The sequence below is a fragment of the Rhodanobacter sp. BL-MT-08 genome (assembly GCF_054161255.1).
Genome location: NZ_CP167872.1, coordinates 1,138,388 through 1,196,058 on the forward strand (window position 1 = coordinate 1,138,388; position 57,671 = coordinate 1,196,058).

At 62.4% G+C, this 57,671-nt stretch carries 52 protein-coding genes, 1 pseudogene and 1 riboswitch (2 of these 54 running past the window's edge); of the genes and pseudogenes, 46 read left to right on the forward strand and 7 right to left on the reverse strand.

The features are described 5' to 3' along the window. Both ACDK93_RS04735 and ACDK93_RS04740 read right to left on the reverse strand, forming a co-directional pair. On the reverse strand, positions 1-127 hold the 5' portion of the coding sequence (locus ACDK93_RS04735; RefSeq protein WP_458071441.1) for a YbdD/YjiX family protein. The gene continues 83 nt to the left of window position 1, outside the view; 127 of the gene's 210 nt are visible here — the first part of the coding sequence; the start codon lies at positions 125-127; the stop codon falls past the left edge of the window. A 10-nt stretch (positions 128-137) separates the two neighbouring features. After that, a complete protein-coding gene (locus ACDK93_RS04740; RefSeq protein ID WP_458072343.1) occupies positions 138-2,189 on the reverse strand; it encodes a carbon starvation CstA family protein in 2,052 nt (683 codons plus the stop codon). A gap of 377 nt (positions 2,190-2,566) precedes the next feature. Here ACDK93_RS04740 and def point away from each other — a divergent pair, with 377 nt between their 5' ends. From def to ACDK93_RS04765, 5 genes are all read left to right on the forward strand, one after another. Beyond that, on the forward strand, positions 2,567-3,103 hold the full coding sequence (gene def / locus ACDK93_RS04745) for a peptide deformylase (protein WP_458071442.1): 537 nt from the start codon (positions 2,567-2,569) through the stop codon (positions 3,101-3,103). After that, on the forward strand, positions 3,096-3,380 hold the full coding sequence (locus ACDK93_RS04750) for a DUF427 domain-containing protein (protein ID WP_458071443.1): 285 nt from the start codon (positions 3,096-3,098) through the stop codon (positions 3,378-3,380). The genes def and ACDK93_RS04750 overlap by 8 nt, the downstream gene beginning before the upstream one ends. An 82-nt stretch (positions 3,381-3,462) precedes the next feature. Then, positions 3,463-4,212 carry a queuosine precursor transporter gene (locus tag ACDK93_RS04755; RefSeq protein WP_458071444.1) on the forward strand — a complete coding sequence of 250 codons (750 nt, stop codon included), beginning with the start codon at positions 3,463-3,465 and terminating at the stop codon, positions 4,210-4,212. Continuing rightward, entirely contained in the window at positions 4,205-5,389 is a 1,185-nt protein-coding gene (locus tag ACDK93_RS04760) for an acyltransferase family protein (protein WP_458071445.1), read from the forward strand. The genes ACDK93_RS04755 and ACDK93_RS04760 overlap by 8 nt, the downstream gene beginning before the upstream one ends. Before the next feature lie 38 nt (positions 5,390-5,427). After that, complete coding sequence (locus tag ACDK93_RS04765; protein WP_458071446.1) at positions 5,428-6,003, forward strand: hypothetical protein; 576 nt, start codon at positions 5,428-5,430, stop codon at positions 6,001-6,003. 54 nt (positions 6,004-6,057) lie between these two features. Here the strand turns inward: ACDK93_RS04765 and ACDK93_RS04770 are convergent, their stop codons facing one another. From ACDK93_RS04770 to ettA, 3 genes are all read right to left on the reverse strand, one after another. Next, on the reverse strand, positions 6,058-7,929 hold the full coding sequence (locus ACDK93_RS04770) for a tetratricopeptide repeat protein (protein ID WP_458071447.1): 1,872 nt from the start codon (positions 7,927-7,929) through the stop codon (positions 6,058-6,060). 202 nt (positions 7,930-8,131) lie between these two features. Next, positions 8,132-8,959 carry an orotidine-5'-phosphate decarboxylase gene (gene pyrF / locus ACDK93_RS04775; RefSeq protein WP_458071448.1) on the reverse strand — a complete coding sequence of 276 codons (828 nt, stop codon included), beginning with the start codon at positions 8,957-8,959 and terminating at the stop codon, positions 8,132-8,134. Positions 8,960-9,108: 149 nt separating this feature from the next. Further along, entirely contained in the window at positions 9,109-10,770 is a 1,662-nt protein-coding gene (gene ettA, locus ACDK93_RS04780; RefSeq protein ID WP_184509380.1) for an energy-dependent translational throttle protein EttA, read from the reverse strand. Between the two features lie 352 nt (positions 10,771-11,122). Here ettA and glyA point away from each other — a divergent pair, with 352 nt between their 5' ends. The 9 genes from glyA (at position 11,123) to nusB (ending at position 19,060) form a co-directional block, all read left to right on the forward strand. Then, positions 11,123-12,376 (forward strand): serine hydroxymethyltransferase, encoded by a 1,254-nt coding sequence (gene glyA / locus ACDK93_RS04785; RefSeq protein ID WP_458071449.1) that lies wholly within the window; start codon positions 11,123-11,125, stop codon positions 12,374-12,376. Positions 12,377-12,432: 56 nt separating this feature from the next. Continuing rightward, positions 12,433-12,855, forward strand: a complete 423-nt coding sequence (locus ACDK93_RS04790) for a four helix bundle protein (RefSeq protein WP_458071450.1) — start codon at positions 12,433-12,435, stop codon at positions 12,853-12,855. After that, positions 12,856-13,377, forward strand: coding sequence for a transcriptional regulator NrdR (nrdR, locus tag ACDK93_RS04795; RefSeq protein ID WP_179477530.1), 522 nt, complete (start codon positions 12,856-12,858; stop codon positions 13,375-13,377). It abuts the gene before it with no gap. Positions 13,378-13,528: 151 nt separating this feature from the next. Then, positions 13,529-14,611, forward strand: coding sequence for a bifunctional diaminohydroxyphosphoribosylaminopyrimidine deaminase/5-amino-6-(5-phosphoribosylamino)uracil reductase RibD (gene ribD / locus ACDK93_RS04800; RefSeq protein ID WP_458072345.1), 1,083 nt, complete (start codon positions 13,529-13,531; stop codon positions 14,609-14,611). Between the two features lie 120 nt (positions 14,612-14,731). Then, a riboswitch (FMN riboswitch) is annotated at positions 14,732-14,938 on the forward strand. Between the two features lie 148 nt (positions 14,939-15,086). Then, complete coding sequence (locus tag ACDK93_RS04805) at positions 15,087-15,728, forward strand: riboflavin synthase (RefSeq protein WP_458071451.1); 642 nt, start codon at positions 15,087-15,089, stop codon at positions 15,726-15,728. A 209-nt stretch (positions 15,729-15,937) separates the two neighbouring features. Next, positions 15,938-17,029 carry a bifunctional 3,4-dihydroxy-2-butanone-4-phosphate synthase/GTP cyclohydrolase II gene (gene ribBA, locus ACDK93_RS04810; RefSeq protein WP_458071452.1) on the forward strand — a complete coding sequence of 364 codons (1,092 nt, stop codon included), beginning with the start codon at positions 15,938-15,940 and terminating at the stop codon, positions 17,027-17,029. Positions 17,030-17,129: 100 nt separating this feature from the next. Then, on the forward strand, positions 17,130-18,053 hold the full coding sequence (gene ldcA, locus ACDK93_RS04815; protein ID WP_458071453.1) for a muramoyltetrapeptide carboxypeptidase: 924 nt from the start codon (positions 17,130-17,132) through the stop codon (positions 18,051-18,053). Positions 18,054-18,152: 99 nt separating this feature from the next. Further along, complete coding sequence (ribH, locus tag ACDK93_RS04820; RefSeq protein ID WP_179477523.1) at positions 18,153-18,614, forward strand: 6,7-dimethyl-8-ribityllumazine synthase; 462 nt, start codon at positions 18,153-18,155, stop codon at positions 18,612-18,614. After that, entirely contained in the window at positions 18,614-19,060 is a 447-nt protein-coding gene (gene nusB / locus ACDK93_RS04825; protein WP_458071454.1) for a transcription antitermination factor NusB, read from the forward strand. Before ribH ends, nusB begins: the two co-directional genes overlap by 1 nt. 522 nt (positions 19,061-19,582) lie before the next feature. Here nusB and ACDK93_RS04830 read toward each other — a convergent pair. Next, positions 19,583-20,110, reverse strand: a complete 528-nt coding sequence (locus ACDK93_RS04830; RefSeq protein WP_458071455.1) for a hypothetical protein — start codon at positions 20,108-20,110, stop codon at positions 19,583-19,585. 345 nt (positions 20,111-20,455) lie between these two features. Between ACDK93_RS04830 and ACDK93_RS04835 the strand changes: the two are divergent. The 4 genes and pseudogenes from ACDK93_RS04835 to ACDK93_RS04850 all read left to right on the forward strand — a co-directional run. Further along, positions 20,456-20,539, forward strand: a pseudogene (locus tag ACDK93_RS04835) (transcription antitermination factor NusB); the annotation flags it as partial. Beyond that, positions 20,539-21,087, forward strand: coding sequence for a GNAT family N-acetyltransferase (locus ACDK93_RS04840; RefSeq protein ID WP_458071456.1), 549 nt, complete (start codon positions 20,539-20,541; stop codon positions 21,085-21,087). The pseudogene ACDK93_RS04835 and the gene ACDK93_RS04840, both read left to right, overlap by 1 nt. A gap of 25 nt (positions 21,088-21,112) precedes the next feature. Continuing rightward, on the forward strand, positions 21,113-22,081 hold the full coding sequence (thiL, locus tag ACDK93_RS04845) for a thiamine-phosphate kinase (RefSeq protein ID WP_458071457.1): 969 nt from the start codon (positions 21,113-21,115) through the stop codon (positions 22,079-22,081). Beyond that, complete coding sequence (locus tag ACDK93_RS04850; protein WP_458071458.1) at positions 22,078-22,602, forward strand: phosphatidylglycerophosphatase A family protein; 525 nt, start codon at positions 22,078-22,080, stop codon at positions 22,600-22,602. The genes thiL and ACDK93_RS04850 overlap by 4 nt, the downstream gene beginning before the upstream one ends. Before the next feature lie 8 nt (positions 22,603-22,610). On the opposite strand, the gene ACDK93_RS04855 is transcribed toward ACDK93_RS04850, so the two are convergent. Then, positions 22,611-23,558: an NAD-dependent epimerase/dehydratase family protein gene (locus tag ACDK93_RS04855; protein WP_458071459.1), complete on the reverse strand. Its 948-nt coding sequence runs from the start codon at positions 23,556-23,558 to the stop codon at positions 22,611-22,613. A gap of 90 nt (positions 23,559-23,648) precedes the next feature. Between ACDK93_RS04855 and ACDK93_RS04860 the strand changes: the two genes are divergently transcribed. The 28 genes from ACDK93_RS04860 to ACDK93_RS04995 all read left to right on the forward strand — a co-directional run. Further along, a complete protein-coding gene (locus tag ACDK93_RS04860; RefSeq protein ID WP_458071460.1) occupies positions 23,649-24,545 on the forward strand; it encodes a LysR family transcriptional regulator in 897 nt (298 codons plus the stop codon). A gap of 95 nt (positions 24,546-24,640) precedes the next feature. Next, on the forward strand, positions 24,641-25,609 hold the full coding sequence (locus ACDK93_RS04865; protein WP_458071461.1) for a potassium channel beta subunit family protein: 969 nt from the start codon (positions 24,641-24,643) through the stop codon (positions 25,607-25,609). A gap of 105 nt (positions 25,610-25,714) precedes the next feature. Then, entirely contained in the window at positions 25,715-25,942 is a 228-nt protein-coding gene (hemP, locus tag ACDK93_RS04870) for a hemin uptake protein HemP (protein ID WP_458071462.1), read from the forward strand. Positions 25,943-26,075: 133 nt separating this feature from the next. Further along, on the forward strand, positions 26,076-26,648 hold the full coding sequence (locus ACDK93_RS04875; RefSeq protein WP_458071463.1) for a hypothetical protein: 573 nt from the start codon (positions 26,076-26,078) through the stop codon (positions 26,646-26,648). A gap of 291 nt (positions 26,649-26,939) precedes the next feature. After that, positions 26,940-28,211, forward strand: a complete 1,272-nt coding sequence (locus ACDK93_RS04880) for an efflux RND transporter periplasmic adaptor subunit (RefSeq protein ID WP_458071464.1) — start codon at positions 26,940-26,942, stop codon at positions 28,209-28,211. 204 nt (positions 28,212-28,415) lie between these two features. Beyond that, a complete protein-coding gene (locus ACDK93_RS04885; protein WP_458071465.1) occupies positions 28,416-29,141 on the forward strand; it encodes an ABC transporter ATP-binding protein in 726 nt (241 codons plus the stop codon). A gap of 56 nt (positions 29,142-29,197) precedes the next feature. Further along, positions 29,198-30,547 carry a TolC family outer membrane protein gene (locus ACDK93_RS04890; RefSeq protein ID WP_458071466.1) on the forward strand — a complete coding sequence of 450 codons (1,350 nt, stop codon included), beginning with the start codon at positions 29,198-29,200 and terminating at the stop codon, positions 30,545-30,547. Positions 30,548-30,610: 63 nt separating this feature from the next. Further along, positions 30,611-31,918: an ABC transporter permease gene (locus ACDK93_RS04895; protein WP_458071467.1), complete on the forward strand. Its 1,308-nt coding sequence runs from the start codon at positions 30,611-30,613 to the stop codon at positions 31,916-31,918. Positions 31,919-31,929: 11 nt separating this feature from the next. Further along, the gene (locus tag ACDK93_RS04900; protein ID WP_458071468.1) at positions 31,930-33,156 is read left to right on the forward strand and encodes an ABC transporter permease; all 1,227 of its coding nucleotides are present in this window, start codon (positions 31,930-31,932) and stop codon (positions 33,154-33,156) included. Between the two features lie 63 nt (positions 33,157-33,219). After that, positions 33,220-34,536: an ABC transporter permease gene (locus tag ACDK93_RS04905; protein WP_458071469.1), complete on the forward strand. Its 1,317-nt coding sequence runs from the start codon at positions 33,220-33,222 to the stop codon at positions 34,534-34,536. A gap of 10 nt (positions 34,537-34,546) precedes the next feature. After that, the gene (locus ACDK93_RS04910) at positions 34,547-35,791 is read left to right on the forward strand and encodes an ABC transporter permease (RefSeq protein ID WP_458071470.1); all 1,245 of its coding nucleotides are present in this window, start codon (positions 34,547-34,549) and stop codon (positions 35,789-35,791) included. 268 nt (positions 35,792-36,059) lie between these two features. Further along, on the forward strand, positions 36,060-37,376 hold the full coding sequence (locus ACDK93_RS04915) for an ABC transporter permease (RefSeq protein WP_458071471.1): 1,317 nt from the start codon (positions 36,060-36,062) through the stop codon (positions 37,374-37,376). Positions 37,377-37,386: 10 nt separating this feature from the next. Next, positions 37,387-38,643 carry an ABC transporter permease gene (locus tag ACDK93_RS04920; protein ID WP_458071472.1) on the forward strand — a complete coding sequence of 419 codons (1,257 nt, stop codon included), beginning with the start codon at positions 37,387-37,389 and terminating at the stop codon, positions 38,641-38,643. A 193-nt stretch (positions 38,644-38,836) separates the two neighbouring features. Then, positions 38,837-40,156, forward strand: coding sequence for an ABC transporter permease (locus ACDK93_RS04925; protein ID WP_458071473.1), 1,320 nt, complete (start codon positions 38,837-38,839; stop codon positions 40,154-40,156). 8 nt (positions 40,157-40,164) lie between these two features. Continuing rightward, positions 40,165-41,412: an ABC transporter permease gene (locus ACDK93_RS04930; RefSeq protein WP_458071474.1), complete on the forward strand. Its 1,248-nt coding sequence runs from the start codon at positions 40,165-40,167 to the stop codon at positions 41,410-41,412. 249 nt (positions 41,413-41,661) lie between these two features. After that, positions 41,662-42,969: an ABC transporter permease gene (locus ACDK93_RS04935; RefSeq protein ID WP_458071475.1), complete on the forward strand. Its 1,308-nt coding sequence runs from the start codon at positions 41,662-41,664 to the stop codon at positions 42,967-42,969. Position 42,970: 1 nt separating this feature from the next. Further along, positions 42,971-44,200 carry an ABC transporter permease gene (locus ACDK93_RS04940; protein ID WP_458071476.1) on the forward strand — a complete coding sequence of 410 codons (1,230 nt, stop codon included), beginning with the start codon at positions 42,971-42,973 and terminating at the stop codon, positions 44,198-44,200. 27 nt (positions 44,201-44,227) lie between these two features. After that, positions 44,228-45,538: an ABC transporter permease gene (locus tag ACDK93_RS04945; RefSeq protein WP_458071477.1), complete on the forward strand. Its 1,311-nt coding sequence runs from the start codon at positions 44,228-44,230 to the stop codon at positions 45,536-45,538. After that, the gene (locus tag ACDK93_RS04950; RefSeq protein WP_458071478.1) at positions 45,535-46,746 is read left to right on the forward strand and encodes an ABC transporter permease; all 1,212 of its coding nucleotides are present in this window, start codon (positions 45,535-45,537) and stop codon (positions 46,744-46,746) included. The genes ACDK93_RS04945 and ACDK93_RS04950 overlap by 4 nt, the downstream gene beginning before the upstream one ends. 241 nt (positions 46,747-46,987) lie before the next feature. Beyond that, positions 46,988-48,310, forward strand: coding sequence for an ABC transporter permease (locus tag ACDK93_RS04955; protein WP_458071479.1), 1,323 nt, complete (start codon positions 46,988-46,990; stop codon positions 48,308-48,310). Positions 48,311-48,321: 11 nt separating this feature from the next. Next, on the forward strand, positions 48,322-49,536 hold the full coding sequence (locus ACDK93_RS04960; protein ID WP_458071480.1) for an ABC transporter permease: 1,215 nt from the start codon (positions 48,322-48,324) through the stop codon (positions 49,534-49,536). 64 nt (positions 49,537-49,600) lie between these two features. After that, entirely contained in the window at positions 49,601-50,974 is a 1,374-nt protein-coding gene (locus ACDK93_RS04965) for an ABC transporter permease (RefSeq protein WP_458071481.1), read from the forward strand. 11 nt (positions 50,975-50,985) lie between these two features. Next, complete coding sequence (locus ACDK93_RS04970) at positions 50,986-52,191, forward strand: ABC transporter permease (RefSeq protein WP_458071482.1); 1,206 nt, start codon at positions 50,986-50,988, stop codon at positions 52,189-52,191. A gap of 43 nt (positions 52,192-52,234) precedes the next feature. After that, positions 52,235-53,566 carry an ABC transporter permease gene (locus tag ACDK93_RS04975; protein WP_458071483.1) on the forward strand — a complete coding sequence of 444 codons (1,332 nt, stop codon included), beginning with the start codon at positions 52,235-52,237 and terminating at the stop codon, positions 53,564-53,566. Positions 53,567-53,635: 69 nt separating this feature from the next. After that, on the forward strand, positions 53,636-54,805 hold the full coding sequence (locus ACDK93_RS04980) for an ABC transporter permease (RefSeq protein ID WP_458071484.1): 1,170 nt from the start codon (positions 53,636-53,638) through the stop codon (positions 54,803-54,805). A 29-nt stretch (positions 54,806-54,834) separates the two neighbouring features. Next, positions 54,835-56,157, forward strand: a complete 1,323-nt coding sequence (locus tag ACDK93_RS04985) for an ABC transporter permease (protein ID WP_458071485.1) — start codon at positions 54,835-54,837, stop codon at positions 56,155-56,157. Positions 56,158-56,173: 16 nt separating this feature from the next. Then, positions 56,174-57,400, forward strand: a complete 1,227-nt coding sequence (locus ACDK93_RS04990; protein ID WP_458071486.1) for an ABC transporter permease — start codon at positions 56,174-56,176, stop codon at positions 57,398-57,400. 75 nt (positions 57,401-57,475) lie between these two features. Next, positions 57,476-57,671 carry the start of a DUF885 domain-containing protein gene (locus ACDK93_RS04995; RefSeq protein ID WP_458071487.1) on the forward strand. It continues 1,634 nt past the right edge of the window, so the window shows 196 of its 1,830 coding nt (coding positions 1-196); its start codon is at positions 57,476-57,478; its stop codon lies off the right edge, out of view.

Below are 57,671 nucleotides of genomic sequence, written 5' to 3' on the forward strand. Positions count from 1 at the left end.
CGGGATGGTGCTGGCGAAGGTGCTGCACGTAAGCCTCGTAATCGGGCACGCCGCAGCACAGGCGGGCGGTTTGCGTGAGGCGCTGCCAGCCTTGCCGCACGGCATGGGTGATCGCTGATCGGGTCATCGACATGGCCTCAATGCCTCACGCTTGCGAGCGCGACATAGGGTTCTTCGTGCGCGGTCGGCGTCGGCGTATTCCAAGCCCTTATCAGCGCGCGCAGCGAGAATGCGAGCATGCTGACAATCAGCAGCATGAACAAGCCGGTGAGCGCGGCGTCGACCTGATTGTTGCTGACGATGCGCTGCATCTCGGCGGCGGTCTTGGCTGGCGCCAGCAGATGAGCTTGCTGCGCGGCTAGTGCGTACTTGCTGGCCGCCGCCGTGAAGCTGATCGGCCCGACGAGCTTCTGCCAGCCGGCGGTCAGCGTGCAGAGAATGAGCCATACGGCAGGTATGCCCGGCACCCACACATAGCGCTGGCGCTTGAGTTTCACCACCACGACCGTCGCCAGCATCAGCGCAATGGCCGCCAGCATCTGATTGGCGATGCCGAACAGCGGCCACAGCGTGTTGATGCCGCCCAGCGGATCGACCGCACCCTGATACAGAAAGTATCCCCACAGCGACACGCAGATCGCGGTGGCCAGCAGGTTGCCCGTCCACGATTCGGTTGCCTGCAGCGGCTTGTGAATCAGCCCAGCGATTTCCTGGATCATAAAGCGGCCAACGCGCGTTCCCGCGTCGACGGTGGTGAGGATGAACAGCGCTTCGAACAGGATCGCGTAGTGGTACCAGAATGCCATCATGCCGCCGCCAGGCAGGATGTTGTGCAGCAGCTGCGCCATGCCGACGGCCAGCGTCGGTGCGCCGCCGGCGCGGCTTAGGATGCTGGTTTCGCCGATGTTTTTCGCGGTCTGCAGCAGCTCGTCCGGCGTGATGACGAAACCCATCTGGCTGATCGCAGTGGCCGCGCTCTGCACGGTGCTGCCGATCAGCGCGCCAGGCGCGTTCATCGCGAAATACACGCCAGGATGCAGCGACGCCGCGGCAATCAGCGCCATGATCGCCACGAATGCCTCCATCAGCATGCCGCCGTAGCCGATCAGCCGCGCTTCGCCCTCGTTGCCGATCAGCTTGGGCGTGGTGCCCGAGGCGATGATCGCGTGCCAGCCCGACACCGCGCCGCAGGCGATGGTGATGAACAGGAAGGGGAACAGGCCGCCCTGAAACACCGGCCCGCTGCCGTCGATGAACTCCGTCACCGCGGGCATCTGCAGCGTCGGCGCGGCGATGAAGATCGCCAGCGCCAGCAGGGCGATGGTGCCGATCTTCAGGAACGTGCTGAGGTAATCGCGCGGCGCCAGCAGCAGCCATACTGGCAATACCGACGCGCAGAAGCCATAGCCGATCAGCCACCACGCCAGCGCCCTGGCGTCGAAGTCGAACAGCGGCGCCAGCGTCGGCGACGCGGCCACGTGCGCGCCGTAGCCGATCGACGCCAGCAGCAGTGCCAGTCCGATCAGCGACCCCTCGAGAATCCGCCCGGGCCGAATCCAGCGCAGATACGCGCCCATCAGCAGGGCAATGGGAATGGTGGCCGCCACGGTAAACGTGCCCCAGGGGCTATGCGTGAGCGCTTTCACGACCACCAGCGCCAGCACCGCCAGCACGATCATCATCAGCACCAGCACGCCGAACATCGCCACCACGCCGGGTGCCGGGCCAAGCTCCTCGCGCAGCATGTGGCCGAGCGAGCGCCCGTCGCGACGCAGCGACAGCGCGAGGATCATGAAATCCTGCACCGCGCCGGCAAACACCACGCCGAACAGAATCCACAGCGTGCCGGGCAGGTAGCCCATCTGCGCCGCCAGCACCGGCCCGACCAGCGGCCCCGCGCCCGCGATGGCGGCGAAGTGGTGGCCGAACACCACCCACTGGTTGGTCGGCACGTAGTCCAGCCCGTCGTTGCGGAGCACCGCCGGCGTCGCGCGCGTGGCGTCCAGCTGCAGCACGAACCGGGCGATGAAGCGGCTGTAGAAACGGTAGGCGATGGCGAACACCGCCAGCGACGCCGCGACCAGCCAGATCGCATTCACCGGCTCGCCACGGCGCAGCGCGACGACGCCAAGACAGGCTGCGCCGACGAAGGCGACCAGCGCCCAGAGCAGGCGGCCGGTTGCCGTCAACGGCACGCCTGCGGGCATGGGGGTGATGCCCTGGGGGATGGGGTCGCGCATGGCAGGCAAATCTCAGGTAACAAGAACTACAAGAGTCGCCTTGCACGACGCAGCGGTCAATCCTCGGCATGCCTTGATGCTTTCGAGATCTGGCCTTCAAGCGAAACGTATCGCGCTGGACCGCGTCCGCCATAGGTGCGCTGGCTTGGGTGGCGGGTCGGCTCGCCATACCGGTTGGCAAAAAGCTGCGGACGGCGTGGCGATCACAACGTTTCTTGAACGGTGATGCTGCTTGAGTGTCTACTGAAAAGCCGGCGATTCAGCTTGCATTTGCGCGATCCGACCCTATCCATTCATTAAGTAATGTTCCAGACGATGAGGCGGCAATGATGCACGAGATTCTGAGGATGGGCGACGAGCGCCTGCTGCGCATTGCGCCGCTGGTGCCGGAAGAACTGATCGGCAGCCCCGAGCTGGACACGCTGATCGCCGACATGTTCGAGACCATGCACTCGGTCGGCGGCGTGGGCCTGGCGGCGCCGCAGATCGGTGTCGACATGCAGCTGGTGATTTTCGGCTTCGACAGCAGCGAGCGGTATCCGGATGCGCCGGCCGTGCCGCAAACGATCCTGCTCAACCCCGTGATCACCCCGCTGTCGCAGGACATGGAAGAGAGTTGGGAAGGCTGCCTGTCCGTGCCCGGTTTGCGCGGTGCGGTCAGCCGTTACAGCTTGATTCGTTACGAAGGCATCGACCCCAAGGGCGAGCGCATCGATCGTACCGCCGAAGGTTTTCACGCGCGCGTGGTGCAGCACGAATGCGACCATCTCATCGGCCGTCTGTACCCCTCGCGCATTACTGATTTCAGCAAGTTCGGCTATACCGACGTGCTGTTCCCCGGACAGGAGTTGACCGATGACTAAGCGTGCATTGTGGAAAGGCGTTGTGCTGGCCGAAAGCGACAAGACCGTGGTGGTAGAGAACAACCACTATTTCCCGGTCGAGTCGCTGCACAAAGAAAACTTTCGCAGCAGCGATCACCACACGGTCTGCGGCTGGAAAGGCACGGCGAGTTATTACGACGTGCTGGTCGGCGACGAGGTCAATGCCAACGCGGCCTGGTATTACCCGGAGCCGAAAGACGCCGCCAAGGAGATCAAGGATCACGTGGCGTTCTGGCGCGGCGTCGAGGTGGTCTGATCCTCGACATTGTCCAAGTTGACGCGGTAGTGCTCGTGCCGCCCCGGGTTATGCTTTAGGCATCACTCTTAGGGGCGACTCGATGACTTTCTCCGCCGCTGCGCCTGCCCGTGGCTTTCGTTATTACGACATGCTGGTCGCCGGCATGGTCGGGGTGCTGCTGTGTTCCAACTTGATCGGTCCCGCCAAGGTCAGCGTGATCGACCTGCCGTGGATCGGCGCACTCAGTTTCGGTACCGGCAACCTGTTTTTTCCGATCGGCTATATCTTCGGCGACGTCCTGACCGAGGTGTACGGTTACGCGCGGGCGCGGCGCGCGATCTGGGCCGGCTTCGGCGCGATGATCTTCGCCACGGTGATGTCGTACGTGGTGATCCACATGCCGCCCAGCGGCGCCGAGCCGTTCAACAAGACCTTGCAGCCCGCGCTAGAAATTGTCTTCGGCGGCACGGCGCGTATCGCGGTGGCCTCGATGATCGGCTACTGGGTTGGCGACTTCGTCAACGCTTTCGTGATGGCCCGCCTGAAGCTGCTGACCAAGGGCAAACATCTGTGGACGCGCACCATCGGTTCCACCGTGTTCGGCCAGGCGTTCGACAGCGTGACCTTCTACCCGATCGCCTTCTACGGCATCTGGGAAAGCACGACCCTGGTCAAGGTGATCCTGTTCAACTGGGTGATGAAGGTGCTGGTCGAAGTAGTGCTGACGCCAGTCACCTACGCGGTGGTGGGCTGGCTCAAGCGCGCTGAAAACGTCGACACCTTCGACTACGGCACGCGCTTCAATCCCTTCAGCCTGCGCGACGAAGGCGGACAAGCGCCGCATGCGTGAGGTTAAGGAGGTGAGCGGCAGCTCCGTGATTTCCTCAACCAGCGCGACGCGGAATGTTGGCATCGATCTGCTGCGTGGCTTGGCTATTGTGCTGGTTATCCTCAATCATATCGGCATCCGCATTCCGCTGAAGAAGACGCTGCTGGCCGATGTTCTGCCGCGCAGTTTCCTATCCAACCTCAACTACAACGGTTACGAAGCGGTGTTCGTGTTTTTCGTGATCTCCGGTTTTCTCATCGCCGGCAACGCGCTGCGGCGCTGGGGTGATCTTGCGCGCATCGACATAAAGACCTTCTACGCGCTGCGCTTCTCGCGCATCGTCCCGTGCCTGCTGTTGCTGGTGGCCGTGCTCAGCGTGCTGCATGTTCTGGGCGTGCAAGACTACGTCATCGATCGACCGGGCCAGTCGCTGCCGCGCGCCATCCTCGCCGCGCTCGGCCTGCACCTGAACTGGTACGAGGGCACGACCGGTTACCTGCCGGGCAACTGGGACGTGCTGTGGTCGCTGTCGATCGAGGAAGCGTTCTATATCGGCTTTCCGATCGTCTGCCTGCTGACGCGGCGGGTTTGGATACTGGCAACGCTGCTGGTGCTGCTGGCCGTATCGATGCCGTGGACGCACGGCGCGCTGGCGGGCAACGAGATCTGGCAGGAAAAAGCCTACCTGCCGGGTATGTCGGCGATTGCGATCGGCGTTATCGGGGCCTTGCTGGCGAAGCAGTTGCCGGTGCTTTCGATCGCACTGACGCGCAGCCTGATTCTCGTGGGCGCGTTCGGCATGCTGGCGGAAATATTTGCCGGCCGCCTGCTCTGGCCGCTGATGGGCGACAGCATTCTTTTGCTGCTGACCGTCTCGGCGATGCTGATGCTGATCGCGCTGCAGGCGCGGCCGGTATCGACGCTCCGTGGATTCGGCTGGCTGGCATCGTGGGGCCGGCTCAGCTACGAGATCTATCTCAGCCACATGTTCGTGGTGTATGCCGTGGTGCGCGTTTATCGCGCCACCGGCAGCGACATACGCTGGGGATTCCTCTGGTACCTGCTGGCGCTACCACTCTGCTGGCTGCTCGGCAAAGCCGTGGCGCGGTTTGTTTCGATACCGTGCGAGCGGGCGTTGCGTGCGCGGATGGTTGGACGCACCACAGCATTCGATCCTCGAACGGCTGCTTCTCGGTGACGAGATACAAGCGCATGCGTCCAACTCAAGGATGACCAATGAAACTTCAAATAAGTGTCGCTCTCGCGCTGCTTTTTTCCGTGCCTGCCGCGGAGGCGCAGGACAAACCCTCCTTACCCTTCAACGACTGGAGGAGTTGCCCATTCGAGTGCTGTACCTATGGAAACTGGCGTGCCACTAAAGCGCTTGATGCCCATCAGGACAGGTCGGACACGTCGACTGTCAGCTTTCATATTGCAGCCGGCCAGTCGGTGCGCGCCGTGACGGGTGTCGTTATCACCACAAAGTACGGAGTGACCCGGGTACTGAAGCCGATAAAGCTCGGCTATATGCGCGATGGGAAAGCGCCCGAACTTTCTCTGACGGCAGGTGATGTTCTCTACACTTTGCATTATCAAGGTGAAGCGAGCGATCTCTTCTGGTACCACGGCAAAACGTACTCGGATCAAATAGATTTGCCTGATGATTCGTTTGGCGCACCACCCAATGCATCGGCACTCAGGGTTCTCTCAAGGCCGAAATACGAATGGTGGGTGGAAGTGCACAACGCTGGCGGCGAGGCGGGGTGGATCGAGCCAGCACATCATTTCTCCGGTGGAGATGCGTGCGAGTAGGTTTGAAAACGGCTATTTGCACATGCGCTGCAGTTCAAGACGGGATTCTTGGAATCATCCTTTGCCCTGTGCTGCTGTTGGTTGCATATCGAAGGCAATCGTTGTTCTAGGTTCGGCGTCTGAAAAGGGTAGGGTTCCGTGCCACATATAGGATGGAAACAGTGCCAGATACCCTGCCTTCGGACGGACGATACGACGCGGCGATAGATCAAGGCCTAGTTCAAGTGCCGGCTGACCGAACTGGATGCAGCCGGCATCCGCTTCGGTGCCTTGATTGACCGATGGCGGCAGTGAGACATAGAAAGCCGAGCTCATCCAGCCATCTTGATGGAAATGGTTTACATGGTGTCCGAACGATCGCAGTTCGACGGACCAGGAGCCCATCATCCTTACGCCGTGATTGTTTCGGCTGAGGAAAGGGTGGCTCTGATCGACTGGCAATTTTGTCAGCCAACGTTCTGCCGAGGCCTGCAGAGCTAACCGGGCGGCGGCGATCGTTGGGTCGGGTCGAGCAAAAAGATGTCCTGATGTCTGGGACCCATGTCGAACGCTCTGGTTCAGCGGGTCGCGTGTCGAGCGGTGCATGCCGTCCAGGGTGGCCTTCAAGGCTTCCAGCGATTTGACATCACTGGAGGGAGGCGGTGGCAGATCGACTTCAATCAGCCCAATCAGTTGTTCGTAGTTCATCAGCCAGTGCTCACGAGGGTCGCCGGCCAGCCGCCAGGCGGTACCCAGGTGAGCCCAGGATTCCTGATTGGCGGAGTCCAGAACTATCGCTTCATTGGCATAACGAGCTACAGCTTCCCAGTCGCCAGACCGATAGAGGTGACGCACGTAGGCGTTTAGGAAGTCTGCACTGCGCGATCCAAGCACGGGATAGGCCTGCGCAAACAAGCTGCCTGCCTGTTCGTGCAGCAGCAGCGAATCGCATGCGAGGGCCTCCAACCAAACCAGGAACAAATCGCTGCTATTCGATCGCCGCATCACGCGCACGAGGTCAAGCGCTTCCTGTCCCCTGCGTGCCTCGATCAGCAAAACCACGAACTCCGTCTGCAGGGCTCGATTGGCGGGTTGTTGCCGAATAGCAGAGCGCATGGTTGAAAATGGATCGCTTTCGGCCTCGCGCTCCGCGTCATGCGACCAGAGCAAACGCGCAAGCTTTACCTGCCCAGGAACGAATTGTGGATGGTCGTCCACTAGTCGACGGCCCTGCTCCAGGGCTTCATCCATGCGCCCCAGGCTACCCAGCAGGTCGATGATGGCGTCGGGGACGCCGGGATCCGTTGCACCAAGTTCGCGGGCGTGCTCAAAACTGGCTAGAGAGTCCTCTAGACGGCCGAGCGACCGCAGCGTGACTCCCAGGTCGACCCATGGTGAACCATCGCTTGGCGATAGATTTGTGGCCTTGCGCAAGGCCTCCACTGCCGCATCAAGGTCGCCGAGGGATTGCTTCGCCCTGCCCAAACCCTGCCATGCATGAGCCGCATGAGGCTGCAAATCCACTGCCCTCTGAAACATTCCAGCGGCCTGTACAAAATTATCTTGCTCAAGCATCAATATGCCGAGTTTTATCCAGGCATCGACGAAGTTCGGCTTTATCGCAGTCGCCGCATGGTAGCTCTGTATCGCCGCTTGGGTACGCCCTTGACGAGACAGCCACGTACCGAAATTGAAAAGAATATCGGGGTGGTGCGGAGCGTTTTCCAGCGCACGCAGGAAACCCGCTTCTGCTCCCGGCACGTCTCCAACATCCGCGAGGCACATGGCAAGCAACAGCAAAGCGTCAGCCGAGTGTGGTGCGTCGTTCAGCACCCGTCTTACCAATGCCACGGCATCATTGGCGTGGCCATGCCGCAGCAACTGATGAGCTGACTCAAGCTCTTTTCGCTGTGTTTGGGTTAATCGCTGAGGTATGCCAGGCGTCATATGACAACCTTTGTGCAAGGCCGCTCACATCTGGTTGAGATGTCCCCTGACGTCAGGTACGCGAATACCTCCGTTCGCTCGCGTACACGGTCCCCACCAGACGAGCGTTCTGCTCATACTGACGCAGAGATAGTTCGCCGTCTACGCTCGGACGTTTCAATATTCAGCGGATGTGTCGGGAGGCAGCAAACGCAGGCTTGTCTCAGCGGTAGCGGTTGATGGTCTCGCGCAATTCCTGCGTCGCCGCACGCGCCGCCTCAGCGAAGTCGTTGCCGCTGCTGGCATAGAGAATAGCGCGGGAGGAGTTGATCATGAGGCCGGTGTGGTCGGCCGTCTGGCCGTAGCGCACGACGGCTTCCACGTCGCCGCCCTGCGCGCCGATGCCGGGGACCAGCAGGGGCATGTCACCGATGAGCGCGCGCACTTCGGCCAGCTGTTTGGGCCAGGTGGCGCCGGTGACGAGGGCGCAGTTGCCGTTGGTGTTCCAGTTGCTGGCGATGATTTGCGCCACGTGCTGATACAGCGGCTTGGCGATGCCGGCGGCGTCGAGGACGCTGAGATCCTGCAGGTCGGCGGCGCCGGGGTTGGACGTATGGCAGAGCACGATCACGCCCTTGTCGGCGCGATCGAGAAACGGCTGGGCCGAGTCGCGGCCGAGATAGGGATTGAGCGTTACCGCGTCGGCGCCGTAGCGGTCGAACGCCTCGGTCGCGTAGTGCTGGGCGGTGGAACCGATGTCGCCGCGTTTGGCGTCGAGGATCACCGGCACGCCGGGATGGTGCTTATGGATATGCGCGATCAGTCGCTCCAACGCATCCTCGGCACGCAGCGCAGCGAAGTGCGCTATCTGCGGCTTGAATGCGCAGGCCAGATCGGCGGTGGCGTCGACGATGGCGCGGCAAAAATCGAAGATCGCATCGGGCTTGTTCTGGAACGCGGCGGGAAACTTGGCCGGCTCCGGATCGAGGCCCACGCACACCAGCGAGTCGTTGCGTACCCAGGCCTGTTGCAGGGAGTGCATGAAGTTCACGGTGTTCTCCTGAAATGGGAACGGGGAACGGGGAACAAGGAGTCCGTCGAGCGACGGATCATTGGCTTGCGTGGAAGGAAAACGGGAGGCGGGGAACGGAGCCAGCCATCCCGTTTAGCCGATTGAGCCGTTCCCCGTTCCCGTTACAATCAAGCCAGCTTCTTGTACTTCACCCGGTGCGGCCTTGCGCCTTCTTCGCCAAGGCGACGTTTCTTGTCCGCTTCGTATTCGTTGTAGTTGCCGGGGAAGAACTCGACGTGCGAGTCGCCTTCGAACGCGATGATGTGCGTAGCGATGCGGTCGAGGAACCAGCGGTCATGCGAGATCACCATCGCGCAGCCGGGGAACTCGAGCATGGCGTCTTCCAGCGCGCGCAGCGTCTCGACGTCAAGATCGTTGGACGGCTCATCGAGCAGCAGCACGTTGCCGCCCTGCATCAGGGTCTTGGCCAGGTGCAGACGTCCGCGCTCACCGCCGGACAGCGAGCCGACCAGCTTCTGCTGATCGGTGCCCTTGAAGTTGAAGCGGCCAATGTACGCACGCGACTGCAGTTCGTACCTGCCGATGGTGATGATGTCAGCGCCGCCGGAGACTTCCTGCCACACGTTCTTCTTCGCATCGAGGTTATCGCGCGACTGGTCGACGTAGGCCAGCTGGACGGTGTGGCCAAGCTTCACTTCGCCCTTGTCCGGTGTTTCCTGGCCGATGATCAGCTTGAACAGGGTCGACTTGCCGGCGCCGTTGGGGCCGATCACGCCGACGATGGCGCCCGGTGGCACTTTGAACGATACGTCGTCGATCAGCAGCTTGTCGCCGAACGACTTGCTGACGTTCTTGAACTCGATCACTTCCTGGCCCAGGCGTTCGCCCGGCGGAATGTACAGTTCGTTGGTTTCGTTGCGCTTCTGGTACTCGACCGAGTTCAGCTCTTCGAAGCGGTTGATACGCGCCTTGCCCTTGGACTGACGGCCCTTGGCCGCCGAGCGTACCCACTCCAGCTCGCGCGCCAGTGCTTTCTGCCGACCCTTTTCGGCAGCCTCTTCGCGGGCCAGACGCTCGCCCTTCTGCTCCAGCCACTCGGTGTAGTTGCCCTTCCACGGAATGCCGCGACCGCGATCGAGTTCCAGAATCCACTCCGCCGCGTTGTCGAGGAAGTAGCGGTCATGCGTCACCGCCACCACGGTGCCGGTGTAGTCGTGCAGAAACTTTTCCAGCCAGTCCACCGACTCGGCGTCCAGATGGTTGGTCGGCTCGTCGAGCAGCAGCATGTCGGGCTTGGACAGCAGCAGGCGGCACAGCGCCACGCGGCGCTTCTCGCCGCCGGAGAGCGGCCCGATCTTGGCATCCCACGGCGGCAGGCGCAGCGCGTCGGCGGCGACTTCCAGCTGGCGCTCGAGCGCATGCGCGTCGTTGGCGGCGAGCAGGTTTTCCAGCTCCTGCTGCTCCTTGGCCAGCTTGTCGAAATCGGCGCCTTCCTCGGCGTATTCGGCGTAGACCTCTTCCAGCCGCTTCTGCGCGTCCAGAATTTCGGAGACGCCTTCCTCGACCGCCTCGCGCACGGTCTTTTCCGGGTCAAGCTGCGGCTCCTGCGCCAGGTAACCGATCTTGGTGCCGGGGTTGGCGCGCGCCTCACCCTGGAAGTCGGTATCCACGCCGGCCATGATCTTCAGCACGGTGGACTTGCCGGCGCCGTTGACGCCGAGCAGGCCGATCTTGGCGCCAGGGAAGAAGGACAGCGAGATGTCCTTGATGATCTGGCGCTTCGGGGGAACGATCTTGCTCACCCCGTTCATGGTGTAGATGTACTGCATGCAGCCTCCGTAGGCTTACCGCGCGGCCCTGAGCGGGCCACGCGTCAAAAAGAGTTTGTCTAGCCGCCTATTATAGCGGCTTGTGGTGAGCGGACGTTGACGGTTGGCGCCCCGCGACGGTGCGTTTTGCCTGCGCAAGCCGCAAACCGCGATGGCATTCGGGCAAGCGGGTTTACGGCGTGCTCGCGCTGGGCTGCGGCATTGGCGACGCCGTGCCGTCAGAGCGCGCTTGGCAGCCTCTCTCTGGCCTCACGGCAGTGGCCGCAAACCCCCGGCAGCGCTACACTTTCAGGCTGGTTAAGCGGGTATAGCCCGCGCCCTCCATCCCGCTCCCCACTTGCCGAGGCGAAGAATGTTCCCGAAGGACTGCACGATTGCCGGTTATGACGACGAACTGGCCAAGGCCATGGCCGACGAAGGCCAGCGCCAGGAAGATCACGTCGAGCTGATCGCCTCGGAGAACTACGCCAGCCCGCGGGTGATGGAAGCCCAGGGCTCGAAACTGACCAACAAGTACGCCGAAGGCTATCCGGGCAAGCGCTACTACGGCGGCTGCGAGTACGTGGATATCGCCGAGAAGCTGGCGATCGAGCGTCTGAAAGCGCTGTGCGGTGCTACCTACGCCAACGTGCAGCCGCATTCGGGCTCGCAGGCCAATCAGGCGGTGTACTTTGCGTTGCTGCAGCCGGGCGACACGATTCTGGGCATGTCGCTGGCCCACGGCGGCCATCTCACCCACGGCGCCAAGGTCAACTTCTCCGGCAAGATTTTCAACGCCGTGCAGTACGGCGTAAACGAGAACGGCCTCATCGATTACGACGAAGTCGAGCGTCTGGCCGTCGAGCACAAGCCGAAGATGGTCGTCGCCGGCTACAGCGCTTACTCGCAGTTGATGGACTGGGCGCGCTTTCGCGCCATCGCCGACAAGGTCGGTGCCTATCTGTTCGTCGACATGGCGCACATTGCCGGCCTCGTCGCCGCGGGCGTCTACCCGAGCCCGCTGCCGCACGCGCACGTGGTCACCTCGACCACGCACAAGACCCTGCGCGGCCCGCGCGGAGGCATCATCGTCGCCAAGGACGCCGGCGAAGAGATCGAGAAGAAGCTGCAGTCGATCGTGTTCCCCGGCATCCAGGGCGGCCCGCTGATGCACGTCATCGCGGCCAAGGCCGTGGCTTTCAAGGAGGCGCTGGAGCCCGAGTTCAAGGCCTACCAGGCGCAGGTGATCAAGAACGCCAAGGCGATGGCCAAGACCTTTATCGAGCGCGGCTACAAAATCGTTTCCGGCGGCACCGAAAACCACCTGATGCTGGTCGACATGATCGGCCGCGACGTTACCGGCAAGGACGCGGAAGAGGCGCTGGGCAAGGCGCATATCACCGTCAACAAGAACGCCGTGCCGAACGACCCGCGCAAGCCTTTCGTCACCTCCGGCCTGCGCGTGGGCACGCCGGCGATCACCACGCGCGGTTACCTCGAAGCGGACACCATCGAGCTGACCAACTGGATCTGCGACGTGCTGGACAAGCCGTCGGACGAAGCGGTGATCGCCAAGGTGCGCGATGCGGTGACGGCGCAGTGCAAGAAGTTTCCGGTTTACGGCTGAATTGGTAAAGCGGGATCGGGGAACGGGGAACCACTCAAGGTGGCCCGGCGGGGAACATGGAGGTTCCAGTGGCGTGCGATTACAGGGAGTTGCGGGTTTGGCAGGACGCCATGTTGTTGGCTGAGGCTGTTTACTCGATCACGAAAGAATTTCCTCCGGATGAGCGGTTCGGTATGACTTCGCAATTGCGTAGAGCGGCCGTCTCAGCTGTATCGTGTATTGCAGAAGGTAATGCACGCAGTTCTACTCGCGATTATTTGAGGTTTCTACACATGTCCTCCGGTTCACTGGCTGAAGTCGAAACGCAAATGCTGCTGGCGGAGCGCTTTGAGTATGTGTCTCCGAAAGACGCGAGCTCATTGCTGACATCGTTGAACTCGGTGGCGCGCCAACTGCAGTCCCTGAAAAAAGCCCTGACCGAAAGACTTGCCGAGATCGACCCGTTCCCCGTGCCGCATTCCCCGTTCCCCGACCAATAAATGCATTGCCCCTTCTGCCAGCACGAAGACACCCGCGTGATCGATTCGCGCCTCGCCGAGGACGGCGGCACGGTGCGGCGTCGGCGCGAGTGTCCGCAGTGTGGCGAGCGCTTCAATACGTTCGAAACGGCGGACCTCAAGCTACCGACGATCGTGAAAAGCGGCGAGCGGCGCGAAACCTTCGACGAGCGCAAGCTGCGGGTGAGTTTCGAGCGCGCGCTGCAGAAACGTCCGGTGACCAGCGATGCGGTGGACGCGGCGGTGCGGGCCATCGTCAATGACCTGCGCCGCAGCGGCGACCGCGAAGTGCCATCGCGCGAAGTGGGCGAGCTGGTGATGCGTGAGCTGAAGAATCTCGATCAGGTCGCCTATGTGCGCTTCGCTTCGGTCTATCGCAGTTTCGAGGACGTGCACGCGTTTCGCGAAGAAATCGAAAAGCTCGAGCGCGACTTGCCCGGGCTGGAAACGCTGCAGCTGCAGCTGCTCGGCGAAACCGTCGCCAAGCGCAGCAAGAAAGTCTGATCCGCGTCGCGCACCGGCAGGTAGCAAGCATGTTCGTGGCCATTATCGAGCGCCTGCCACCGCAAGAGCTGGAAAGCGTGCGGGACTGCTGGGCGCCATTCCCTCAGGCCAAAAAAGCGTGACGACGTTCAGCGCCATCGATCATGGCCACATGGCGCACGCGCTGCGGCTGGCCGAGCGCGGGCTTTATACGACCCAGCCCAATCCACGCGTGGGCTGCGTCATTGCTCATGCAGACAAGGTCGTTGGGGAAGGCTGGCATCAGCGTGCCGGCGAACCGCACGCCGAAGTGTTCGCCCTGCGCGAAGCCGGTGAGCGCGCGCGCGGAGCGACGGCTTACGTCACGCTGGAACCTTGCGCGCATTACGGTAGAACGCCGCCCTGCGCCGAAGCGCTGATCGCCGCTGGCGTGGCGCGCGTGGTGATCGCCGCGGAAGACCCGTTTTCGCAGGTGGCCGGTCGCGGTATCGCCATGCTGCGCGAGGCCGGCATCACCGTCGATACCGGGCTGATGCGGGACGGCGCCCGTGAGCTCAATATCGGATTCTTCAGCCGCATCGAACGCGGCCGGCCGTGGCTGCGGGTGAAGCTGGCCATGAGTCTGGACGGCCGAACGGCGCTGGCCAACGGCGAATCGAAGTGGATCACCGGCGACGCCGCGCGTGCCGACGTGCAGCGCTGGCGTGCGCGCAGTTCGGCCATTCTCACCGGCAGCGGTACCGTGCTGGCCGACAATCCGCGTCTCACGGTGCGGCTCTCCGACGAGCAGGCGTTCACGCCGCCGCTGCGCGTGGTGCTGGATCGGCAGCGGCGCATGCCGGCAGGCAGCCACGTGCTCGACGGCAGCGTGCCGACGCTGATGCTTCATACAGCGAACATAGATATATCAACGGCGGAAACGGATGGACGCGCGAATTCCATCGAGCACGTGGTGGTGCCGGAGCAGGGCGACGCACTCGATCTCAACGCTGTACTGGCGCTGCTCGCCGAGCGCGGCTGCAACGAGGTACACGTCGAGGCTGGCCCGGTGCTTTGCGGCGCGCTCTTCGCCGCCAGTCTGGTCGACGAGCTGCTGCTTTATATCGCGCCGTTGTTTCTTGGCGACAGCGCCCGACCGCTGCTGCATCTGCCCTCGCTGGACGATATGGCGCAGCGCTGGAATCTGCGGATGATCGAGCAGCGCCAGCTGGGCAACGACTGGCGGCTGCGCCTGCGGCCAGCCCCATCGGTTTGAGCGTGCTGCGATTTCGCTATCCACGCCGAGATCGCAGCGTTCACGTGGCAGGACAGCGCAGTCCTGCCGCCCGCCTGCGCTAATGCTAAACTTCGCCAGCCGGTCAGCCGGCAAATACCATAGCGTCTTCAGGGCGGGGCGAAATTCCCCACCGGCGGTAGGTTGAAGGGCGGCCTTTACTTAAGGCATTCCGACAGCGAGCCCGCGAGCGCCTCGACCAGCTCCGTAAGGAACGACTTCGAGGGTCAGCAGATCCGGTCAGACTCCGGAGCCGACGGTTGGCAACTGGCGACAGTTTCCAGAGAGTCCGGATAAAAGAAGACGGTCGAACGTGCAGCCTCGCGGCTGCGCGACGACCTCGTGCCTTGGGGCGTTTCTTCGCATGCGTTCAACGCGGGAAACGTTTCATGAAACTGATTGCATCATTGCGATATGTCGCTGGTTCCGGCGTAAGCCTCCTGCGGGAGGCGCGCTGATGTTTACCGGCATCATTCAAACCGTAGGCCGCATCGCACGACTCGAGCCGCGCGGCGGCGATGTGCGTTTAGCCATCGATACGGCCGGCCTCGATCTTACCGACGTGCAGCTGGGCGATTCGATCGCCGTCTCCGGCGTGTGCCTTACGGCGGTAACGCTGGAGGCGCGCGGCTTCAGCGCCGACGTGTCCAACGAAACGCTGTCCCTCACCACGCTGGGCAAGCTCAAAGCGGGTGACCCGGTGAATCTGGAAAAGGCCTTGCGCCTGGCCGATCGTCTCGGCGGTCATCTGGTGTCCGGGCATGTCGACGGCCTGGGCAAGGTCGTGTCGGTCACGCCGGACGGCCGTTCGCAGCGCTGGGTTTTCGAGGTGCCGACCACCCTGTCTCGCTATATCGCGGCCAAGGGCTCGGTCTGCATCGATGGCACCAGCCTGACCGTCAACGAAGTGGCGGGGCAGCGATTCGGCGTCAACCTGATTCCGCACACGGTAGAAAACACCGCCTTCCACGCGCGCCGACCCGGCGACGCGGTGAATATCGAGGTGGACGTGATCGCGCGCTACGTCGAGCGGCTGCTGGCCAGCGGCTCGGCGCCGAAGCTCGACGAGGCGTTTCTGAAGCAGCACGGGTTCGCGTGACGATCCAAAATAATTTGCCGTCATTTCAGCGCAAGCTGAGTGGCTTCACAACAGCGCAGCTGGTCAAACCCGTGTTGTGATGTCCCGTGAACTCGCTGGAATCCAGCTTGACCAGCCTTCGGCTGTTGAGAACCGCTGGAATGACGAAGTAGAGATTTTCCCGTTTCCCGTTTCCCGTACCTCAATTCCCCGTCCCCGGAAATCACCCCATGAGCTTCAACACCATTCCTGAAATTCTCGAAGACATCCGCGCTGGCCGCATGGTGGTGATCCTCGACGACGAGGACCGCGAGAACGAGGGCGACCTGATCATGGCCGCCGAGAAAGTTCGCGCGGAAGACATCAACTTCATGGTGCGCGAAGCGCGCGGTCTGGTCTGCCTCACGCTGACCGAGCAGCGCACGCGCCAGCTCGGCCTCAAGCCGATGGTCAGCGACAACACCTCGCCGTACCACACCAACTTCACCGTCTCGATCGAGGCGGCCGAAGGCGTGACCACCGGCATTTCCGCGCACGATCGCGCGCGCACCATCCAGGTGGCGGTGAAGCCGGATGCGAAGCCGCAGGACATCCATCAGCCCGGCCATATTTTTCCGCTGACCGCGCAGCCCGGCGGCGTACTGACCCGAGCCGGCCATACCGAGGCAGGCTGCGACCTGGCCGGCCTCGCCGGACTGGAGCCAGCGGCGGTGCTGATCGAGGTCTTGCACGAAGACGGCTCAATGGCACGTCGCCCCGAGCTGGAAGTCTTTGCGGCCAAACACGGGTTGAAGATCGGCTCGATCGCGGACCTTATCCGCTACCGCATGGAAACCGAAAAGACCGTCGAGCGCGTCTACGAAGAAGACGTGCAGACCGAATTTGGCCCGTTCCGTTTGATCGCCTATCGCGATGCCATTCGCAAGGGCTTGCACTACGCACTGGTGCGCGGCACGGTGGATGACGGCACGCCGGTGCTGTCGCGCGTGCACGTGCGCAATACCTTGTCCGATGTGCTGCACCTGCAGCGCGATGATCTCGGCCTCACCGTGACCTCGGCCCTGCGCCGCATCGCCGACGAGGATCGCGGCGTGCTGCTGGTGCTGTCCGGCGAAGACACGCCGGAAGCGCTTCTGGCCCGCCTCAATCGTCAGCCGGCGACGCAGGCGCCGGACGAAGCGCAGCAGCAGGAGTGGCGCCAGCACGGCCTGGGCGCGCAGATGCTGGTCGATCTGGGCGTGCATCATCTGCGCGTGCTCGGCACGCCGCGCAAGCTGGTGGGTCTGGCGGGTTTCGGGCTGGAGGTGGTGGAGTACGTCTAGGCGCCTTGTCATGGCCGGCGCCCCCTGCCGCCATGTTTTCAACACGCTTCGCGCGTTGCCAGACCGCATACTTCAGCTTTTCTAACCATTGATCGCGACCATGACTGAAACTTCTGTCCGCCTGATCGCCCCCTCCGGTTACCCGCACGATCGCGCGGCGATGGCGCGCGGCGTGGAGCGCCTGCATGAAGCAGGGTGCGCGGTGAGCGGGCTGGACGTGCTCGATCGCGTCGAGCTGCGTTATGCCGGCAGCGACGCGCAGCGCGCCGCCGACATCAACGCGCTCGCCACGATGGAGTCGCTGCCGGATATCGCGCTGGCCGTGCGCGGTGGCTACGGCGCCACGCGCCTTCTACAGCATCTGGATTACGGCGCGCTGCGCGAACGACTCGCCGGCAGCAGCACCGTGCTGGTCGGCCACAGCGACTTCACCGCGATCCAGATGGCGCTGCATGCACAGTGCGGGCTGACGACGTTCGGCGGTCCCATGCTGGGGCCGGATTTCGGCGCCGAAGTGGCCAGCGCTTTCACTCTGCAGCATTTCTGGAGCACCGTGCGCGCTCCGCAAGCCACGGCGGCGTGGAGCACGAACGATCCCATCGAGCTTGACGTGGAGGGCCCGCTGTGGGGCGGCAACCTGGCCATGCTTTGCAGCCTGATCGGTACGCCGTATTTCCCGGCCATCGATGGCGGCATTCTGTTTGTGGAGGACGTCACCGAGCCGCCGTTCCGGATCGAGCGGCTGCTGTACCAGCTGCATCTTTCCGGCGTGCTTGGTCGCCAGCGCGCGCTGCTGCTGGGCGACTTTACCCAGTGCAAGCCCAGTGGCTACGACAATGGCTACGACCTGGCCCAGGGTTTCGCGCAGCTGCGCGGCGCGGTCGATATTCCGGTCATCGACGGTCTGCCGTTCGGCCACGAGCCGAAGAAATTCACCCTGCCGTTCGGCGCGCCCGCGCGGCTGCGGACGGCTGGCGGCCGGGCTCAGCTGGTTTTCAGCGGCTATCCGCATCTGGCGCGCTAGAGCCCCAGTACCAGCCTGGCACCGTTGATCAAGCAGGAGTGCCGGCAAACCCGTAAAATGGGCGGTCAGCCTGGACCGCGGTCCACAGAGGAATTAGCAATGAAGATCATCGAAGGCGATTTCGCCACCCCGAAGGGCAAGTTCGCCATTGTCGCCGGCCGTTTCAACGGCTTTGTCGTGGAACCCCTGGTAGCCGGCGCGCGCGACGCGCTGGTTCGCCACGGCGTGAAGGACGACGCGATCGAGCTGATTCGTGTGCCGGGCGCCTGGGAGATTGCGCTGGCCGCGCACAAGCTGGCCAACTCCGGCAAGTACGCCGCGGTGATCGCTCTGGGTGCGGTGATTCGCGGCAGCACGCCGCATTTCGACTATGTCGCCGGCGAGTGCGCCAAGGGCCTGGCCCAGTCCGCTTACAGCTCCGGCGTGCCGGTAGCCTTCGGCGTGCTGACTACCGACAGCATCGAACAGGCGATCGAGCGTTCCGGCACCAAGGCCGGCAACAAAGGTGTCGACGCGGCCATGGCGGCGCTCGAGATGGTCAACCTGTACGGCAAGCTGTGATGGCACAGGCGCCGCAGGGTCTGGATATGGCCGCGCGTTCGCGCGCCCGCCGCCGTGCGCTGCAGGCGCTGTACGCGTGGCAGCTCAGCGGCAGCCACATGAACGCGGTGATCGACCAGTTCCGCCACGAGCAGGACATGGAAATCGCCGACCTCGAATACTTCGAGGATCTGCTGCACGGCGTGGAGAAAAACGTCGATGCGCTCGACGCAGCGCTGCGCCCGCATATCGACCGCGAGGTCGCGCAGATCGATCCGATCGAACGCGCCGCGCTGCGCCTAGCCACCTACGAGCTGAAGTTTCGCCCCGACGTGCCATATCGCGTGGTGATCAACGAGGCGATCGAAGTGACCAAGCGCTTCGGCGCCGATCACGGCCACAGCTACGTCAACGGTGTACTCGACAAGCTGGCCGCCGAGCTACGCGCGGTCGAGAAACGCGGCTGATGTCGGGCGCGGCCAGCTCCGGCTGGCCCGCGGGTGCATTAGGAACGCGCGAAATTGAGCGTTTCCTGCGCTGCTGTCGCAAACGGTGGTGACTTCTAAGTCGCACGAAGAACAATGCGACCTCGAAATTAGCCGCGGCTGATCAGGCGGCAGTTCAACGCTGAGTGATGATTTTGTGCCGGATACCTGGCATCGAACGCGGTGGCGTGGAGGGCAGCGTTATGGACGGGTTGCAAAAATGCGTGCGCCCTCTATGAGGTCGCCGGCCAAGCGCATTTCACGGCATGCAGAACTTCTGTTTGTTGATTCGCCTGTACGAACGAGTCAAGGGCCTGGCGTATAAAAGCGTGGCGGCCGGTTGGTAGACGCATTCATGAGTGGCCTGCCACTCAAATATTTTTAGCAAAACCTGTGCTTGGAAACGCCTCGCCGGGAAAGCCTTTTCTCGCGGGTGGCGGATACCTTCAGCGGAGAGGTATCCGGTCCGTATGCACGAAGAGTATGCCAGCGGCGATCAAACTCTTAAGAGGAAGTCGCCAGTTCAATAGTAGCTTTCTGAAACGAAAACCAGCAAGAATCCCCGTTGGTGTTGTTAAATTTGGCTGCGGCTGTTCCCAATACCCCAGTAACCTTGACGCGATCGCCGGTCTTGAGGCTAGCAATCTTCTTCTCGTTTACGAGTAAGTCGTCACGCGTAATTCCTTCGCCGGTACACTGTGGATTGGTGGGGTCACGAAAGATGACGGCAATCTGATTTTGGGGATTGCCGTAGGTTTGAGCTAGAACACCAGTTTTGGTGATGCGTGTGACGATACCCGGCACGACAACTGCATGCTGATCCCATTTTTCCTTCGCCATGACCTCGTTCTGTTTCCAGTCCTGCCAGATTTCGTTCAACGTCGTCGGCTTGGCATTCGCCAAAAGACGGAAATCTCCGTGCAGAACGTCGCCAGTGGTGTTCAGTGCAGTGTCCACGGTTTCACAACCACCGATTGCCACGACTGCCAAGCAGAGCAAGCCTGCGCCCACATATTTCAATCTCTTCCGCATGGTCCTTCTCCCTTTTCAAGATGAGCGTTCTCCGTGAGGCATATTAAGCAGGTGCACAGAATCTGGTCTGTCATCCTTTACGACACAATGTGTGGCGTATTTCTGACAAAACCGTCGCATTCGGGCAAAGTAAGGTTGCGCAGACTATGGTGTGCTTCAGACAGCCCTCGATTGCCAACCTCAGGTTTTGTGACCATTCATGTATATGAGGTGAAGAGTAAGATGGCAGGTTCATGCTTGCCCGGTAGGAGCTGGCAAAATTTTTAAAGCATCATGAAATTTCAATTGATCAAAAAAAGTAATGCGTTTGACAAGAGGTGTCGTGATCATGTGCGCCATGCATTAGGCGCCTATCGCGGCCACAGCTACGTCAACGGTGTACTCGACAAGCTGGCCGCCGAGCTACGCGCGGTCGAGAAACGCGGCTGATGTCGGGCGCGGCCAGCGACCTTGCTGTGGCTGTGCCCGTGCTGGAAACCGAGCGCCTGCGTTTGCGTGCGCATCGCGCCGACGATCACGCCGCGTTGTCCGCCACCTGGGCCGATCCGCTGGTCTATCGTTTTCTCAGCGGCCAGCCGACATCGCCGCCGGATGCCTGGATGCGCTTGCTGCGCTACGGTGGGCTTTGGTCGATGCTCGGCTACGGCTATTGGGCCGTCGAAGAAAAAGCGAGCGGTCAGCTCATCGGCGACATCGGCTACGCCGACTTTCGGCGCGGCATGACGCCTTCGCTCGACGGGATGCCCGAGCTCGGCTGGGTGCTGGCGTCGCACGCGCATGGCAAAGGCTACGCCAGCGAGGCGCTTGCCGCCGTGCAGGCCTGGGGCGACAGCCATTTCGGCACGCACCGCTCGTGTTGCATCATCGATCCGGACAACGTCGCATCGACGCGGCTGGCCGCGAAAGCCGGTTTCCACTTCTGGATGGAAGGCCAGGTTCACGGCTCCACCGTGCACGTCTTCACGCGCGACGCGTAAACGCGCGACAGCCGGGATCGAGGATATGGAATTCAGCCTGATCGAACGCATCCGCTCGCTTACCGAACAGTCGCGCGACGACGTCAGGTTAGGCATCGGCGACGACGCTGCCGTGCTCGCCGTGCCGGCCGGACAGGAGCTGGTCGTGGCCATCGACACGCTGGTGGAAGGCGTGCATTTTCCAAGCGGTACATCGGCCGTCGACATCGGCTGGAAGGCGCTGGCGGTCAACCTCTCCGATCTCGCGGCCATGGGCGCCACACCGGCGTGGGCTCTTCTGGCGCTGACCCTGCCCGAGCCGGATCAAGCCTTCGTCGAAGGGCTTGCCGAAGGCTTTGCGCAGCTGGCCAAGCCGCACCGGCTGGCGCTGGTCGGGGGTGACACCACGCGCGGTCCGCTGAGCATCAGCGTCGCGGTGCACGGTTTTGTTGCGCCGGGAAAAGCGCTGATGCGTTCCGGCGCCAAGGTGGGTGATGCGGTGCTGGTGACCGGCACGCTGGGGGATGCGGCGGCCGGCCTGCATGCGCTGGCCCATCCTTTGGCGGTCGAGGATCAGCGCAGCGACGCGCGCGATCTGCTTGTCGCCCGGCTCAATCGGCCGATGCCACAGCTGGCCGCCGGCTCGGCGCTGCGCGATCTGGCGCACGCGTGTATCGATGTTTCCGATGGCCTGATCGCCGACCTCGGGCACATCTGCACGGCCAGCGGTGTCGGTGCGGAAATCGACGCATCGCTGCTGCCGCTCTCGCCGTCGCTGATAGCGATCTACGACGACGCCAGCGCGCAGCAGTTCGCGCTCACCGGTGGCGATGACTACGAGCTGTGCTTTACCGTGCCGATGAATCGACTCGCCGATGTGCAGTCCGACCTTTCGCGGCTCGGCTGCGGCGTCACGCGCATTGGCCGCATTGTCGAAGGCCAGGGTGTCAGCGTGCGTGGCGTCGACGGCCAGTGGCTGGAAACCGGGCAGGCCGGCTGGAATCATTTCGCATGAGTGCCAAGAAAACCCTCAGCGCCGAACAGCGACGCGCACTGCTCGCCACGCCCGCCGGCTGGCTGGCCTGCGGCTTCGGTTCGGGGCTCACGCCGGTGGCGCAGGGTACCTTCGGCTCACTCGCCGCGCTGCTGCCGTGGCTGCTGCTGCGCCAGCTGTCGTTACCGCTTTATGTCCTGGTTTTGCTGGTCGGTTTTGCCATCGGCGTCTGGGCTTGCGATATCGCCGGTCGCGCCCTCGGCGTGGACGATCACCGCAGCCTGGTCTGGGACGAATTCATCGGCCAGTGGATCGCATTGATCCCGCTGCTGCTTCCCGCGCTGCTGCCGACGCGTTTCTCGACGTGGTGGTGGCTGCTCGCCGGCTTCGTGTTGTTCCGCCTGTTCGACGTGTGGAAACCCTGGCCGATCCGCTGGATGGATCGCCATCTCAAGGGCGGCATGGGCGTGATGGTGGACGATGTGGTAGCGGGGGTTTTTGCGGCGGTCGTTTTGGCGCTGGCCATGTATTCGACTCGATAGCGCATTTTTCAAAGGCAGCCCATTCCCTTCAAGGTGTCGCTAACAGCGCGATCAAGATCGGTATGCGGTTCTGCACCCAGAAACGCGACCAACTTGCGATTGTCCAGTTGCAGCGGTTGACGCCACAGGTAGCGCATTTCGCGGACTTCGCGAAACATCGTGACGAAGGGCGATGCCAGCGTGACGAACCACCACGGAAACGACCGCAGGGGCAGTTTCGGATGGGCGGCTGCTTTCCGAATAGCCGGCATCAAGGTGTTTCCGTCGACCCAGTGGCCGCCAAAATGAAATCGCTCGAAGGCGGCCAGATCGCTTTCGCGTTCCAGCAGCAGCGCAATGGTCTTGCCGACGTCCGGCAGATAGGCCCAGGCATGCGGCAGATCGCGCTTTCCCGGGTAGCTCACGCTGCTCGGCTTTTTCCCGGGTTTCAACATGGCGTTGAACCAGTTGTTGCCGGCGCGCGGGCCGAAGAAATCACCGCAGCGGAGTATCAGTACGCGCATGCCGTTGGTCGCGGCCGCTTCGAGGCGCTTTTCCATCTGCACGCGGATTTTGCCTTTGCGCGTCAGCGGCTGCTGCGGTGAGCTTTCGCTCAAGAGCGGCAGCGCGTCGGTTCCGAAGTTGTAGACCGTGCCCGGCAGCACGATGCGCGCGTTGTTTTGCCGGGCGGCGGCGAGGGTGTTGTCGAGCATGGGGAGTACGACGGTGTCCCAGTTTCGATAGCCGGGCGGATTGACGGCGTGCACGATAACACCGGCGCCGCGCGCGGCTTTCGCCACATCGTGCGCGTTCATGGCATCACCCTCATGCCACTCGATGCCGGCGGCAAGATGGGTTCGCGTGGTGTCTCTAACCAGGCCGCGAACCGTCCAGCCGTGCTGCAGAAGTGCACTGCTTATTTCGCCGCCGGCTCCGCCGGTGGCGCCGAGCACCAGAGCGATGCGTTGTGCTTTCATGATCTTCTCCCGTGGAATGTGGGATCAGAATGAGCGCTGCGCGTCTAAATGAAAATTGCCTAAAAGCTAACTTCTGCTATACATAAATGCATGGCTAAAAAAGAACCGGGTTGGGAGCTGTATCGTTCGTTTCTCGCAGTGATTCGCGAAGGAAGCCTGTCAGCCGCGGCGCGTAGCCTGGGCATGACCCAGCCAAGCCTCGGGCGGCATATCCGGCAGCTGGAGTCCGATCTGGGTGTCGTGCTGTTTACGCGTTCGCCGCAAGGCCTTATCCCTACCGACCTCGGCGATGAGCTCGCGCCACACGCCCAGGCGATGTACGCGACCTCCGCGGCGTTGCGTCGGGCCGCCTCCGGCAGCAATAGCGAAGTGCGCGGCGTGGTGCGCGTGACCTGCAGTGAAGTGATCGGCGCCGAGGTGCTGCCGCCGATACTCACGGATTTGCGGCAACGGCATCCGGGCATCGTGATCGAGCTTTCGCTGTCCAACCGCAGCGAGGATTTGCTGCGCAAGGATGCGGATATCGCTGTGCGCATGGTCCGTCCCGTGCAGGGCGCGCTGGTGGCCCGTCACATCGGTGTGATTCCACTGGGGCTCTACGCGCATCGCCGCTATCTGAAAAGCAACGGCACGCCGCTGTTGCTGGACGATCTGCATCGGCACGCGATCATCGGCTATGACCACGAAACGCCTGCGCTGCGCGCCATTCGCGACAAGTTGCCTTTCGGTCGCGAGGATTTTTCGCTGCGCACCGATAGCGATCTGGCCCAGCTCGCGGCGATTCGCGCCGGATACGGCATCGGCGGCTGCCAGTGTGCGTTGGCCGAGCGCGACAAGAACCTGGTGCGCGTGCTGCCGCAGGCGTTCGCGCCCAGCCTGGATACCTGGCTGGTGATGCACGAGGATCTCAAGGTCAGCCGGCGCACGCGTCTCGTGTTCGACCATCTCGCGGCGGCGCTGGTGGCTTATTTAGCCGTTGCGGCATAGCACAGAGGTAGCGGTAAACCGCCGCATGGGTTGGACGTCAAGGTGCGCATGTTGTCATGCTCCCGTTCCCCGTTCCCCAGACAAAGGACCACCCCATGCAATACCGCCGCCTCGGTTCCACCGGCCTGCAACTTTCCGCGCTGTCGTTCGGCGCATGGGTCACGTTCGGCAAGCAGGTGGGGCGGTCGCAGGCGCGCGAACTGCTGGCGCTGGCGCACGATCGCGGCGTCAATTTTTTCGACAATGCCGAGACGTACAACAAAGGTGTGGCCGAGGAGTTGATGGGCGACGTGCTGGCCGATCTGCGCTTTGCGCGCGACAGTTACTGCGTGTCGAGCAAGGTGTTTTTCGGCGCGGTGGCCGATCCGCTGCCGACCCAGCGCGGACTGTCGCGCAAGCATGTGATGGAAGCCTGTCATCAGGCGCTGCAGCGGCTACGCGTGGATTATCTGGATCTGTATTTTTGTCATCGGCCCGATCCGGATACGCCGATTGCGGAAACGGTGGCGGCGATGGACACGCTGATTCGCCAGGGCAAGGTGCTTTACTGGGGCACCAGCGAGTGGCCGGTCGAGGCGATTCACGAGGCGCATCGCGTGGCCCGCGACCATCATTTCTATGCGCCGGTGGTCGAGCAGCCCGAGTACAACCTGCTGCATCGCGGACGCGTCGAAACCGAATACGCGCCGCTGTACGAGGCTTACGGCATGGGCACCACGATCTGGTCGCCGCTGTCCTCCGGGTTGCTGTCGGGCAAGTACAACGACGGCGTGCCGGCCGATTCGCGCGTCAATCAGCCGGGCTACGAGTGGCTGCGCGACAGCGTGTTGGGCAAGGGCAATGAACGCATCGACAAGGTGCGCGCATTGCAACCGATCGCCGACGAGCTCGGCGCCAGCGTGGCACAGCTGGCGATTGCCTGGTGCCTGCTCAACCCGCACGTGTCCACGGTGATGCTGGGCGCCAGTAAGACCGAACAGTTGGAGCAAAATCTCGACGCGCTTGATGTACTGCCGAAGATCGATAAGGCGATGCAGGAGCGGATAGAGAACGCCGTCGCCTAACTTGACGCGTAATAGTCGGAATGAATCGCACCGATAGACGGCAGTTGACACTTAAATGAGAATCATTATCATCAAAGCTGTCACTGACCTTCTGCGGAGCTTGCCATGTCGATTTCCACCGTGTCCCAGTCGCAATCCGTTGCCCATGTCGTTACGGCCAGCCCGCGATCACTGCAGCTGGTGAATACGCGGCCGGTGGCGGATAACGCTGCCATTCCGCGCATTTCCAGCCAGCTGTTGCTGGACGGTGGGCGCGAGCTGGTGATCCAGCATCAGGGCGGGGAATATCACCTGCGCCTGACGCGCAACGACAAGCTGATCCTCACCAAGTAATTGCTTCGAACGTCGCGAGCGGTTGCGCCGCGCGCCCATTCCAAGGCCATTGCCAGATCGCCCGCGGCCTGCGGGCTCCAGCCGGCTATCCGCGCATGCCTGTTACGGCACGCGCATCATCGCTGGAGCTGATATGTACGGCTGGCTCGATACTTTCTTTTGCGCACCGCGCGCGTGGTGCGCCGAACCCGGCGAGCGCAGCGCGCACGTCATGCCGTCGGCGCTCGCTCGGTGGCTGCCGCTGCTTGGCAGCGTGCTGTACGTGCCGTCGCGGACCGTGGTCGAAGCGGGGCGATCGCCCGATGGCGTGCTCAGCGAGAGTCCGTTGCTGGCGCCGTTGCTTCATACCCGCCGTCTGTGCGTGCTGGGTCTGGTCGGCGCGGATGGTCCGCGTGAGTGGATCGAGTGTCTGGACGCGCGCGGCGAGATTCTGGCTCAGCTGCATTTGCTGCCCGATACCGACTATCTGGCCTGGGACAATCTGCCGGACGAAAGTCGGATGATCGCAAGCGACCCCGGACGCGGCACGTCGCGCCTGTTTCGCGGCAGCGCTGCACATCTCATGCGCTTCCGCTGCCAGTCGCTTGCCAACATGCTTTGCCTTGGTGAGGCCACCGCGCCGCACATCTCGCCGTTGGGTCGCGTGGTCGCGCAGGCCATCGCCGGCTCGAAGCCGCTGCTGATGCAGGGTTTGCCGGTTTTGTAGCGGGAGAAGAGCGGGGAACGGGGAACGGGGAACGGGGGCCGTCAAGTGTCAGAGCCTGTCTGTCTTCATTCCACGTAACACGGAGACAAGATGCTGGTCGGGAACTTCACGTTCCCCGTTACCCATTCCCTGCTCTCAAGAGTGTCCGGCGCACTCCGGCCAGTGTCCGCGGACACGTTTTCTAACGCCTGTGATCGCCGAAAACCGTTGCCCCGCCTCATTTTTCATCTTGGCATGTGGATTGCAAAACCCTGTGCGGGACCGCCCGGTGCGCGGTCAGGGATGCATCACATGATTCGCGACACTTCCGCGCAAGACCGTATCGTCGAGGTCAAACCCAACCGCAAGCGTCGGCTGATGCTGATCGGCGGCGGTGTGGTCGTGCTGGGCCTGCTGGTATGGCTGGTGCCGGGCATCGGTCGGCTGTTTTCTGCTTCCTCGTCGGTCAGCGCTTCGCGGCTGTCGTTCGCCACCGTGGAACGCGGCCCCTTCGTCAACGATATCGCCGCCGAAGGCAAGGTCGTCGCGGCGGTCAGCCCTACGCTGTACGCCACGTACGGCGGCGCAGTCACTCTGCAGGTGCACGCCGGCGACACGGTGAAGAAAGACCAGGTGCTGGCCACCATCGACAGCCCCGAGCTGCGCAACAAGCTGGCGCAGGAGCAGTCCAAGGCCGATGCGATGCAGGTCGATTACCTGCAGTCGCAGGTGGATGCGCGCACCAAGCGCAGCGATCTGCAGAAGGCGTTCGATAACGCGCAGATCGACGAAAAGAGCGCCGAAACCAATCTCGCCCGCGAGCAAAAGGCCTTCGCCGCGGGAGCGGCCACCGGCGTGGAAGTCGATCAGTCCAAGGATGCATTGGAAAAGTCGCGCATCGTGCTTGCACACGCCAAGTCCGATCTGGGCATGAACAACGACAGCCTGAAGTTCAACATCGAATCGAAGAAGCTCACGCACGACAACCAGATGCTGGTCGTGCAGGACCTGCAGCGCCAGGTCGACAACCTCAACGTCAAGTCGCCGGTGGATGGCCAGGTCGGCCAGCTGTTTATCGCCGAGCGCGCCACCGTTGCCAAGGACGCACAGCTGCTCAGCGTGATTGATCTCTCTGCGCTGCAGGTGGAAATGCAGGTGCCGGAAAGCTTTGCGCGCGATCTGGGCATCGGCATGGGCGGCGAGATCAGTGGCAACGGCAACGTGTGGAAGGGCCTGGTCAGCGCCATCTCGCCCGAGGTGGTGAATGGCGAAGTCGCCGCGCGCCTGCGCTTCGACGGCCCCACACCGAAACAGCTGCGCCAGAACCAGCGCCTTTCCGTGCGCGTGCTGCTCGACAAGCGCGACAACGTGCTGACCGTGCAGCGCGGCTCGTTCGTCGACGAATCCGGCGGCAGCTACGCCTATGTCGTACGCGACGGCATTGCCACCAAAACGCCGATACGCGTCGGCGCCAGCAGTATCGACAAGGTCGAGATCCTGGGCGGCCTGAAAGAGGGCGACCGAATCGTGATCTCCGGTACCGACAACTTCAAGAACGCGGCGAAGGTCGCGATCAGTAGCTGATTGAGAGCGGGGAACCACCCGAGGTGGCCTGACGGGGACTGGGGAACGGGGAACATGCCGTTCAAGAGATGCCCCGACCTAAAGGCTCTAGCTGGTTTTTATTTCAAGCAACGCCAGAAGCATGTGTAACCGCACGCCGCATGTTCCCTGTTCCCCGTTCCCGTTTCACTAAAAACCCGAACACCACCCAAAGGACGCAAAACCATGCTGAAGATGAGCCACCTGTCCAAGGTCTACCGCACCGAAGTGGTCGAGACCTACGCGCTGCGCGATTTCAATATCGACGTGAAAGAGGGCGAGTTCGTCGCCGTGACCGGTCCGTCCGGTTCGGGCAAAACCACGTTCCTGACCATCGCCGGCCTGCTGGAAACCTTTACCGGCGGCGAGTACCACCTCGACGGTATCGAGGTGAGCAATCTCAACGACAACGCCCGCTCGAAGATCCGCAACGAAAAGATCGGTTTCATCTTTCAGGCGTTCAACCTGATTCCCGACCTCAACGTGTTCGACAACATCGAGGTGCCGCTGCGCTACCGCGGCATGAAGGCGGCCGAGCGCAAGCAGCGCATCATGGAATCGCTCGAGCGTGTCGGTCTGGCTTCGCGCGCCAAGCACTATCCCGCCGAACTCTCCGGCGGTCAGCAGCAGCGTGTGGCGATCGCTCGCGCGTTGGCCGGTTCACCACGCCTGCTGCTTGCCGATGAACCGACCGGCAACCTCGATACCCAGATGGCCCGCAGTGTGCTCGAGTTGCTCGAAGACATTCACCGTGACGGCGCCACCATCGTCATGGTCACCCATGACCCCGAACTGGCTGCCCGCGCCCAGCGCAACGTGCACGTCATCGACGGCCAGGTGGTGGATCTGTCGGAAGACCCGCGTTTCCATCATGCCGTCACGGCAGCGCAGGGCGGCAGCCACGCCGACTGATTGCTGAGTCGCCGCGTTATAGACGTCTATCCGTCCATCCTTTGAGAAGCCCATCCATGCGTCTGAAGTTGTTGCCCGTGCTGCTCCTGCTGGCCATCGCGCCCTTGTCCGGTCACGGCGAGGATTTGATGGAGGCCTACCAGCAGGCCATTGCCAACGATCCCGTGCTCGCCACGGCCGACGCGACGCGGCTTGCCGTCGCCGAGGGCGTGCCGCAGGCGCGCTCGGCGCTGCTGCCGCAGCTCTCGGCCGGGTTGAGCTTCGATCAAAGTCATGGCGGTACGGGAGGGTCCAATATCGTCAACGGCATCTCCGTGCCCAGCAGCGCGATCGGACACAGTCGTTATCGGGACCTCAATGGCTCGCTAAGTCAGGCCATCATCAACCTGCCGGATATCGCCACGCTGCGCGCGGCCCATTCCACCAGCGACGCGCAGGAAGAGATTTACCGCGCCGCGCTGCAAGACCTCTATGTACGCGTTGCCACCGCGTACTTCAATGTGCTGATCGCGCAGGATCAGGTGGACGTTTACAAAGCCTACGAGGACGGGTTCAAGCAGGAATTCGATCAGACCAATGAGCGCCTGAAGGTTGGCCTGGAAAATTCGGCGAATGCGACCCAGGCGCAGGCGTATTACCTGTACACCAAGTCGGAGCGCATCGCCGCCCAGAGCAGCTTGAAGGATGCGTTGCACGGTCTGGAGCAGATCACCGGCAAGCCCACAGGCACCTTGAAAAAACTGCGCGAGGACATTCCGCTTCAGGCGCCCACGCCCAACGATGCCAAGGCCTGGGTCGACGCCGCCATGCAAACCAACCCTACCATTCTTTCCGCGCGCTACACGGTCAGTGCCGACGAGCACAAGATCTCGGCAGCGCGGGCCGGGCATCTGCCGACGCTGAGCGCCAACGTGTATCGCGACAAATTCGGCAGCTGGGCCAACGCCTCGCCCATGGCAGGCGATTCCCGCTACGGGCCAGCCACCACGACGGTCGGGCTTACGCTGACCGTGCCGATTTTCAGCGGCGGCCTCACGCAGTCTCAGGTACGCCAGGCGATCCATCAGCGCGATGCAGACGAAGGCAATCTGGAGACGCAGCGTCGCCAGGCCGCGCGCGATGCCAACAACTATTTCAACCTTGTAGTGGACGGCATCGATCAGGTCGAAACCACCCGCACCGCAGTGCAGGTCGCCCAAAAGTCGTTGGGCTCGATGCGCGCCGGTTATTCGATCGGCACCATGAGTCTGCCCAACGTGGTCAATGCCATCCAGATTCTGGCACAGGCGCAAAGCCAATACACCGTCGAACGGCATCAGTTCATCCTCAACAAGCTGTCGTTGAAGCAGGCCGCCGGCACCATCGACATGCACGATCTCGAAGATGTCAACCGGCTGCTGCAGTGAGTATCGTCATCCTGCCAGCCACGAAGACACGTGTAGCCGTGAATGCGAGCGGAGGGCGTAGCGATGTTCGCCTATTACCTTGAACTCGGTATGCGCAGCCTGCGACGCAGTCCGGCGCTCACGGCGCTGATGGTGATGGCGATCGGCTTTGGCGTGGCGGCCTCAATGACGACATATGCCGTGTTTCGCGCCGTGTCTGGCAATCCGATACCGGACAAGTCCGCCCAGCTCTATGTCCCGCAGGTCGACGCCTGGGGGCCGCAGCAGAACATCAAGGGCGAGCCTGTTGACGCGCTGACTTACACCGATGCGACGGCGCTGATGCAGGCGCATCGGGCGCGACGGCAGACACTGCTGTATCGCATGGGCATGTCGGCGCTGCCCCAGGGCAGTACCAGTTTGCCTATCGCGGCGAACGGCTATGCGGTGTTTGCCGATTTTTTCGCGATGTTCGAGGTCCCCTTTCTTTATGGTGGCGCCTGGAGTGCGCAAGACGACGAAGGTCGGGCCGCTGATGTCATATTGAGCGATGCGTTCAATCGGAAGCTGTTTGGCGGAGCCAACAGCACGGGCCGCGAGATTGTTTTGAATGGACGTCTGCATCGCATCGTTGGCGTAACGGCGCGTTGGGACCCCAAGCCGCGCTTCTTCGACCTCTTCAGCAGCAACGGATTCCGCGATGCCACGGATTTCTATCTGCCGTTCAATCGCGCGCTGGACTTGAACGTGCAATCCAGCGGCAACAGCTGCCGCGGGCATCTGAACTTTTCGGGCTGGGACGACTGGCTGCGCAGCAATTGCGTATGGATCACCCTGTGGACCGAGCTGGACAGTGCGGCCGACGTGGCAAGCTATCGTCAGTTTCTCGAAGGCTATGCGGCGGATCAACAGCGCGCAGGTCGTTTTGCCTGGGCACCGAACGTGCGCTTGCGTAACGTCGCTCAGTGGCTGACTTACCAGAAGGTGGTGCCGGCCGACGCGCGCATCTCGCTGCTGGTTGCACTGAGTTTCTTCGTGATCTGCCTGGTGAATACGGTGGGTCTGCTGCTGGCCAAGTTCATGCGCCGTGCCGGTGAGATCGGTGTGCGCCGTGCGCTCGGTGCCTCGCGCCGGGACATCTATACGCAATATCTGATCGAGGCGGCCTCTGTTGGCCTGGCTGGCGGCGCGTTGGGGCTGGTATTCACGGTCGTGGGGATTTCCGGCGTCGGCCTGCTGTTTCAGCCGCAGATCGCTCGGCTGGCTCATCTGGACCTCTCGCTGGTGGGGTTGACCTTGCTGGTTGCCATAGTGGCCACGATGGGGGCGGCGTTCTTTCCCGCCTGGCGTGCCGCGAACGTGCAGCCGGCCTGGCAGCTGAAGTCCAATTGAGGCGAACGTTGATGCAGATCAAGCCCATTCTCAGCGCTTTACGCCAGCACAAGGCCGGTACGGTGCTGATCGCGCTGCAAATCGCATTGACGCTGGCGATCGTGTGCAACGCGCTTTTCATCATTCAGCAGCGTTTGCAGCATATTGCCGAGCCCAGCGGCGTCGACGAGCCGAATCTCCTGGTGATCTCCAATCAGTGGGCAGGCAACTTGTCGCCATCGCAGATCGATGCGCAGACCCAGGCGGATCTGATCGCGCTACGCCAACTGCCCAGCGTCAGTGATGCCTCACCCGGCAGCGGCTATCCGCTGAGCGGCGGTGGCTGGGACAACTTCGTCATGCTGACGCCCGATCAGCAGCAGCCATCGGCCGATTCGGACGTCTACCTGGGCGACGAACACATGCTCGCTACGCTGGGCCTCAGGCTGGTCGCGGGGCGTAATTTTCGCGCCGACGAGGTGGTGAAGATGGGCTTGCGGCAGATTGTCATTCCGTCCGTCGTGATCGTGAGCAAGGCGCTGGCCGACCGGCTGTTTCCGGATGGTTCGGCACTGGGTAAGCCGATCTACTCGATGAGCAGCACGCCGAGCATCATCGTCGGCATCGTCGAGCGTTTGCAGAAACAAAATGTCTCGACGTGGACCAAGCCTTTCGCCTATCAATCGCTGCTGTGGCCGGCGCGACAGAGCACCGACCAGGCGTATTACATCGTTCGCGCCAAGCCGGGCCAGTTGGATGCGGCCATGCGCGAGGCTCCCAAGGCGCTTTACGCGCAAAGCCGCATGCGGATTATCGACCCCAAGGACGGCGGCACCTACGCGGAAATCCGCAAGCGCGTCTACGAAAGCGACCGCGGCATGGCGATCCTGATGGGCATCATCTGCGTGGTGCTGTTGGCGATCACGGCGGCCGGCATCGTGGGACTCACCAGCTTCTGGGTCGGGCAGCGCCGCCGCCAGATTGGCGTGCGGCGTGCGCTTGGCGCGACGCGTGGCGACATTCTCAGCTACTTCCTCACCGAAAACCTGCTGATCAGCGTGGGCGGACTGGCCGTGGGCCTGGTCCTCGCTTACGGCATCAATCTGTGGATGATCACCCAGTTTGAAATGGTGCGGCTGTCCATCGCCTACGTTCTGGTCGGTGTGGTTCTGCTGCTCCTGCTCGGCCAGCTCGCCACGCTGGCGCCGGCGCTGCGCGCCTCTCGGGTATCTCCGGTAGAGGCGACGCGCCCGGTATGAACATTTCCGACTTTCGCACGATCAACTTTGCAGGCCATAGCGCACTGCCATCCGGAGACACCGATGTTTAGTTATTACCTTGAGCTGGCGCTGCGCAGTTTGAAGCGCAGTCCCGGGCTCACGTTGTTGATGGTGCTGGCGATCGGCTTTGGCGTGTCGGCATCGATGACGACGTATTCGGTGTTTCGCGCGGTGTCGGGCGATCCGATTCCGTGGAAGTCGTCGCAGCTGTTTGTGCCGCAGATCGATATGTGGGGTCCCGACGGCCGCAGTGCGGACGGCGAACCACCGAACGCGCTGGACTATATCGATGCGGTGGCGCTGATGCGCGATCACCGCGCCAAGCTGCAGTCCGCCAGCTATCGCATTGCGCCGCCGGTGCAGGTGCCCGGTTCGCGTCGTCATCCGATCAGCGTTTCCGGGCACGCCGTATACAGCGAGTTTTTTCCAATGCTGGATGTGCCCTTTCAGTACGGCAGCGGCTGGGCTGTTGACGCGGATGCCAACCAGGCGGCCGTTGTGGTGATCAGCGGCAAACTCAACCAGGAAATGTTCGACGGCCAGAACAGCGTGGGCAAGACGCTGGATATCCACGGCAAGGATTACCGGGTGGTCGGCGTGCTGGGCAAGTGGGACCCGCAGCCGCGCTTTTACGACGTGGTTGATACCGGTGGATTCGATACGAACTCGGACGACGTGTTCATCCCCTTTACCCGTGCGATTGCCGTGAGTCTGAGCAACGCGGGCAATACCGCGTGCAACAGTAATCCGGCCGAGCCGGGTTTCGTCGGCATGCAGCGATCGACCTGCGCATGGATCGAGTACATGGCCGAGCTGGACGACGCGGCGGCCGTGCAGAACTATCGCGAGTACTTGAATGGCTATGCGCTGGCGCAGAAAAGCGCCGGTCGCTTCAACTGGCCACCGAACAACCGCCTGCGTGACGTGCCGGCTTTTATGGACGACCAGCATGTGGTGCCGAGCGATACCAAGGTGTCGCTGATGGTGGCGCTGGGCCTGCTGATCGTCTGCCTGGTCAATACCGTGGGTCTGCTGCTGGCCAAGTTTCTGCGCCGCAGCAGCGAGATCGGCGTGCGCCGCGCGCTGGGTGCGCCGCAGGCGGCGATCTACGCGCAGTTTCTTACCGAGGCCGGCATTGTCGGCCTGGCCGGCGGTGTGGTCGGTTTGGTGCTCACCGGGGTGGGCGTATTCAGTGTCGGTCTGGTGCTGCCCAAGGACATCGCTGCGCTGGCCCACATCAACGTTTCGCTGCTGCTGATGACCCTGATCGTTGCAGTGGTGTCGGCAGTACTCGCCGGCCTGTACCCGACCTTCCGCGCATCGCGCGTGCAGCCCGCGTGGCAGCTGAAATCGAATTGAGAAATCCATCATGAGCACGCATCCGATCCTCGCCGCACTGCGCCGCCACAAGGCCGGCGTCGTCCTCATCGCCCTGCAGATCGCGCTGACTCTGGCGATTGTCTGCAACGCGATCTTCATCATCGGTCAGCGCATCGATCGGGTGAATCGTCCCACCGGCATCGACGAAGCGAATCTGTTTGTCGTCTCGCAGCAGTGGGTCGGTACGCCCGAGAGTGGCGCGCCGGGTGCGGTTGACACCATCGATTCACTGGTGCGCGCCGACCTGGATACCTTGCGGCGCTTGCCGGGCGTGGTGTCTGTGGCGCCGGTCAATTCGGTGCCGCTGCTCGGCAGTTCGCATGTCAACGGCATCACGCTCACGCCGGACCAGAAAAACTCGACGCTTTCGGCAACGATTTACGAGGGTGACGACAAGCTGATGAGCACGCTTGGCGTGCAGCTTGTAGCCGGGCGAGCGTTTACCGCGGCAGACGTGCTGCGCATGGACTTCCACGACGACACGTTGCCACCTTCGGTGATCGTGAGCCAGGCCACGGCCGAAAAACTCTTTCCGAACCAGAGCGCCGTCGGCAAGACGATCTACAGCGACAGCAAACCCACCACGATCGTCGGTGTGGTCAAGCTGCTGGAGTCATCCACGGCGGAAAGCTTCGCCAAGGACTCGGACTACTACACGATCATCGAGCCCGTTCGTCAGGTCGGCGACAACTCCCGGTACGTGGTGAAGACCCGGCCGGGTCAGCAGGCGGCAGCGATGGCGGCGACGCGCGATGCGCTTTTTGCCGCCAACCCGCAGCGGGTGATCGACCCCGAGCGCGGCATCCTCAGCTTTGCGCAGATACGTCACGCCGCCTACCGGGCCGACCGCGGCATGGCGATCCTGATGGCCGTGGTTTGCCTGATCATGCTCTGCGTGACGGCCGCAGGCATCGTTGGCCTGACCAGTTTCTGGGTCGGCCAGCGGCACCGGCAGATCGGCGTGCGCCGCGCGCTGGGTGCGCAAAAGAGCGACATCCTGCATTACTTCCAGATCGAGAACCTGATGATCGCCGGCGGCGGCGTAATGGTCGGCGTGGTGCTGGCTGTCGGGCTCAACCTGTGGCTGATGAGCCAGTACGAAATGCCACGCCTGCCGCTGATGTATGTGCTCATCGGGATGGTCGCGCTGCTGGCACTCGGCCAGGCGGCGGTGTTCGTACCTGCACGCCGCGCCTCCCGCGTGTCACCCATCGAAGCGACGAGGGCAGCGTGATGGAGCGCAGGGATGATGACCTGATGCGTAGGTTGGCGGTGAGCGTTAGTGAACCCCAACGTCGAATAACCCGGAATGTAGGGTTACAAGCCGCTGCCGCGGCTTCCCCTTCGGGCCATTCGGTTTGCGAATGTTCGTTCCGGCGTACCGCCTCCACAGTCGCTGCGCTCACCATCAACCTACGTCCAACGCCCCGAACGTTCGCACTTGCGACTCGTCTCTCGCTTCTCTCGCCGCTCGCCCCTCAACCCCCACCCGGAACCTGACCATGCTCACCTACTACATTGAACTGGCGGTGCGCAGTCTGAAGCGCAGCCCGGGGCTCACGCTATTGATGGTGCTCACCATCGGCTTCGGCGTGGCGGCGTCGATGACGACGTATTCCGTATTCCGCGCGGTGTCGGGCGACCCGATTCCGTGGAAATCGTCACAGCTGTTTGTGCCGCAGATCGATATGTGGGGGCCGACCGGGCGCGGGGCGGATGGCGAACCACCCGATGCCATGGACTACACCGACGCCATGAAGCTGATGCGCGATCACCGTGCCAAGCTGCAGTCGGCGATGTACCAGATCTCGCCATCGATCGTGCCGGCCGATGCCAGCAAGCATCCGATCACGACTAGCGGTCATGCAGTCTACAGCGAGTTTTTCCCCATGCTCGACGTGCCGTTTCAGTACGGCAGTGGCTGGTCGGCCGACGATGATGCACAGCGCGCTGCAGTGGTGGTAATCAGTAGCAAGCTCAACCAGAAGCTGTTCGGCGGCGCCAACAGCGTGGGGAAAACCATCGACATCGAGGGCAAGGATTACCGCGTCGTCGGGGTGCTGGACAACTGGAATCCGCAGCCGCGTTTTTATGACGTGGTCAACAGCGGTGGGTTCTCCACCGGGTTGGATGACGTGTTTCTGCCCTTCGACCGGGCTATCTCGCTAGGTATGGCCAATAACGGCAACACCAACTGCAACGCGATTCCGAAGGAATCCGGTTTCGTCGGGCTACAGCATTCCAGCTGCGTCTGGATTGCCTTTATGGCGGAGCTGGACGATGCCGCGTCCGTGACGGCTTATCGTCAATATCTGGACGGCTATGCGCATCAGCAGCAGCAAAGCGGGCGGTTTGCCTGGGCGCCCAACAACCGGCTGCGCAACCTGCCGGACTGGCTCGACGCCGAGCACGTGGTACCGAGCGATACCAAGGTATCCCTGCTGGTCGCTCTGGGGCTGCTGATCGTCTGTCTGGTCAATACGGCGGGTCTGCTGTTGGCGAAGTTCCTGCGGCGCAGCAGCGAGATCGGCGTGCGTCGGGCATTGGGTGCGCAGCGCAATTCGATCTACGCGCAGTTTTTGACCGAGGCGGGCATGGTCGGCATGGCCGGCGGCGTGCTCGGCTTGCTGCTGACGGGCGTCGGTGTGCTAAGCGTCGGCTGGGTGTTGCCGAAGGAGATCGCCACGCTCGCCCACGTGGATTTCGTGCTGCTGGCACTCACCTTGGTGATCGCGGTTCTGGCCACCCTGCTTGCGGGGCTTTATCCCACTTTCCGTGCCTCGCGTGTGCAGCCCGCTTGGCAGCTGAAATCGAACTAAGGACAACGTCATGACCACGCATCCCATCCTTGCGGCGCTGCGCAAACACAAAGCCGGCGTCGTGCTGATTGCACTGCAGATCGCATTGACTCTGGCGATCGTCTGCAATGCCATCTTCATCATCGGCCAGCGCATCGAGCGCGTTCACCGCGTTACCGGCATCGATGAAAGCAATCTCTTTCTCGTTACCCAGCAATGGGTCGGTGCTCCCGACGCGGACGACCTGGCCGGCGTCGAAAAGCTGGACAGCATGCAGCGAGAGGATCTGGTCGCTCTCCGCAATCTTCCCGACGTCGCCTCGGTGGCGCCGATCAACTCGCTGCCGCTGCTCAACTCGTCGTGGAACGGCGCGATTTCGCTCAAGCCGGGGGGCGAGATGCGCAAGGGAGGCAATACACGCACCACGTTCTACTTCGGTGACGAACAAATGCTTTCCACGCTCGGCGTCAGGCTGGTGGCGGGGCGCGCCTTCACCGTTTCCGACGTGCAGCACCGCAGCATGCACGATCAAACCGAGCCCACCGTGGTGATCGTGACCAAGCCCATCGCGGACAAGCTATTTCCAGGTGGCAACGCAGTGGGCAAGGCCATGTATCTCGATGGCAGCACAGCGCCAACCACTATCATCGGCGTCATCGAGCGCCTGCAGGTGCCGGGCACCGGCAGCTGGACCAATTCGTTCACGTATAACGCTACGCTCGAGCCGCTTCGTGTCGACGCCAACTACTCGCGCTATGTGTTGCGGGCCAAGCCGGGACGGATGGAGGCGGCGATGCAAGGGATGCCATCGACGCTCTACAAGATCAACCCAATGCGCGTGCTCGACGACGACAGCGTCAAATCCTTCGCCGACATTCGCGCCGAAGCCTATCGCGCCGACGTCGGCATGGCGATCTTGATGGGCGTGGTCTGTCTGGTGCTGCTCGGCGTCACCGCGGCAGGCATCGTGGGACTGACCAGCTTCTGGGTTGGTCAGCGGCATCGGCAGATCGGCGTGCGTCGCGCGCTCGGCGCCCGCAAGATCGACATCCTGCATTACTTCCAGATCGAGAACCTGATGATCGCCGGCGCCGGTGCGGTCATCGGCGTGGCGCTCGCTGTTGGGCTCAACGCTTGGCTGATGCAGCACTTCGAGATGGACCGCATTCCGGTGGCTTACGTGCTGGTGGGGCTGGTCGCGCTCGTCGCACTGGGGCAGGCGGCGGTGTTCGTACCGGCGCGCCGCGCTTCAAACGTCTCCCCGATCGAAGCGACGCGAGCCGTGTAATGGGGAGTAGGGGACAAGGAGAACGTAGGTTGGCGGTGAGCGCAAGCGAACCCCAACATCGAATAACTACGCATGTTGGGGTTCGCTGACGCTCACCGCCAACCTACGCGCCCTCGCGGACTTGCGCCCTGGTTACTCGTCCATCGCCCCTGCGCTTCTCCCGTATTCCCTCACTGCTAGCCGGACACTGACCATGCCCACCTACTACCTCGAACTGGCGTTGCGCAGCCTGAAACGAAGTCAAGGTCTCACGGCGCTGATGGTGCTGGCGATCGGCTTCGGCGTGGCGGCATCGATGACGACGTACTCGGTGTTTCGCGCGGTGTCGGGTGATCCGATTCCGTGGAAATCGTCGAAGCTGTTTGTGCCGCAGATCGATATCTGGGGGCCGGCGGTGAGCAACGGCAGCGGCGAGCCGGCGGATGCGCTGGACTATACCGACGCCATGGCGCTGATGCGCGATCACCGTGCGATGCGGCAGTCGGCGCTTTATGAAGTCGACCCGACGATTGTTGTTCCCGGTCGTGGCGACGATTCGTTCGGCGTCGATGGCTACGCGGTAGCCGGCGAGTTTTTCCCCATGCTTGATATTCCCTTTACCTACGGCAGCGGCTGGTCGGCCAATGACGATGCGCAGGCGGCCACCGTGGCGGTGATCAGCGCCGATCTGAATCAGCAGCTGTTCGGCGGCAAGAACAGCGTGGGGAAAGTCGTGCAAATCGGCGACAAAGACTATCGAATTGTCGGTGTCATGGGCGCATGGGATCCGCAGCCACGCTATTACGATATTTTCGGTAGCGGCGGCTTTCGCAGCGACGCGCCGGATATTTTTCTGCCGTTGAATCGGGCTATCGCCGCTGGCATGCAGAACGACGGCCGCACCAACTGCGGCGCGGCCGAGCCGACCGAGAAGGGCTTTGTCGGCTTTCAACATTCGTCCTGCGCGTGGCTGAGTTACATGGTGGAGCTGGACGACGCCGCCGCTGCGCTTCGTTACCGCCAGTATCTGGACGGCTACGCGCGCGATCAGCAGGCTAAGGGGCGCTTTGCCTGGGCGCCGAACAATCGCCTGCGTGACCTGCCGACGTTTCTCGACTTCGAACAGGTGGTGCCGAGCGATACCAGGGTCTCGTTGCTGGTGGCCTTGGGTTTGCTCGTGGTGTGCCTGGTCAACACGGTCGGCCTGATGCTGGCGAAATTCCTGCGCCGCAGCGGCGAAATCGGCGTGCGCCGCGCGCTCGGCGCGCCGCGTCGCGCGATCTACGCGCAGTTTTTGATCGAGGCAGGCTTGATCGGTTTCTTCGGCGGCCTGCTCGGGCTCGTCTTTACGACCGCGGGCGTGGCCAGTGTCGGTCTGGTGTTACCGGTGAGCATCGCCGCGCTGGCAAAAATCGATATGCCGCTGCTCGGCATCACCCTGGCAGTGGCCGTGGGTGCGGCGCTGATGGCCGCGCTGTATCCCACTTTTCGCGCCTCGCGGGTTCAGCCCGCCTGGCAGCTGAAGTCCAACTAGGCGCGCCGATGAAACTGCATCCCATTCTTGCGGCGCTGCATCGCCATAAAGCCGGCGTCACGCTGATCACGCTGCAGATCGCGCTGACCCTGGCCATCGTCTGCAATGCGCTGTTCATCATCGGGCAGCGCATTGAGCGGCTGGATCGGCCCACCGGCATCGTGGAAAAAGACCTGTTCCGCATCTCGCAGGGCTGGGCTGGCGCACCCACCGACGACGATGCGGCGTCGACGGAAAAGCTCGACGCCTTGCAGCGCACCGATCTGGACGCGCTGCGCCGCGTACCCGAAGTGGAGTCGGTCGCCGCGATTTCTTCGCTGCCGCTGGCTGCTTCGCTGTGGAGCGGTGGCGTCACGCTCACGCCGGATGAAAAGAAATCCGTGGTGTCGGCAGCCTTCTATTTTGGCGACGAGCAGGTGGTGCCGACGCTCGGCCTGCGGCTCATCGCCGGACGCAATTTCACCGCGGCCGAAATCAATCACTACACCATCCATGACCCGCGCAAGCCACCGGTAATCATCGTAACCAAGGCCATCGCCGACCAGCTGTTTCCCAGGGGCGAAGCGCTGGGCAAGACCGTCTATCTCAACAACGGCACGCCATCGTCCATCATCGGCATCGTGGCGCAGATGCAGACGCCGACCACCGAGACCTGGGGCAGCGACTGGGCCTACAACTCGGTACTGGAGCCGGTCCGGCTTGCCGGTACAACGGCCAACTACGCCGTGCGCGCCCGGCCCGGTCGCGAGGACGCCGCGATGAAGGCGGCGCGCGCGGCGCTGTTGGCCGTCTATCCCAAGCGCATCATGCCCGCGGCCAGAGCCATCCGGACCTTTGCCGAGATACGCTCACGCGCCTATCGTACCGATCGCGGTATGGCGATACTGATGAGCGTGGTCTGCGTGCTCCTGCTCTGCGTCACCGCCGCGGGCATCGTGGGCCTCACCAGTTTCTGGGTCGGCCAGCGGCATCGGCAGATCGGCGTGCGCCGCGCGCTGGGCGCCAGGCGCATCGACATCCTGCATTACTTCCAGATCGAAAATCTTTTCATCGCCGGCGGCGGCATCGTGCTCGGTCTGCTGCTCGCCCTCGCGCTCAACCTGTGGCTGATGAAGCACTTCGAACTGAGCCGCCTGCCGTCGCCGTATGTGCTGGTGGGTGTGCTGCTGATGCTGGTGCTGGGGCAGCTCGCGGTCTTCGTGCCGGCGCGGCGCGCATCGAACGTACCGCCGGTCGTCGCAACAAGGGCTGCGTGATGAAGAGCAGGCGCGACGAGCACGAACGTAGGTTGGCGGTGAGCGACAGCGAACCCCAACGTCCAGTGTCACGGCCTGTTGGGGTTCGCCTACGCTCACCACCAACCTACGACGTGTGGCTTGGGGTTATCTCTCGGGCCTGCACTCCCTTGACTCGTCGCGCGTCCCTCAATGGTTCCCGTTACTCGTCGCATCGACTCCGTCCCTTGCTTTTCCTTGTCGCGCCTCACTCATAGCCGGCCTCTGATCATGTTCACCTACTGCCTCGACCTTGCCATCCACAGCCTGCGCCGGAACAAGGCCCTCACCGCACTGATGGTGCTGGCCATCGCGCTGGGCATTGGCGCCAGCATGACCACGCTGACAGTGCTGCATGTGCTGTCGGGCGATCCGCTGCCTGGGAGGAGTGCGCAGCTTTTTTACCCGCAGATCGATCCGCGCGACCTCAGCGGTTACTTACCAGGCAAGTCGGAACCTGAGGCACAGGTGAGTTGGATCGACGGCATGAATTTGCTGCGGGCAAAGCGCGCCGACCTTCAAGCGTTGATGACCGGCGGCACGGTCGCTGTGCAGCCCGCACAGTCCACGCAGGATCCATTTTATGAGGGCGCTCGCTATACCACTGCCGATTTTTTCCCAATGTTCGACGTGCCGTTTCTCTACGGTCGTGGTTGGAGCGCTAGTGAAGACGACAGCCGCGCTCGCGTGTTGGTCATCAGCAGCCAGCTCAACGACAAACTGTTCGGCAGCAAGGACAGCACCGGGCAGATGCTGCAATTGGGTGATACGTCGTTCCGCATCATCGGAGTGCTCGGCAACTGGCACCCAACGCCCCATTTCTATGATCTAAACGAAACCGATTACGGCGAGAATGAAGGCGTCTACATGCCGCTGTCCACCTCGCAGGACGTGGGATACGACCATGACGGCAGCGTTGACTGCTGGGGCAATGGGGGTGGTGGCAAGCGTGTAGATCACAGCGCGCCTTGCACCTGGTTGCAATTCTGGGTGCAGCTGGACAGTCCGGCCAAGGTCGCTGCGTACAGCTCGTTTCTCGTGCATTACTCACAGGAGCAAAAAGCGCTGGGCCGTTTCCAGCGACCGCCGAATGTGCAGCTGCGCAATGTCATGCAGTGGCTGGACTACAACATGGTGGTGCCGGATGACGTGCGTTTGCAGACCTGGTTGGCTTTGGGCTTTCTGGTGGTGTGCCTGGTCAACACCGTGGGCCTAATGCTGGCGAAGTTTCTTCGTCGCTCGGGTGAGCTTGGCGTGCGACGCGCGCTAGGTGCATCAAAGCGCGCACTGTTTGCGCAACTCTTGGTGGAGTCGGGCGTGGTCGGGTTTGCTGGCGGCATCGGTGGTTTGCTGCTGGCTCTGTGTGGGCTATGGCTGGTGCGCCGACAACCGGCTAGCTATGCGGCGTTGGCCCATCTCGACCCGACGATGCTGCTGATGACTTTTCTGCTGGCCATAGGTACGAGCCTGCTGGCTGGTCTTTTGCCGGCCTGGCGCGCTTGCCTAGTCACGCCCGCCTTGCAACTCAAGAGCACCTGAGATGGACATCCTGCCGATTCTCTCCACGCTGCGCCGGCACAAAATCACTGCGTGGTTACTGATTATGCAGATCGCGCTGACCTGCGCGATCGTGTGCAACGCGGTGTTCCTGATCGGTCAGCGGCTGCAGCGCATGGACATGCCTAGTGGCATCGATGAGCACAATCTAGTACAGATCAAGCTGGCCTATATCAGCAACCGACCGGACGCCAGCGCGCGTGCGCAAACGGATTTGGCCGCCTTGCGGCAGATTCCCGGTGTGCAACAGGTGGCGTTGAGCATTTCGCTGCCGTTCGCCATGGGCGGCCCGAACAGCGACGTCATGCTCGATGCACGCCAAAAGCAACGCACCCTTAGCGCCAGCAACTTCTTCGGCCAGAACCTGTTGCCCACACTGGGCTTGAAGTTGATTGCGGGTCGGGACTTCCAGCCAGGCGAGTACGTCGATCTGACCACCGCCACGGCTGCTCTGCAAAACGGCGAGCTGAAAGGTCTCCCGCAGACAGTGATCATCACGAAGGCGATGGCCGAACGATTGTGGCCGGGACAGGGAGCGCTGGGGAAAACCATTTACTTCGGCCAGGGTGTACCGTTTCGGGTGGTCGGCGTACTGGCGGGTCTGACGCGATCGGATAGTCTCCGGAATGGCGCCGACTACAGCATGGTCATGCCGATCAGTGTCGACCTGACTTCGGGCGCCCGTTACGTGATTCGCTGCGCGCCGCAGGATCGAGCGCAGGTGCTCGGCGCTGCGCTCGCCAAGCTCAAGCAGATTGATCCTCGCCGCGTCGTACTGCAAAAAGGCACGTATGACGACGTGCGCCGCGCGTTCTTCGCCAACGACCGCGCGATGGCCGGCATTCTTACCGGTGTCGCTGCAGCGCTGCTGATTGTCACTGCGCTGGGCATCGTAGGACTGGCCAGCTTCTGGGTCGCGCAGCGCCGTCGACAGATCGGCGTGCGCCGCGCGCTGGGCGCCACCCGCGCCGACATCCTGCATTACTTCCAGACCGAAAACTTTCTGCTGGCGACCATCGGCATAGTCATCGGCATGGTGCTCGCCTTCGGCATCAACCTGTTTCTGATGCAGCACTACGAATTGCCGAGGCTACCGGCCATCTATTTCCCGGTCGGTGCGACAGCGCTTTGGGTGATCGGTCAACTGGCTGTGCTTGGTCCCGCCCTGCGTGCGGCGGCGGTGCCGCCGGTGGTGGCTACGCGGTCGGTTTAGAAAGTATCTCAAGGAGACCACAAGGACATGTTTTCCCACTACCTCGATCTCGGCCTTCGCAGCCTTCGACGAAGCCCCGTGCTTAGCAGCCTGATGATGCTGGCGATCGCGCTGGGTATCGGTGCATCGATCACCATGCTCGCGGTGCTGCACAACCTTTCGGGCGATCCGCTGCCGCAGCGCAGCGGCGTGCTGTTTCATCCGCAGCTCGATCCGCGTCCGAGCGCGCTATCGGATAACTCCACCGAACCGCCGGATGACCTGACCTACCTCGATGCGACGGCGCTGTATGGCATGGATGTCGCAATGCGTCGTGCTGTGATGAGCAGCAACTGGCTGCCGACGCGGCGAGACACGCGCGATAGTCCGCTTGCGATGTTCACCACGCGTGCAACGACGGGTGACTTCTTCGCCATGTTCGACGTGCCGTTTCTCTTCGGCTCCGGCTGGTCGGCGCAGGACGATGCGCGGCACGCGCCTGTGGTGGTGATCTCCCAGGCGATGAATCAGCAACTTTTCAGCGGGGCCAACAGCGTCGGTCAGTCGCTGATCATTGCGACCAAGCCGTTTCGCATCGTTGGCGTCGCTGGCGACTGGAACCCGCAGCCGCGCTTCTACGACGTCAACGACGGCGCCTACGGCAAGGCCGAGCAGATGTACATGCCGTTCTTTACCTGGCTGGACCTGCCACAGGACTACGGCTATGGCCCCATGCACTGCTGGGGTGCCGATTCAAGCGCAGGGGAGCATGATCCGAAAGCCTCTACCTGCACCTGGGCACAGTTCTGGGTACAGCTGGATTCTCCGGCACAAGTGGCGCGCTATCGCTCCATGCTTGAGAAGTACAGCAGCCAGCAGCATCAGGCGGGCCGCTTCGAGCGCTCGCCCAATGTGCGGCTACGCGGGCTGGTGGACTGGCTCGACTACAAGCACGTCATTCCGGTCACGGTGCGCATGCAGACATGGATCGCCTTCGGCGTATTCCTGATCTGCATGCTCAATACGATGGGTCTGATGGTGGCCAAGTTTCTGCGCAAGTCCGGCGAGATCGGCGTGCGTCGTGCACTGGGCGCCTCGCGAGGCGACGTGTTTGCGCAGTGCCTGGTTGAGGCGGGTGTGATCGGGGTCAGCGGTGGCCTGCTGGGTCTGCCGGTGTCGTGGGTGGGCTTGTGGATGGTGCGCCAGCAGCCGGTGAGCTTTGCCAGCTCGGCGCAGTTGAGCATGACCATGCTGTTCGCGGCTCTGAGCATGGCATTGCTTGCCTCGCTGCTGGCCGGCGCGTGGCCGTCATGGCGCGCCTCGCGCGTAGCTCCCGGCCTGCAGGTGAAGTCGCTATGAGCCTCGCGATTCCTTTCCGGCCCATTATCTCGGCGCTGACCCGGCACAAGACGGCCGTGATCCTTCTGGTGTTGGAGATCGCGCTGACGCTCGCGATCATCGGCAACCTGGTGTTTGTGGTCAGCGCCAACCTGCAACGCGCGCACACGCCCACTGGCGTGATGGAAAACGACATCGGTCTGATCCAGAGCATCGGCGTCATCAACGGGGACAACCCGGGCAATGTTGCCAACAGCGTGGCCTTGCTGCGGCAGGTGCCGGGTGTGGCCGATGCCGCTTATGGCGGTCCGCCGCTCTGGTACGCGTCTCCTTCCAGTGTATTCACCGATCCGGCTCGCCAGCACAAGATTGCCCAGGCCTATGAATTTATCGGTGGGCAGGATCTGGACCGAACTCTGGGTGTGCAGGTAGTCCAGGGCCGCGGGATCACTCTCGACGATCGCGGCGACCCGGCGAAATGGGGCCAGGACATTGAGATCGGCGGTTTGATCACACGTGCGCTCGGCGAACGGCTGTTCCCCGGCAAGAGTCCCCTCGGCCAGCGTTTCTACGATGGCACCATGACCATCCGCGTGGTCGGCGTCATGGATCACCTGCGTGGCGAAGTTACCGGGCGCCCTGACGATGATTATTCGCTGGTCGTCGAATTCCAGCTTGGCGCACAGGACATGGGCGGTGGCTTCATGATCCGCAGCAAGCCGGGCCAGCTCGGCGCCGCCCTGCAGGCCGCCGCCACCGCCATGCAGAAAGCCAACCCCGGGCACGTGCAAAGCAAGGTGCTGAGCATGCCTGTTTTACGGCAGCAGTATTTCGCCGCCGACATGGCCACCAATCGGATGCTTATCGCGATCATGGCGATTCTGCTGGTGGTGACAGCGCTCGGCGTAGGTGGCCTGGGCAGCTTCTGGGTCCAGCAGCGGCGACGCCAGATCGGCATGCGCCGCGCGCTCGGTGCCACCCGCGGCGACATCCTGCGCTACTTCCAGGCAGAGAACTTTCTCATCGTCACAGCCGGCGTCGCGCTGGGCGTGGTGCTGGCTTACGTACTGAACGTATTCCTGATGCACCGCTTTGAACTGGGGCATTTGCCGATCGGCTATCTGGCGTTTGGCGCGGGGACACTTTGGGTATTGGGTCAACTGGCTGTACTTGGCCCGGCGCTGCGCGCCGCCGCCGTGCCGCCCGTCGTGGCGACGCGGAGCGTGTGATGAAAAGCCGTGCTGAAGGGTTGGGAATAAGTGGCGAGGGTGGCGCCGAGGCGAGGTCGCGCGCCCGTCAGGGCATTTTCAAGAAATCGAACGACCCATGGCCGTCATTCCTGCGCAGGCAGGAAGCCAGCGTCTTCGGTGTGACTGGAGTGGCCATGGCAAGGCAGTGGATTGCTGCGTGCGCAGGAATGACGAGAAGAAAAACCGTGGCGCGATCTAGCCAAGCAAGAGGAGTGAAATGATGTTTGCCTACTACATGGACCTTGCACTGCGCAGCCTGAGGCGCAGCCCGGTGCTCACCGCGCTGATGGTGCTGGCGATTGCTGTCGGCATTGGTGCCAGCATGACCACGCTGACGGTGATGCATCTGTTGTCCGGCGATCCGTTGCCGGGGCGCAGCCAGCACATCTTTTATCCGCAGGTGGACCCGACGAGCCATCTGGATCCGCAATCGCATCCCTACGACATGATGGACTATCACTCGGCTGTCGATCTTTGGAGTGCGCAGCGGGCCGATCGACAGGCGCTGATTACCGTCAGTGCGTTGCGACTGACCGCGCCAACGGTCAAGCAGCCCGCCTTGATGGCGCAGATGCTGTCGACCACCAGCGACTTTTTCCCGATGTTTGCCGTGCCGTTTCAGTATGGCAACGCGTGGACGGCGCAGGACGATGCCAGGCATGCGCGGGTGGCGGTGATCTCGGCGGATCTCAACAACAAGCTGTTTCAGGGAAGCAACAGCGTGGGTCGTACCTTGCGGCTGAAGGATACCGATGTGCGCATCGTCGGCGTACTGGCGCCGTGGCGCCCGTCGCCGCAGTTCTACGAGGTGGTGGGTGGCCGCTTTTCCGACGGCGATACGGCCAGCTTTTACAATCGGCCGGAGGACGTGTTCATGCCGTTCTTCAGTTCGATGGAAGTCAACGATGGCGGGTTCAATCCCTTCACCTGCTGGAGTGCGCCGGATCCGGGCGTGAAGTTGCAGAACTCGACCTGCGTGTGGGTGGCCCTGTGGGTGCAACTGGGCAGCGCAGGCAAGGTGAGTGGCTACCGGGATTATCTGGCGGCTTATGCCGAGCAGCAGAAGGCTCTGGGCCGCTTTGCGCGCGCCGACAACACGCGCCTGTTCGACCTGATGCAGTGGCTGGATTTCAACCGCGTGGTGCCCAGCGACGTGCGCCTGCAGACGTGGCTGGCCTTTGCGTTTCTGGCGATCTGCCTTTTCAACACCATCGGCCTGCTGCTGGCGAAGTTTCTGCGTCGTGCCGGCGAAATCGGCGTACGCCGCGCGCTGGGCGCCAGCCGAACGGCAGTGTTTGCACAGTGTTTGGTCGAAGCCGGAATGATCGGCCTGCTGGGTGGCCTTGGTGGCCTGCTGCTGACGCTGCTCGGACTATGGCTGATTCGCCGTCAGCCGGTCGAATACGCCGACCTGATTCATCTGGACCCATGGATGTTCGGGCTGACCTTCGCCCTGGCGATCGCCGCCAGCCTGCTCGCCGGCGTGCTGCCGGCACTGCGCGCCAGCCGCATTGCGCCAGCGCTTCAACTCAAGACGCTGTGAGGATTTGACCCATGCAGATCCAGCCCATTCTTGCCGCCCTGCGCAAACATCGTCTGGCCACCGTGCTGCTCGCGCTGGAGATCGCGCTGGCCTGTGCCGTGCTGTGCAACGCCTGTTTCCTGATCATCAGCCGAGTCCAGCATACGCAGGTCGACAGCGGTGTCGACGAAAGCGCCCTGGCTGCCGTGAAGCTGACGGGCTACGACCCGGCCAGCAGTGTCGACCTCAACGCCCGGGTGCTCAGCGGCCTGGCGAAACTTCCCGGCGTGCAGTCAGTCAACGTGATCAACGCCGTACCGTTCGGTGACCACGCGGGTAGCGCGGGTATTTCTACCGATGCCGCCGGCAAGCATTTCGCTGGCGTCGTGGATTTTTACGTCGGCAGCCCAGGCTCTTTCAAGGCGTTGGGACTGCAGCTTGTCGCCGGCAGCCTGCCGCAGGCCAGCGACGCCCAGCCACTCGATAGCTTCGTGCCGGAAAACGCCACGGTCTGGGTCACGCGCGCGCTGGCCGACCATCTGTGGCCGGGTACCGATCCGTTGGGCAAGGAATTCTGGACCGACAAGTTCCACTTCCGTGTGGGCGGCGTGCTGGCGCACCTGGCTCGCCCATGGGGCGGCGAGGGTGGGCCCAGCACGATCGATTGGTCGGTGTACGTGCCGGCACAAGCGGGCCGCCAGCTGGCCGGCACGTATCTGCTGCGCGCCGCGCCGGCAGAGTTGCCGCGCGTGTTGCGCGATGCCCGCGCCGCGATGGCCAGCATCGCGCCCGATGCGGTGGTGGACAGCAAGAACAGCCAGACCCTCGCCACGCTGCGCGAAAAGTATTTTCGTCAGGATCGCTTGATGTCCGGCATCCTGCTCGGCGTGATCTGCGCCCTGCTGCTGGTAACCGCCCTGGGCATTGTCGGCCTGGCCAGTTTCTGGGTGCAGCAGCGCCGCCGACAGATCGGCGTGCGGCGTGCGCTCGGCGCCACGCGCAGCGACATCCTGGCGTACTTCCAGACCGAGAATTTTCTCATCGTGAGCGGCGGCATCGTGCTGGGCATGGTGCTGGCCTTCGCGATCAACCTGCTGCTGATGCAGCACTACGAATTGCCGCGGCTGCCGCTCTACTACCTGCCGATCGGTGCGCTGAGTCTTTACATCATCGGCCAGCTGGCGGTGCTCGGCCCGGCGCTGCGCGCGGCTGCCGTGCCGCCGGTCGAAGCAACGAGGAGCGTGTGATGAGAAGCAGGAGCGGAGGGCGGATCGCCAGCGGCGAGGGCTGCACGCGGGTGCCGATCGCCGAATGCCGCGGTTTTGCGCTTCTCTCCTCGCCACTCGTCTTTCATACCCTGCCTCTCACCGGAGCCTGAGCATGTTTGCCTACTACCTCGAACTGGCCCTACGCAGCCTGCGGCGCAACAAGGTGCTGACGGCTCTCATGATCCTGGCGCTTGCGTTGGGCATTGGTGCATCGATCACCACGCTGACAGTGTTGCGGCTGCTTTCGGCCAACCCGTTGCCGCAGAAAAGCGCGCAGCTGTTCTATCCGCAGGTCGATCCCTATCCGGGTAATCAGCCCTTTTCACGCTCGGGCAAGAAGCTTCCATGGCTCATGAGCTATGTCGACGCGATGAACCTGATGAAGGCACACCGGGCGCAACGACAGGCCGCCATGGCGATGTCGGAGGTCAAGGTAACACCGCCATCGAGCGACAAGAAACCTTTCTATGCGGACGGCGTGATGACGACATCGGATTTTTTCTCGATGTTCGACGTGCCTTTCCAGTACGGCGCAGGCTGGGCGGCAGGGGATGATGAAAGTCGTGCGCAGGTGGCAGTGATTGCCGGGTTCCTCAACGACAAGCTGTTCGGTGGCGCCAACAGCGTGGGTCGGATGATCCGTGTCGAGGATCATGATTACCGCATCATCGGCGTGCTGCGTCCCTGGGCGCCGCAACCACGATTTTACTCAGTGCATCTGGGCGCGCGGAACTATGGCAGCGGCGATGCGGTGTTTCTTCCGCTGACGGGCGCGCGGGCCAATCAGATGATGCCGAGCTCGATGTTGTCGTACGGGCCAAGCGACACGCAACATCTGGAAACGGCGTCAGCCATCTGGCTTGGATTCTGGGTGCAGTTGCACGGCGAGGCCGACGTTCGCGCTTATCGACAATTCCTGGCCAACTACGCTCAGGAGCAGGTGAGGCTGGGCCGGTTTCAGCGATCCCGTGTAGCACTGTCCGACCTCATGCAATGGCTGCGCGACCAGCATGTAGTTCCCGACGACGTGCATTTGCAAACTGGCCTGGCTTTCGGTTTTTTGCTGATCTGCGTGGTGAATACGGTAGGCCTGCTACTGGCCAAGTGCCTGCGTCGCGCGCGCGAGATCGGTGTGCGTCGCGCGCTGGGCGCATCGCGTGGCGCGATCTTCGTGCAGTTCATGGTCGAGGCCGGCATCGTTGGCCTGGCGGGGGGTGTGCTGGGGCTTGCGGTTGCAGAACTGGGATTGCTCGGCATTCGCCATCAGCCGGCGCAATACGCCAGTCTCGCGCACATGGATATGGCAATGCTCGTGATGACCTTTGTGGTGGCTTTGGTCGCAAGCCTCCTGGCCGGCTTGCTGCCTGCATGGCGAGCCTGCGTGGTGTTGCCCGCGCCGCAACTGAAAGCTGACTGAGGAGAATGCCGATGGAAATCCGACCGATACTAGCCAGCCTGCGCCGTCACCGAATTCCGGCCCTGCTGATCGTGCTGGAAATCGCGCTTGCCTGCGCGGTGTTGTGCAACGCCGTATTCATGGTCGGTCAGCGCATGATCGATATTCACTGGTCCAACGGCATTGATGAATCGGGGATCTCCGTCATTACCGTCAATGGAACGGATCCAAACCGTGCAGCCAGCGACATGCCACGCGATCTGGCGGCTCTGCGGGGCATACCCGGAGTCATCGCGGCTGCTCCGGCCACCAGCATGCCACTGGACCAGAATCCGGCGCTGTCGCCTTTCACTGCAACACCGAATTCGAGCACGACGGTGAACACGTCGGTGTACTTCATCGGCGAGGGTGGTGAAAAAGCGCTGGGGCTTCACCTGCTGCAGGGCAGGTTTTTCAACGCAGACGAATACGCGGACGGCGGCTTGAAGGATTTCCATTCCACCGGCCATGTCGCGCTCGTAACGCAGAGCGATGCAAAGCGCTTGTGGCCTGATCAAAGCGCGCTGGGCAAGACGCTTTATACCGATCAAAACGGCTGGACCGTAGTGGGTGTGGTCGATGATGTGCTGGCGCAGGATTCCAAATACAGCGGTCCGAGTGGACGGTATTCGAGCGTCTTTTTCCCGCTGCACCCGGATGGCGCCATGGGCGACTACGTGCTGCGTAGTTTGCCCAAGGACCGCGATCGTATTGTGCGAGACGCATTACAGAAAATCGGTGCGCTCGAACCGGGTGCGGTGGTCGAAGGCAAGCCCTATGCGCAGATGCGCGCCGACTTTTTTGCCGATACCAGCAGCATGGTGTGGATGCTTGTACTGGTTTGCGTGGTCATGCTGGCCGTGACTGCGTTTGGCATCGTCGGTCTCACCAGTTTCTGGGTCGGCCAGCGCCGGCGGCAGATTGGCATTCGCCGTGCCGTCGGCGCCACGCGGCTGCACATACTGCAGTATTTCCAAACAGAGAATTTCCTGCTCAGCACGACCGGTGTCTCGATCGGCATGGCACTGGCCTTCGGCATCAATCTCTATCTCATGCAGAACTACGCCATGACGCGTATGCCCTGGTATTACCTGCCGGCTGGTGCCATAGCGCTCTGGCTGATCGGGCAGCTCGCGGTACTCGGTCCGGCGCTGCGTGCTGCCGCGGTGCCGCCGGTGGTGGCGACGCGGTCGGTTTGACTCGCGCAGTCATCCCCAACCAACACGCATTAAAGGACAAATGATGTTTGGTTATTACCTCGATCTGGCCTGGCACAGCCTGAGGCGCAGTCCCGTGCTCACTGCACTGATGGTACTGGCCATCGGCTTGGGCATCGGCGCCAGCATGACGATGATGACGGTGCTGCACGTGATGTCGAGCGACCCTCTACCGGCGCTTAGCAGCACCTTGTATTACCCGCACCTCGACCCGCTGCCCAAAGACTATCCGACCACCAGCGAATGGGGTGACGCGTCGGACAATATGACCTGGCCCGATGCCATGGCTTTATTGCACGCGCGCAAGGCCGAGCGTCAGGCGGCGATGGCTGGCGGTTCGCTGCTTGCTTGGCCGGTTCGGCAGGGAGATCTGCCTTTCAGCGCCGACGGCCGTTACACCACGGCGGATTTCTTCAGCATGTTCGGTGTGCCGATGGAGCGCGGCAGTGCGTGGTCTTCAGTCGATGACGAAGCCAAAGCCCGCGTGGTCGTGCTGAGTCACACCCTGGCGGCAAAACTGTTTGGCAACGAGGATGCACTGGGTCATAGCGTGCGCCTTGGTGCTGTCAGCTACCGCGTCGTGGGCATCAGCAGCGATTGGGCGCCACAGCCGATGTTCTATGCTGACCCCTCTGCTAAGGGCGGCTTCGGAAAGATCGATCAATTTTTCCTTCCGCTGGATACTGCGGCCGATCTGAAGCTGGATTCGAGCAACGATTTCACCGGTTGGAAAAGTGGCGGCAGTACCGGTAGCAACGTGGATGGCGAATACAAGGACTCTTCAACGTCGTGGCTGCAGGTGTGGGTGCAGTTGAAAAATGCCGATCAGGTTCGCGATTACGAGCAGTTTCTATACAACTATTCGGCGCAGCAGCATGCATCGGGTCGCTTTGAGCGTGCGCCCGACCAGGCGCATCTGTACCCGATGATGGACTGGCTGGCGCATCTGAATCTTGTGCCCAGCGACGTCAAGTTGCAGTCGTGGCTGGCGCTGGGTTTCCTGGTGGTCTGCATGACCAATATCGTGGCGCTGCTGCTGGCGAAATTCCTGAAGCGAAGCGGCGAGGTCAGCGTGCGGCGTGCCATGGGCGCCAGGCGACGCGACATATTTCTCCAGTTCGGCATCGAGTCGCTAATGATCGGCAGCCTGGGTGGGGTGTTGGGCATCGTAATTGCGGAGCTGGGCCTGTGGAGCATTCGCCAGCGTCCGGATGCTTACGCCAAGGTGGCCCAGATGAATCTGTCGATGCTGCTGCTGACTGTGCTTATCGCCATCATCGCCAGCGTGCTTGCCGGCATGCTGCCGGCTTGGCGGGCCAGCCGTGTGGCGCCGGCCCTGCAGCTGAAAACCCAGTGAGATGACGTGATGCAACTACGCCCCATTCTTTCCAGTTTGCGCCATCACAAGCTCACGGCGTTTCTGCTGATGCTGCAGACGGCCTTTACCTGCGCCATCGTAATCAATGCGCTGCCGATGATCGCATATCGCATCGAGCGCATCGATACGCCGAGTGGGCTGGACGAAAGTCGCCTGTCGCTGGTCTATGTTTCCGGCATCCAGAAAAACGCCAATGAGCAGGCTCAGCATGCGGTCGATCTGGACGCTCTTCGGCGAATTCCAGGTGTGGACTCGGTCGCCGTCATTGGCAGTGGCATGCCGTTCAAAGGTGGAGAGAATTCCTACGGCATCTGTCCGTCGGTTAGCTCCATGCAAAAGGCGATGGCGGTACAGTCGTTCGACAAAACGGACTGCCAGCATCCGGACGTTTACAACGGATCATCCGGCTTCCTGCAGACCATGGGCCTTCACCTTGTGCAAGGTCGCGACTTTACCGGCGCAGACTATTCGACGGGCGACGTATCTACTGCCATTCTTACGCGGTCGCTGGCGGCAAAGTTGTATCCCGGCAAAAGCGCGCTGGGCAAAACGATGTTTCAGGGCAGAACGCAGATCAGGGTTGTCGGCATTGTCGACGACGTGCTTCGCCCCATGCTGCGTGATGCGGGACAGGATCATCTCGTCATGCTTTGGCCCAAACTGCCAGATGACACCGGCAGCACCTACCTGCTTCGCAGTGCGCCAGATGATCGCGAGCGAATCCTGAGGGCTGCCAGGGTTGCGCTGGCAAAAGTGAATCCGAATCGTCTGTTTCCGGACGCTTACCAAAGGACTTTCGCGGCCGTCCGGCATAAATACTTCCAGCGCGACGTCACCATGATCAGCCTGCTGATAGCTTCGGCCTTGGGCCTGCTCTTTGTCACCGCACTGGGCATCACCGGCCTTGCGAATTTCTGGGTCCAGCAGCGTCGACGCACTATTGGCATCCGCCGTGCTATCGGTGCCACGCGCGGCGACATCCTGCGTTATTTTCAGACCGAGAATTTCCTCATCGTGACCTTTGGCATCGCACTCGGATTCCTGATTGCGTTTGCGCTGAATCTCACGCTGATGAAGTACTACGAACTGCCGCGCCTGCCGCTTTATTACTTGCCGATCGGTGCGCTGCTGCTGTGGCTACTCGGCCAGCTGTCGGTGCTGGGGCCGGCGCTGCGTGCGGCGGCGGTGCCGCCCGTTGTGGCCACGCGGTCGGTCTGATCGATATGAACTCAGGGGAAGACTGAGTGATGTTTCGTTATTACCTCGGGCTGGGTGTGCATAGCCTTCGGCGAAATCCCGTGCTCACCGCGTTGATGATCGTGCTGATTGGCGCAGGCGTGGCGTCTTCGATGATTACGTTCGCGGCGCTGCGGGCGTTGACGGCTGACCCGCTGCCGCAAAAATCCGCGCAACTTTTCGGGCCGCAGATCGACAATTGGGGGCCCGCCAATCGCGGCACGGATGATGAACCCCCGCAGGAGCTCAGCTATACCGATGCGGTGGCTCTACTTAACGCCCACAAGGCCCTGCGTCAAACAGCCATTTACGAGACAGTTTTATCGCTGGTCCCCGCTGATGCCCGGCGAGCGCCGTTCACGGTCAAAGGCTACGCCGCAACGCGGGACATGTTTGCCATGTTTGACGTGCCATTTACAGATGGCGGTAGCTGGAGTGCAGACGATGATGCGAAAGGTGGAAGCTCGGTCGTGATCGGCCGAGAGCTGAGCGAAAAGCTGTTCGGCGGCACAAGGAGTCTTGGTCGCCGCGTCAGCCTGGGCGGTCACGACTATCGCGTGGTGGGTGTGATGGGGGACTGGAATCCGCAGCCGCGGTTTTACGCGGAAGGGTCGATCCATAGCGTCACCGACGTGGGTAATCCGCCAGACTTTTTTGTCCCGTTCGCGACTGCCCTCAATTTTCAGCTAATCGATAGCTGGGGCGAAAATTGCACCAACGATTACAAGGGGGCCGGCTGGAACGATCTGCTGCATTCGCAGTGTGTATGGATTTCATTTTGGGTGGAGCTACCGACTGCCGCCGATGTGCAGCGATATAAGGCTTTTCTGGATGGCTATGCCGCCGAGCAGCAGCGTATCGGGCGGTTTCCATGGGCGCCCAATAACCGGCTGCGCAGCCTGAAGCAGTGGCTGGACTATGTGCACGCGGTGCCGGAGGAAACGCGCGTCGCCTTTTTGTTGGCGATTGGGCTGCAGTTGGTTTGTCTGGTCAATACGGTTGGACTGCTGCTGGCCAAATTTATGCGGCGCCGTGGCGAGATCGGCGTGCGCCGGGCTCTCGGCGCATCGCGCGGAGCGATTCACGCCCAATTTTTGATCGAAGCCGGCATGGTAGGTGCCGCTGGCGGCCTACTTGGGCTCGCGCTCACCGCTTGTGGTGTGTCCGGTATGGGATCGTTTTTTGAACCGCGCGTGGCGCGGCTGGTGCACATCGATATGAGTTTGCTCGGCCTCACCTTGCTTACGTCCATTGTGGCGACGTTGATCGCGGCGCTGTACCCCACCTGGCGCGCAGCGCAAGTGCAGCCCGCCTGGCAACTGAAGTCCAACTGATATGGCGAGCATGCAGATGAGGCCGATTCTTGCGGCGCTCAAGCAGCACCGTGGTGCGACCGCGCTTATCGTGCTGCAAATTGCACTGACGCTGGGCATTGTTTGCAATGCGCTTTTCATCATCCAGCAGCGGCTGGAACACATGGCGCGACCCACGGGCATCGATGAGGCAAATCTCGCTGTTGTCCATAACCAGTGGATCGGCAACTTTACGAAAGCCCAGTTGAACGCGATGGTGCTGAGTGATCTTGCCATGCTGAGGCAATTGCCCGGAGTGGCTGACGCTTACGCCGACTACACCTACCCCGCGGTGGGTCCCTGGGCGCAACTGTCGAGCGTCCGCTATACCCACGATCAGCCAAAAAAGACCACGTACGCAGAACCTTATTACGCGGATGACCACACGCTATCCACGCTTGGCCTCAAGCTCATTGCCGGCCGTAATTTCAGGTCGGATGAGATCAGTGCTGCCAGCGACTCAGATAACGCTACGCCGCCGGTCATCATCATCACTCAGGATCTCGCCGAGCGGCTCTTTCACGACAAGCCGGCGGTGGGCAGGGCGATATATATCGGCGATACGCCCAGTACGATCATCGGCGTGATCGAGCAACTGCAAGTGCCAGCCATAGGCACACACAGCTTCGCCTATTGCTCGATCTTGCTGCCCTTGCGGAGCGGAAATTTCAATAACGGGGGCAGCTACTACCTGATACGCGCCAGGACCAACCAGCTTGATGCCGTTGTAACCGCTGCACCGGCCGCGCTGCTGGCGCTTGACCGAATGCGCATACTCGACGAGGAAGGTGGCGCGCAGCATTACAGCGTGCTTCGTGCGCTCGGCTATGCCAGCGATCGAGGCATGGCGTTTCTCCTCACCATGATTTGCGCCGTACTTCTGGCAGCGACCGTCGGCGGCATCGTCGGTCTCTCCAGCTTCTGGGTCAGCCAGCGGCAGAAGCAGATCGGCATACGCCGCGCCATCGGCGCCACGCGCGGCGACATCCTGCGGTATTTCCAGACCGAGAACTTTTTGATCGTGAGCTTCGGCATTGTGCTAGGCATGCTGCTGGCGTTTGCGCTGAACCTCACGCTGATGAAGTTCTACGAGCTGCCGCGCCTGCCACTGTATTACCTGCCGATCGGTGCGCTGCTGCTGTGGGTGCTGGGCCAGCTGGCTGTGCTGGGTCCTGCGCTGCGTGCGGCTGCCGTGCCACCGGTGGTGGCGACCCGATCCGTGTGATCCATGCACTCTGGCACGGGAGGATCGGAGCGATGGCGATCACAATCTACGAACAAACTTAGGGAGAAATGCTTGATGAAAACGCTGCCTTTATTGATCGCTGCCAGCCTATTGGGCTCGGTATCCGCTGCTACCTCCGTGCAGGCAGCGCCTGCGGCACAGGCTGCAACGAAAGACGTGACCAGCCGCGTGGCCGCACTGAACGCGCTGCTGGCCGAGCAGTGGCAGCATCAGCTGGAGACGAGCCCCGAGTTTGCGACCACGCTGGGCG

Bases quoted from the DNA above. Each gene is read 5' to 3' on its own strand.
- def (WP_458071442.1), top strand. From the start codon at position 2,567: ATGATGCACGAGATTCTGAGGATGGGCGACGAGCGCCTGCTGCGCATT.
- ACDK93_RS04750 (WP_458071443.1), top strand. From the start codon at position 3,096: ATGACTAAGCGTGCATTGTGGAAAGGCGTTGTGCTGGCCGAAAGCGAC.
- ACDK93_RS04755 (WP_458071444.1), top strand. From the start codon at position 3,463: ATGACTTTCTCCGCCGCTGCGCCTGCCCGTGGCTTTCGTTATTACGAC.
- ACDK93_RS04760 (WP_458071445.1), top strand. From the start codon at position 4,205: ATGCGTGAGGTTAAGGAGGTGAGCGGCAGCTCCGTGATTTCCTCAACC.
- ACDK93_RS04765 (WP_458071446.1), top strand. From the start codon at position 5,428: ATGAAACTTCAAATAAGTGTCGCTCTCGCGCTGCTTTTTTCCGTGCCT.
- ACDK93_RS04770 (WP_458071447.1), bottom strand. From the start codon at position 7,929: ATGACGCCTGGCATACCTCAGCGATTAACCCAAACACAGCGAAAAGAG.
- ettA (WP_184509380.1), bottom strand. From the start codon at position 10,770: ATGCAGTACATCTACACCATGAACGGGGTGAGCAAGATCGTTCCCCCG.
- glyA (WP_458071449.1), top strand. From the start codon at position 11,123: ATGTTCCCGAAGGACTGCACGATTGCCGGTTATGACGACGAACTGGCC.
- ACDK93_RS04790 (WP_458071450.1), top strand. From the start codon at position 12,433: ATGGAGGTTCCAGTGGCGTGCGATTACAGGGAGTTGCGGGTTTGGCAG.
- nrdR (WP_179477530.1), top strand. From the start codon at position 12,856: ATGCATTGCCCCTTCTGCCAGCACGAAGACACCCGCGTGATCGATTCG.
- ribD (WP_458072345.1), top strand. From the start codon at position 13,529: ATGGCGCACGCGCTGCGGCTGGCCGAGCGCGGGCTTTATACGACCCAG.
- ACDK93_RS04805 (WP_458071451.1), top strand. From the start codon at position 15,087: ATGTTTACCGGCATCATTCAAACCGTAGGCCGCATCGCACGACTCGAG.
- ribBA (WP_458071452.1), top strand. From the start codon at position 15,938: ATGAGCTTCAACACCATTCCTGAAATTCTCGAAGACATCCGCGCTGGC.
- ldcA (WP_458071453.1), top strand. From the start codon at position 17,130: ATGACTGAAACTTCTGTCCGCCTGATCGCCCCCTCCGGTTACCCGCAC.
- ribH (WP_179477523.1), top strand. From the start codon at position 18,153: ATGAAGATCATCGAAGGCGATTTCGCCACCCCGAAGGGCAAGTTCGCC.
- nusB (WP_458071454.1), top strand. From the start codon at position 18,614: ATGGCACAGGCGCCGCAGGGTCTGGATATGGCCGCGCGTTCGCGCGCC.
- ACDK93_RS04830 (WP_458071455.1), bottom strand. From the start codon at position 20,110: ATGCGGAAGAGATTGAAATATGTGGGCGCAGGCTTGCTCTGCTTGGCA.
- ACDK93_RS04840 (WP_458071456.1), top strand. From the start codon at position 20,539: ATGTCGGGCGCGGCCAGCGACCTTGCTGTGGCTGTGCCCGTGCTGGAA.
- thiL (WP_458071457.1), top strand. From the start codon at position 21,113: ATGGAATTCAGCCTGATCGAACGCATCCGCTCGCTTACCGAACAGTCG.
- ACDK93_RS04850 (WP_458071458.1), top strand. From the start codon at position 22,078: ATGAGTGCCAAGAAAACCCTCAGCGCCGAACAGCGACGCGCACTGCTC.
- ACDK93_RS04855 (WP_458071459.1), bottom strand. From the start codon at position 23,558: ATGAAAGCACAACGCATCGCTCTGGTGCTCGGCGCCACCGGCGGAGCC.
- ACDK93_RS04860 (WP_458071460.1), top strand. From the start codon at position 23,649: ATGGCTAAAAAAGAACCGGGTTGGGAGCTGTATCGTTCGTTTCTCGCA.
- ACDK93_RS04865 (WP_458071461.1), top strand. From the start codon at position 24,641: ATGCAATACCGCCGCCTCGGTTCCACCGGCCTGCAACTTTCCGCGCTG.
- hemP (WP_458071462.1), top strand. From the start codon at position 25,715: ATGTCGATTTCCACCGTGTCCCAGTCGCAATCCGTTGCCCATGTCGTT.
- ACDK93_RS04875 (WP_458071463.1), top strand. From the start codon at position 26,076: ATGTACGGCTGGCTCGATACTTTCTTTTGCGCACCGCGCGCGTGGTGC.
- ACDK93_RS04880 (WP_458071464.1), top strand. From the start codon at position 26,940: ATGATTCGCGACACTTCCGCGCAAGACCGTATCGTCGAGGTCAAACCC.
- ACDK93_RS04885 (WP_458071465.1), top strand. From the start codon at position 28,416: ATGCTGAAGATGAGCCACCTGTCCAAGGTCTACCGCACCGAAGTGGTC.
- ACDK93_RS04890 (WP_458071466.1), top strand. From the start codon at position 29,198: ATGCGTCTGAAGTTGTTGCCCGTGCTGCTCCTGCTGGCCATCGCGCCC.
- ACDK93_RS04895 (WP_458071467.1), top strand. From the start codon at position 30,611: ATGTTCGCCTATTACCTTGAACTCGGTATGCGCAGCCTGCGACGCAGT.
- ACDK93_RS04900 (WP_458071468.1), top strand. From the start codon at position 31,930: ATGCAGATCAAGCCCATTCTCAGCGCTTTACGCCAGCACAAGGCCGGT.
- ACDK93_RS04905 (WP_458071469.1), top strand. From the start codon at position 33,220: ATGTTTAGTTATTACCTTGAGCTGGCGCTGCGCAGTTTGAAGCGCAGT.
- ACDK93_RS04910 (WP_458071470.1), top strand. From the start codon at position 34,547: ATGAGCACGCATCCGATCCTCGCCGCACTGCGCCGCCACAAGGCCGGC.
- ACDK93_RS04915 (WP_458071471.1), top strand. From the start codon at position 36,060: ATGCTCACCTACTACATTGAACTGGCGGTGCGCAGTCTGAAGCGCAGC.
- ACDK93_RS04920 (WP_458071472.1), top strand. From the start codon at position 37,387: ATGACCACGCATCCCATCCTTGCGGCGCTGCGCAAACACAAAGCCGGC.
- ACDK93_RS04925 (WP_458071473.1), top strand. From the start codon at position 38,837: ATGCCCACCTACTACCTCGAACTGGCGTTGCGCAGCCTGAAACGAAGT.
- ACDK93_RS04930 (WP_458071474.1), top strand. From the start codon at position 40,165: ATGAAACTGCATCCCATTCTTGCGGCGCTGCATCGCCATAAAGCCGGC.
- ACDK93_RS04935 (WP_458071475.1), top strand. From the start codon at position 41,662: ATGTTCACCTACTGCCTCGACCTTGCCATCCACAGCCTGCGCCGGAAC.
- ACDK93_RS04940 (WP_458071476.1), top strand. From the start codon at position 42,971: ATGGACATCCTGCCGATTCTCTCCACGCTGCGCCGGCACAAAATCACT.
- ACDK93_RS04945 (WP_458071477.1), top strand. From the start codon at position 44,228: ATGTTTTCCCACTACCTCGATCTCGGCCTTCGCAGCCTTCGACGAAGC.
- ACDK93_RS04950 (WP_458071478.1), top strand. From the start codon at position 45,535: ATGAGCCTCGCGATTCCTTTCCGGCCCATTATCTCGGCGCTGACCCGG.
- ACDK93_RS04955 (WP_458071479.1), top strand. From the start codon at position 46,988: ATGTTTGCCTACTACATGGACCTTGCACTGCGCAGCCTGAGGCGCAGC.
- ACDK93_RS04960 (WP_458071480.1), top strand. From the start codon at position 48,322: ATGCAGATCCAGCCCATTCTTGCCGCCCTGCGCAAACATCGTCTGGCC.
- ACDK93_RS04965 (WP_458071481.1), top strand. From the start codon at position 49,601: ATGCCGCGGTTTTGCGCTTCTCTCCTCGCCACTCGTCTTTCATACCCT.
- ACDK93_RS04970 (WP_458071482.1), top strand. From the start codon at position 50,986: ATGGAAATCCGACCGATACTAGCCAGCCTGCGCCGTCACCGAATTCCG.
- ACDK93_RS04975 (WP_458071483.1), top strand. From the start codon at position 52,235: ATGTTTGGTTATTACCTCGATCTGGCCTGGCACAGCCTGAGGCGCAGT.
- ACDK93_RS04980 (WP_458071484.1), top strand. From the start codon at position 53,636: ATGCTGCAGACGGCCTTTACCTGCGCCATCGTAATCAATGCGCTGCCG.
- ACDK93_RS04985 (WP_458071485.1), top strand. From the start codon at position 54,835: ATGTTTCGTTATTACCTCGGGCTGGGTGTGCATAGCCTTCGGCGAAAT.
- ACDK93_RS04990 (WP_458071486.1), top strand. From the start codon at position 56,174: ATGAGGCCGATTCTTGCGGCGCTCAAGCAGCACCGTGGTGCGACCGCG.